The organism is Plantibacter lichenum, from assembly GCF_050587525.1.
In the GTDB taxonomy this organism is placed as follows: Bacteria; Actinomycetota; Actinomycetes; order Actinomycetales; family Microbacteriaceae; genus Plantibacter.
Genome location: NZ_JBOBFT010000005.1, coordinates 1 through 57,429, shown reverse-complemented (window position 1 = coordinate 57,429; position 57,429 = coordinate 1). Strand labels below are relative to the sequence as shown.

Sequence of the window (57,429 nt, the reverse complement as noted above, 5' to 3'; positions counted from 1 at the left end):
CATGTGCGACTGGAAGATCGGGTTGCGACCGGCCTTGACCTCTTCCTCTGAAGCGGCGATGAGCGGCAGGACGAAGCCGTCGAGCGCGTTCTTCGGGCAGTGGTCGGTGTGGAGCGCGACCGTGACCGGGTAGTTCTTGGCGACCTCGGTGGCGAACTTCGCGAAGGCGATGGCTCCCGCCGCGCGGTTCTTGACCGTGTGGCCGGCGAAGTAGTCGGCGCCACCCGTGGTGACCTGGATGATGCCGTCGGAACCGGCCTCCGTGAGCCCCTGCAGGACGGCGTTGATGGTCTGCGAGCTCGAGACGTTGAATGCCGGGTAGGCGAATCCGTTCGACTTCGCCTTGTCGAGCATCTCTGCGTACTGTTCCGGTGTTGCGACGGGCATGACTTCTCCTTGGCACTGGGGTCGATTTCGTTGAAAGTCTAACGAGTCGGGCTGTGCGGAGGGAAAAGTCGAGCGATGGGGGTGACGTGTGGGCGCCGGGGTCGGCGTCGAGGCGACCGCCTGGAATGCGGCACGATGGGTGCATGGCTGCCGAACTCCCGTCCGAAGCGCTCCTCGCGGGGTTCCGCCGCGCCACCGAACACGCCGCCGCCGCAGCGGCACCCCTCGTCGGGTCGGGTGACGGCATGGCGATCGACGGCGCAGCGGTCGAAGCGCTCCGCCACTGGCTCGACGACCTCGACGTCGACGGCCTCGTGGTCGTGGGGGAGGGCGAGAAGGACGAAGCGCCGATGCTGTTCATCGGTGAGCGGTTCGGCACCGGCGGCGGAATGCAGATCGATCTCGCGGTCGACCCCGTGGACGGGACCAAGCTCGCCGCGACGGGACGGCCCGACTCCGTCGCGGTCATCGCGATCGCTCCGCGCGGCGCGCTCTACGACATCGGCCCGGCGTACTACATGGAGAAGCTCGTCACCTCGGCGGCTGGAATTGGTGCATCGCTCGATGCACCCCTGTCGGAGACCCTCGACCTCCTCGCTGCAGGGACCGGCAGGCCCGTCGCGGAGCTGACCGTCGCCGTGCAGGACCGCCCGCGGAACACCGGCTACGCGAACGCAGCCGCGGCAGCGGGTGCTCGGGTGATGCTCTTCGCGGACGGCGACGTCGCGCTGTCGCTCCGCGCGGCATCGATCGATGGCGACATCGACCTGCTCATCGGGATCGGTGGCGCGCCCGAAGGCGTGTTGACGGCTGCTGCGGTTCGTGCGTTCGGCGGTCACATGCAGGGGCGGCTCGCACCGCAGTCGCGCGCGGAGGGCCTTCGGGTGGAGGCCGCCGGCTTCGACACCGCTGAGCTCCTGGAGCTCGGGAAACTGTGCAGCGACGATGCGTGGCTCATCCTGAGCGCCGTCACCGACACCCGGCTCTCGCCCACGGTCACGCTCCTCGGCGCACGGGTGGACTCCGCTCCGGACGCCCGTCCCGACGCTGATTCCAACGCTGCCCCCGACCCTGCCTTCGACCGTGCGCAGCATCGTGACGATTCCGTCAGGAACGCCGATGCGGGGCGTGCAGTCCTCGTCGATTCGGTCATCGTGGGCCCCCGCGAGGTCCCGGTCGTGTCACGGAATGCGATCGTCCCGCCAGCGCCGTCGGCCGGTTCGCTAGGCTGAAGGCCCACCCCACCCAGCGTCGTGAACGATGCGGCGCGCGATCCATGGAGGATCATGTGACCCAGCCAGAGACCGGCTCCCACTACCTGCAGCCAGACCGCAACCTCGCGATGGAACTGGTGCGAGCCACGGAGGCCGCGGCCATCCGGGCGGCTCCGTTCATCGGCCGAGGTGACAAGAACGCCGCAGACGGTGCGGCCGTCGACGCGATGCGTGCCTTCCTCGGCACCGTCAACTTCGAGGGCGTCGTCGTCATCGGCGAGGGCGAGAAGGACGAAGCGCCCATGCTCTTCAACGGGGAACACGTCGGCAACGGCCGCGGCCCCGCGTGCGACATCGCCGTCGACCCCATCGACGGCACGAGCCTCACCGCCGCCGGCCGCCAGAACGCACTCTCGGTCATCGCCGTCTCCGACCGCGGCAGCATGTTCGATCCGTCCGCCGTGTTCTACATGGACAAGATCGTGACCGGTCCCATGGGCATCGGCGTCGTCGACATCACCCAGTCGATCGGCGATAACATCCGCGAACTCGCCAAGGCCAAGGGCCAGCGTCCGGAGGACATGCGGGTGGCGGTCCTCGATCGGCCCCGTCACGCGCAGCTCATCGAAGAGATCCGCGAAGCCGGTGCGGGCACGAGGCTCCTCCTCGACGGCGACGTGGCCGGTGGCATCAACGCGGCCCGCTACGACTCGCGCATCGACATGTGCGTCGGCGTCGGCGGCACCCCGGAGGGCATCATCACGGCCTGTGCCGTGAAGGCGCTCGGCGGATTCATCCAGGGGCGGCTCATGCCGAAGGACGATGACGAGCGCGCTCGCGCGGTCGCCGCCGGACACGATGTGGACCGCGTCCTCGGCGCCAACGACCTCGTGCGCGGCGACAACACGTACTTCGTCGCGACAGGTGTCACCCACGGCGAACTCGTCGACGGCGTGCAGCACAAGGGACCGATCATCCGGACCGAGAGCCTCGTGCTCCGGTCGCGTTCCGGCACCATCCGTCGTGTTGTGGCCGACCACCTCGCCGAGAAGTGGATCTGATCTGATCGATCCCCGCGCGCAGAGTCGGTCGGTTCGGTACTGATCGGATCAATACTGATCGGTTCAGAGCCGGTCGGCGAGGCGCTCCTCCAGTTCGCTGGGGAGCGCTTCGTCGTTTCCGGACGCGGTCTCCGGCTCATCCGGCAAGTCGAGCTCCGGCTGCTCAGGCTGCCTCAGCGGCGCCGGCCCGTGCTGCGGCTCGTCGTCGAGCCCAGGTGCCACTTCGGGCGCGGAGAGAGAACGCGGGGCCGCATCGCTCTGGGTGACGGTCGCGACGACGGTCGACTCGTCGAGGGCGTCGAGTTTCCGGGCCGTGACGAGCACACGACGTTCGAGGGAGTTCGCGAACTGGTTGTAGCTCGACACGGTGCTCTCGATGGAACGACGCAGGCGATCCGCGTGGTCCGACAGTGTCGAGAGCCGCTGGTACAGCTCCTTACCGAGGTCGAAGAGCCGTTTGGCGTCCTCGGTCAGCACGTCCTGCTGCCAGGTGAACGCGACGGTCTTGAGCACCGCCCACAGGTTGACGGGTGAAGCGAGGGCGACGCGTTTCCCGAAGGCGTAGTCGAGCAGGCTCGGATCCGATTCCAATGCCGCTGCGAGGAGCGATTCGCTCGGGATGAACGCGATGACGAACTCGGGGCTGGATTCGAGGCCCCGCCAGTAGGTCTTGGCCGCGAGGGCGTCGACGTGGGAGCGCACGGCCTTCACATGCTGTCCGAGGAGCGTGGTCCGGCGGGCGGCCTCCTCGCCCGTCGCGGTGACGGGGATGCTGCTGGCTTCGAGGTAGTTGGTGAACGGCACCTTCGCATCGACCGCGATCGACTTGCCGCCCGGCAGCCGCACGACCATGTCGGGGCGCCCCGCACCGGCATCGGAGGTGATGCTCGTCTGCACGTCGAAGTCGACCCGCTGCGTGAGACCGGCGGCTTCGACGACGTTTCGCAGTTGGGTCTCGCCCCAGACGCCTCGTGTGGCGTTGTTGCGGAGGGCTGACGCGAGCGACTCGGTCGTGGACCGGAGCCGCTCCTCGGATTCGGAAGCGGTCTTCAGCTGCTGGCTCAGCTCGCCGTGCTGCTGGCTGCGCTGCGTCTCGAGCTCCGTGACCTTCTGCTGCATCTGCTGCAGGGTGTTCTGGACCGGGGCGAGCGCCTGCAGGACGAGACTCTCGTCCTGTTCCTGCGCGGATCGTGCCGCCGCATCGGCCCGCTGGCGCTCGATGAGGTCGCGGTACTGCTCGCGTTGTGCGGCGAGCTCCCGGGTCAGGCCGTCGGCGGTCGCGTCCAGGGAGGCGAGCTCTGCGCGGAGGGATGCCCGGACGTCGGCTTCGCGCGCGGACGACTCGGCGAGCTGGCGCTGCGCGTCGGAGCGGACCTCCGCCAGTTGCGCGGCATGCCGGGCTTCGAGGAGGGCTGGATCGATGGCGCTGAATTGACCGCCTCCGGCCGCGCCCGCGTTCGACCGGCGCATCGCGAGCATCCACGCGAGTCCGCCGCCGACGAGGAGGCCGATGACGAGCCCGAGTCCCAGTGCGAGTGCCGTGTCCATGGCCTCAGTGTGCCGCCGACCGCCGACATCGGCCGGTTGCGCTCCGGAGGGTCCCGAACGCGGGCAGCACAGGCGCGGGCAGCACAGGCGCGGGCAGCACAGTCGCGGGTCGCTCAGGCGCGAGCGAGCATCAAGCGGGGGAGGAGGTCCTCGACGGCCGAGCGGAGCGCGAACGGCGCCCCTGCATCGCCCGAGAGGTGCTTGAGCAACCCCTGGACGAAGAGGCCGTCGAGCGTGCCGTAGGCGACGGAGGAGGGGACGGCGCTCATCGTGCCGCGCAGTTCCGCGTACCGCTCGACGATGCGGCCGATCATCCGCTCCAGGCTGCTGTCGATCTCGACGACATCGGCACGGAACGCGGACTCGAAGAGGCTCTGGCTGCGCACGTCGTACCAGAGTCGATGCATCGGAGCGTCGTTCACGAGGGTCGTCGCGAGGTCGTTCGCGAAGGTCATCCGCAGTTCGGCGGCCGTCGTGGCGCTGTTGAAGACCTCGTCGTACCGCTTCACGCACGTCGTCTTGTACCGGCGGACGCAGTAGGTGATGAGGTCGACCTTGTCCTCGAAGTAGTAATGCAGCACGCCGTGGGAGAAGTCCGAGTTCTGGGCGATGTCGCGCAGGCTCGTACGGGCGTAGCCGAGTTCCGACAGCGTGAGGAGTGCCGCGTCCGCGAGGGCGTCGCGCCGCTCGCCGAACTTGTCGACCTGGCCCCGTGTGATCCGATCGGTCACCGCCGTCTGTGCTGACACGTGGTGCCTCCGTTCGTCTCAGTCGGGGATCCGTGAGCAGACGTGGAGCTGGAACTCAGCGCTCGCGGATATCGGGCCATGCTACGCCCGGTTGAAATCGCCTGGGCAAAATCGGGCGAGTGTCCAAGATAGCTTGGGCGTTCGTTCAAGACGAATTTGACAAGCGTCAGATGTTCCTTGGACGAGCGTTCGAGGATTCCTTGGACACTCGTCCAAGGAATCTCTTGACAGTCGTCCAGGATATTCCTTGACGATCGTCCAAGAATCGGATTCGAGCACCGTGTCCGGAGCCTTGACAGTCGTCCAAGAACATCTTGGAAACTCGTCACATGAACGCAACGCTGAGCGGGGGCGAAAGCAGGCGCGGGCGCCGAGCGCGTCTATCCTGGAGGTCGCCCACTCGCCTGTACGACCGGAGAACCATGACGACGACACCCGCCCCACGCATCCCGGTCTACCTCGACTGCGACACGGGCATCGACGACTCGCTCGCGATCGCCTACCTGCTCGCGTCGCCCGAGGCGGAGATCGTCGGCATCGGCACGGTGAGCGGCAACGTGAGCGCTGCGCAGGGCGCGGTCAACACGCTCGATCTCCTGGCGCTCGCGGGGCACCCGGACATCCCCGTGGCCATCGGTGCGCACCACCCCATCGCCGGGACGTTCGACGGCGGCGCGCCGCACGTGCACGGCGCCAACGGCATCGGCGATGTCACACTCCCGCCCTCTGGCCTCGAACCGATCGCGGAGAGCGCCGCCGAACTCCTCATCCGCCTCTCCCACGAGTACGACGGCGAGCTGCGGGTGCTCGCCATCGGTCCGTTCACGAACCTCGCTGAAGCGCTGCGGCTCGACCCCACGCTGGCCGAGCGCGTCCACGGCGTCACCGTCATGGGCGGCGCCGCGCTCACGCCAGGCAACGTGACGCCCGTCGCGGAAGCCAACATCTGGAACGACCCGGAGGCGGCCGCCGCCGTGATGGAAGCCGACTGGGACGTCGTCCTCGTCCCGCTCGATGTCACCGAGGAGAACGTCTTCGAAGAGAGCGATCGCGAGACCCTGCTGGCCGCGGAGTCGCCGTTCGCACGTGCGCTCGGCGAGATCCTCGACGTCTACTACGACTTCTACGTCGTGGTCTACGGTCGGCGCAGCTGTGCGCTCCACGATCCGCTCGCGGCCGCCATCGTGGTCGGCGGCATCACCGCGACCCGCGCCCCCGCCGTTCCCGTCGTCGTGGACACGACGCAGGGCCCGGGCCGTGGCCAGACGATCTGCGACCTCCGCGGGCAGCGGTTCGGACCGGTCGACCGTGTCGGTCGTCGCACACGAGTGGTGCTCGACACCGATCGGAAGCTCGCTGCGCACCTCGTGGAGCGCATCCTCGCCTTCACGCCGGGCGTGCCTGCGGCGGTCTGAGCCGGCTGCGCGGCACGAGGCTGGCGAAACTGGCGACACGGGCGATGCGGCACGGCACGATCACGCCGTGCCGCGCCTGGACGAGTACCTCGCTCGCAGGTCGTCCTCGAGTTCCTCGAGGCTCCGCCCGCGCGTTTCCGGGACGACCCGCGCGACGAAGGTGATCAGCATGAGCCCGACACCGAAGAAGATGAAGAACGTCGGTGAGATGCCGATCCCGGCGACGAGTTGAGGGAATGCGAATCCGACCAGGAAGTTCGTCAGCCACAACACGAGTGCCGAGAGGCCGAAGGCGAGTCCGCGGATGCGGGTCGGGAAGATCTCGGCGAGCATGAGCCACGTGACCGGCGAGATGGCGCCCTGCTGGAACGCGAGGAAGGTGATCGTCAGCGCCAGGATGACGAACGGCTTGACGCCGAGTTCGCCGTCCGGTGGATTGGGGATGATGGCGGAGGAGAGCCCGACGAGCAGCAGCGCCGTCGTCGTGCCGATGAGGCCGGAGATGAGCATGGGTCGACGTCCGATCCGACCGAGCAGCCAGATGCCGACGAATGTGGCGAGGACCGAAACGATGCCATTGCCGATCTGGCCGACGAGCGCGCCCTGGCTGCTGAACCCGGACTGCTGGAGGATCTGCACGCCGTAGTACATGATCGAGTTCACGCCGGTGAGCTGCTGCACCATCGCGATGCCGAGGCCGATGCAGAACACGCGTCGCAGCCACGGCACGGCGAGGTCGGACAGCTTGGGCGCCCCACGGTTCTCCGGCCGGTCGTCGTGGGCCTGGATGTCCGCGAACTCGGCCTCAGCCTCGTCCGACGTTCGCACGCGTAGCAGCGTCTTCCGCCCCTCCGCGAAACGCCCCTGCAGGATGAGCCACCGAGGGCTCTCCGGCATGATGAGCATTCCGAAGTACAGGAGCACGGCTGGAATCGATGCGATCACGAGCATCCACCGCCACGCTCCGTCGTTGTCCGGGAGCAGCGAGCCGATGACGGCGTTGACGGTGAAGGCCGCGAGTTGCCCGGACACGATCATGAGCTCATTGCGGGTGACGAGCGCTCCGCGCCGTGCGGCGGGATAGATCTCGGCCAAGTAGAGCGGGACGGTCACCGACGCGCCGCCGACCGCGATGCCGAGCACGAAGCGTGCGGCGATCATCACCTCGATGCTCGGGGCGAATGCGCAACCGAGCGCTCCGATGAAGAAGACGACCGCGAGCCAGAGGATCAGGCGGCGGCGTCCTCGTCGGTCGGCGATGCGTCCGCCGAGAAGCGAGCCGAGCGCGGCTCCGAAGAGGAGGGCGCTGACGATCGTGCCCTCCGCGAGCGCGGTGAGCGGGCCGTCGCCGAAGTGCATCAGCGGGAGCGCACCGCTGATGACTCCGGTGTCGTACCCGAAGAGGAAGCCGCCGAGGGTGGCGATGATGGTGACGGTTCGGAGGAATCGCCTGGACGGCTTGCCCGCCCCGCCGCGGACGGCGATGGGGGTGGTGGGTGTGTCAGGGAAGATCGACATTGACGCTCCTGAGGGTGAGGGATTTGTAACGACAATCTCTCATATGCCAGATGGGCATGCAAGGGTTCCGATGACATCGCTGCGATGTCCCACAGGTGACGATCGCGCAGATGACGATCGCGCAGGTGACGATCGCGGCCTGCCGTCGACCGGCCTACGCTGCGATCGGAGTGCCCAGACGACCGAGCTTGACCTTGGTCGCTTCGGCGAGCCCGGTGATGCTGTCCGCGCCGTGGCGTCCTGCCGCGTGGATCATGATGTGCGCGCAGGCCTCGGCATCGGCGATCGCATCATGGTGGCGGAAGTCCTCGAAGCCGGCGGCCATCGCCGCCATCGGCAGACGGTACGAGTCGAGGTGGTAGGTCTTGCGAGCCACGTTGAGACTGCACAGGTAGGTGAAGTCGGGGCACACGAGATCGGTCGCGGCGCACCCGCCGCGGATGACGCCCATGTCGAAGCCTGCATTGTGGGCGACGAGCGCATCACCGTCGGCGAACGCGACGAGGTCGTCGAGCTGTTCGTCCCAGCCCGCGGCCGAGACGACGTCGCCGGCGACGATGCCGTGGATGCGCGTGTTCCATTCCAGGAAGGCGTCGTGGCCGGCGGGCGGGCGGATGAGCCAGCCGACCCGGTCGACGATGACGCCGGCGCGCACCTTCACGAGGCCGACGCTGCAGGCGGAGGCCGACGACGAGTTCGCGGTCTCGAAGTCGATTGCGGTGAAATCCAGTGGCACCCGTTCACCCTCGCACCATCCTCCGACAGAGACGGATCGCCTCGCCGGGATCGTGGGCATTCTCATGGAGTCGCCGAGGCCGGAAGTGCAAGCCCCGAGTGCGTCTCCGCGTCGGGAGTACGCTCGATCCGTGACAGATGCAGACACCCGCGCACTCCAGGCCGCCTCGTTCGGGGCGGCGGCAGAAGCCTATGAACGAGGCCGTCCCGAATACCCGCAGGATGCCGTCGACTGGCTCGTCCCTGCGGATGCGAACGCGGTCATCGACCTCGGCGCGGGGACCGGCAAGCTCACGCGACTCCTCACCAAACGGGCGAAGGACGTCGTCGCGATCGACCCCTCCCAGGCGATGCTGACGATCCTCGGCGATGTCGTCTCCGGCGTCGAGGCGATGGTGGGCACGGCTGAGGAGATCCCGATCGCCGACGGCGCCGCCGACGCGGTCGTCGTCGCCCAGGCGTGGCACTGGGTCGATCCCGTGGCGGCATCGGCCGAGGTGGGTCGCGTGCTGCGGCCGGGAGGAACGCTCGGTCTCGTCTGGAACTTCCGCGACGAGAGCGAGCCGTGGGTCGCCGAACTCGGTCGGATCCTCGACGACGGCAACACGGAGAACAGCATCGGCACGCCGGAGGTGCTCGCGCCGTTCGGGGAGCTGGAGCGGTTCGAGACGAGCTGGGTCGACGAGCTCTCGCACGACGAGGTCATGGACCTCGTGTTCTCTCGGAGCTACATCATCACCGCCGACGAGGAGCGCCGTACCCAGGTGCGCAGCGAGGTCGATGCGCTGGTCACAGGCCTCGGCGATGTCGTTCGCCTGCCGTATCGGACGGTCTGCTTCCGCGCGACGCGACCCTGAGCAGGCGTCGCGCGGCCCTGGGCAGCGCCGACGCAGGTCCGATCCGGGGCGGTTCCGGCACTCTTCCTGCACGCCTCTGGATCAGGCTGGCGAGCGGGCTTCGGCGCGGCCAAGTACGATAGACCCTCGTGGCTCTTACTCTCGGCATCGTCGGCCTGCCCAACGTCGGCAAGTCAACCCTCTTCAACGCGCTCACGCGCAACAACGTGCTCGCAGCGAACTACCCGTTCGCGACGATCGAGCCGAACGTCGGCGTGGTGGAACTGCCCGACGCCAGGCTCGGGAAGCTCGCCGAGATCTTCGGCAGCGAGCGCATCCTGCCCGCTGCGGTGTCGTTCGTCGACATCGCCGGCATCGTCAAGGGTGCGAGCGAAGGTGAGGGGCTCGGCAACAAGTTCCTCGCGAACATCCGTGAGGCCGATGCGATCGCTCAGGTCGTCCGCGGATTCGCCGATCCCGATGTCGTGCACGTCGACGGTTCGGTCAACCCGGCCGGCGACATGGAGACGATCAACACGGAGCTGATCCTCGCCGACCTCGAGACGCTCGAGAAGGCGATCCCGCGGTTCGAGAAGGAGATCAAGGGCAAGAAGCTCGACCCCTCCGTCCTCGTCGCCGCGAAGGAGGCGCAGGACGCGCTGAACGCCGGCACCCCGCTGTCCGCGACGAACATCGACCTGGAGCCCATCAAGGAGCTCGGTCTGCTGACGTCGAAGCCGTTCATCTACGTGTTCAACGTGGACGAGGCCGTGCTGCAGGACCAGGCGAAGCTCGACGAGCTCGCAGCGCTCGTGGCTCCTGCGAAGGCCGTCTTCCTCGACGCGAAGCTCGAGTCCGAGCTCGTCGACCTCGACGAGGCCGACGCGAAGGAGATGCTCGAATCGACCGGTCAGACCGAGTCCGGACTCGACCAGCTCGCCCGCATCGGATTCGCGACCCTCGGTCTGCAGACGTACCTGACCGCCGGTCCGAAGGAGTCGCGTGCGTGGACGATCCCGCAGGGCGCGAAGGCGCCGCAGGCTGCCGGTGTCATCCACACGGACTTCGAGAAGGGCTTCATCAAGGCTGAGGTCATCTCCTTCGAGGACCTCGTGGAGACGGGTTCCGTCGCCGAGGCCCGCGCAAAGGGCAAGGCTCGTATGGAGGGCAAGGACTACACGATGCAGGACGGCGACGTCGTGGAGTTCCGCTTCAACGTCTAGCCCGCGCACCGGTCACTGAGCTTGTCGAAGTGCCCCGAAGGCCATCACGTCCACGCGTGGTGGCCTTCGTCGTTGGCGTCGGCTCGTTCGCGCCGACTGTCGGCCCTGCGTTCCCAGTCGCGGACGCTGCGCCGCGCAGGTCGCGTCCTGCGTCCGTGATTTGCCTTCTTTAGCGGCAATGAATTGAGTCAGCAGCTGGAACGCGACAGATGCTCGCAACATGGATCGCTTGGTTTCGTGATGCGCTGACCATATGCGCCTAGGATCTAGCTATGTCGATATCCGAGATAGAAGAGACCGAGATAGTCGTCTCATTAAAGCTAGATGAGTCGCTTGTGGTTGTCTGTCTGACCCACGTGCGTTGCAAGTACGCTGGTCGAGCAACCGCGCAAGCAGATTGCGATCGTCGTTGGATTTATGGGGTCGCAGCTGTCGCATACGAAACCTTGCAGGACCTGCATGATCTTCGAGCGAGCTTGAATCTAATACGAAACAGCATTCTTCTCAGAAGTGGGATCGAATCGTCTAGAAGAATATCCGACTTCAAGACTCGTGGCTGGCATGCAACAGATGATGGGCCTGAGTTTTCTGAACCGTTGCTGGCGGCTCTCGATTCTAACTCGAGTTTCAAGGGTCATGTGCGTTTCGCGATCAGCGATGAGATGCTCGATTCAACTCTGTCGCTTGCGATGTATGATTTTTTGTTCGTGCGACTGCTGTCAAGTGTTCTAAATAGATATAGAGAATTTGGAAAGATCGACGTTGTCTTTGAGGATGATCAGAGTCCATTGTCTCGATACGAGGGTCTGGTTCAGGCGGCGCATCCTCTTACGGATCACGTTACCGTCCACACTGAGGGAAAGGGGGATCCGGCGCTGGCTGTCGCGGATTATCTATTGTACGCGTCGCTCAAATTCGTCGGATCTACCTTGCAACATTGTCAAGTTACGAATTGCCTAACTCAGCATGATCTTCCGATGGCGGATGATATCGAGTACGACAAGGACGGGCGCTTCACCGTGATGGGGCATCTGACGGCGCGCGATTACAGTTTCAGGGTCTACTCAAGTTTTGTTCGAGCGATGTCCTCTGCCGTGCAGCTTCACGGGTTCATCCGATCGCTAGCTGCCGAGTGAGTTTCAGTGTAGTGTTGTCTTACCTCCAGGGAAGTCGTATCGACTGCATTCAGTCGTCCAAACGCTTCTCCAGTGGAGAAAGTGCAGGTCTACCCTAATAAGGTGTATTTGCTTCCCTGGAGGCTTTTTTGATTGAATGGTCCCTTTTTTCGGCCCGGGTTTCGATGGCAGATCTACCCATCAGATCAGCCGAGGGTTGGGCTGAATGGGCTAAGCAGTATCATATGCCCATCAACTTCCCTAGCAAGCATCGTTGGAGACGAACTGTACGGGCCACTGGGAGGCTCGACGTTGCCCATAGGCAAGCAAAGTCGCTGCTGACTGCCGGGTGGCACCCTGCGGATTCCGCGCATGGGTTCGTTCGGCGACGATCGACAATGACTGCCGCGGCGCCGCATGTCGGCTCGAAGATTGTCCTAGCGATTGACCTGGCAGATTTCTATGGGCAGGTTTCGTTCGACCGCGTCAGCGAGTCGCTCCGCGCGCATTTCGACGAGAGTACTTGCGCGTGGATTGAAGGCACATGCTTTCTCAATGGTGCTCTCCCGGTTGGATTTCGAACAAGTCCCGTCTTGTCGAATCGGGCATTTCATGAAATGGACCTCGAACTGGAATCACTAGCACGCCGGAATGACGTCAGGTATTCCCGATGGGTAGATGATCTAATATTTTCTGGTGACGGCGTCAATGATGACCTGCTTGAACGGCTGGGAGAGGAATTGTCTGCGTCTGGTTGGAGTCTCAACTCCGCTAAGACTAGATTCATGCGTCGCTCGCCGTATGTGCTGGGTCTGTATGTTGGACACGACGCAGATCGGCCAAGATTGCCGCGGCGTATGAAACAGAGATTGCTAGTGGAAAGTTACTACTTTTCAAAGTATGGCTATGCTCACTTTGGTCATGAGGGCGTTATGGCTCCTGGGCGGCTTTTTGGGCTCGCTTCATATGCAAAAGTTGCTGATCCGGAACTCGCTAAATTGCTCGATGTTCGTATTGTTGAGGGTTATCGCGTGACGCGTAGCCAATCAGCTAGAAGCGGCGCGCGGGCCAGATGATACAAGGTGTCTTACGGCGCATGTTCGCATGTCGTATGGTGACTGTTTGATTTGGTCTATTAGTTCGAGAGGGGCGATTGGAGTTGTGGGAGCATTCAAAGAACTGCTTTGATTATCGCCCGAACGTAAAGCGCTCTGTTCTCGTTCAAAGTCTCACCCGCTTCTGCCGAGTGCATCTCGGAGAGGTCCAATTGAGTTGATACCCCTGCGGGTCCGTACGTGCCTGACGAGCCCCGCGCCGGTGTTGGGGAGAGCCGCTGGCACCCCACAGGCTAATACGACGGGTTTGTCTGATCCCTCAGTTGACGCGATTTCACTGAGTTTGGGAGTCTCGGAGAAGCGGGCTGTGCGACGCCGTGTGTCAAGCGTGCATCGAGAGGCCGGCGGACGTGGCAACATACATCCGTGCGTGAGCGAATCGGTGTGATCGGAGCAGGACGGATGGGCCTGCTCATCGTGCGTCGGCTGCGCGGTGCAGGGTTCGAGGTGACGGTAGCCGATGCCGTCGAAGGACGGCGCGACGCGGCCCGCGACGCAGGGGCTGCCATCGGTCGTTCGGCGCAGGACGTCGCCGCCGCGGTCGACGTGCTGATCACCGTGCTTCCGGGACCGACCGAGGTTCGTGAGGTCATGCTCGGCGTCGCGACCACGGATGCCGTCGCGATCACGGATGCCGTCGCGACCACGGATGCCGCGGCGACCGCGGCCTCGACGTCAGAACCTTCGGCGGCCGCACCCGCGGATGCCGAGACGGAGTCGCGCGCCGGCGCGATCTCGGCGATGCGACCGGGCACCGTCTGGCTCGACCTCTCGAGCAACGATCCGCGCGTCGCCACCGAGATCGCGGAAGCAGCCGCCGAGCACGGTGTGCTGAGCGTCGGCGCCCCGATGGGCGGCGGGCCGACCGATGCCGCGGCGGGAACGATTCGCTTCCATGTCGGCGGCGCACCGGATGCCGTCGCGCGCATCGAACCGATCCTCGAACATCTCAGCCGGCCGGGCGGCATCGTGCGGCTCGGTCCGGACATCGCCGCCGGCTTCACCGCGAAACTCCTCGTCAACCTCCTGTGGTTCGGCCAGGCCGTCGCCGTCACCGAAGCGATGCTGCTCGGCCAGCGCCTCGGCATCGCTCCAGCGCTCTTCCGGGACCTGCTGCCGGGTAGCGCAGGCGAGAGCGCCTTCACGACGGGGTCACTCGACGCGCTCCTCGATGGCGATGACCTGGCGACCTTCGGCATCGATCGCGTCGTCGAAGAACTGGACGCGCTCGTCGCGCTGGCCGACGCGGAGGGGACACCGTTCGAGCTCTCCACGCTGGTGACCAGGCTGCACCGCGAAGCACTGGACCGGTTCGGGCCCATCGACGGCGAGCTGCTCGCCGCGCGCCTTCTGGAGGACCGTGCAGGAGCGGTCCTGCGCGCACCCGTCGGGGGCGGCACCGCGACCGAGATCGTCGAACCACTGGCCGGATGACCCTGTACCCCTGCGACGAGCCGGAGGTCGCTCGTCACGTTTCCGTTCATCGCAGCCCGCACTGCGAAGCGAAGCGCAGACCGCGAGGCGCGTCGACGGGGAGCCTGCGACGAGCCCGACTGTCCCGCTCTCAGCTCACGGACGACAGCACGAACGTCCCGAGGAACGCACTCACGGCGACGACGATGCCGGCGATCGCCGCACCGTGCGCGCGCCCGCGCAGACACGTCGCGACGACGCTCAACGCGAGCGCCACGAACGACAGCAACCATACGAAGATCGACGGGAAGCTGAGCGATGCGGTGATCAACGCGAGGGTGGCGAGAGCGAGTCCGAGTAATCCCATCGGGTTGCGCGGCTTCGCCGGCCGGTCCTCGGCCGTCTCGACGGCCCACTCCTGGCCGTCCCACCAGCGCTGCGCGCCGGCCGCATCGGGATACCAGCCGGGCGGGCGCGATTCGTTCGTCATGAGCCGATCGTAGAACGGCTCCCGGGCTGCAAGCTGTGACCCGGATGAGCGTCCCGACCGCCCCTATAGCGGAGGATGCCTGCGCCGCCAGACGATGCCGCCGATGAGTCCGCCGACGCCGACAACAAGGCCCAGCATCCAGATGACCGTGCCGACGGCGTCCCACGGCCCGGAGCTGAATTGGACGCCGTGCCGGATCAGATTCCAGACGCACAAGGCGATGAGGACGAGTTGGCTCACCCATGACATCGCCATGCCGGCCCAGAATCGTGAGCGTCGCTGCTCGCGTGTGAGAGTCGTTCGTTCGCTACTCATCACTCCACCCTACGCCTGTCGTTTTTCTGCGGCGCAAGGGTTGCGCGTGGCGGCACAGCGGAAGGAGCAGTCCATCGGATGCAGACGAGGCGCGTGAGCACAACCCCTGAGCCCAGTCCACACGCTGCCATACCGTGAGGCATATGACGAGCGACCAGACAGCGACATCGGCACCCGCGGAACCCGGCGAGACGACTCCGTCGGGGCTCAAACGCAACATCTCCGGCCGGATGCTGTACCTCTTCATCCTCGGCGATGTGCTCGGCGCCGGCGTGTACGCGCTCGTCGGACAGATCGCGGGCGAGGTCGGGGGAGTGACGTGGGTGCCCATGGTCGTGGCCCTCGGCCTCGCACTCCTGACAGCGGCGTCGTATGCCGAGCTCGTCACGAAGTACCCGCACGCCGGCGGTTCGGCGGTCTTCGCGGAACGTGCCTACCGGACGCCGATCGTGTCGTTCCTCGTCGGCTACTGCATGCTCGCCGCCGGCGTCGTGAGCGCTGCGGGACTGTCCCTCGCCTTCGCCGGTGACTACCTCGCGACGTTCATCGACGTCCCGCCCGTCCTCGGAGCGGTCGTGTTCCTCGCGGCCGTCGCCGCCCTCAACGCGCGCGGCATCAAGGAGTCGGTGCGCGCCAACCTCGTGATGACGATGATCGAGACCACGGGACTCGTCCTCGTCGTCGTCGCGGTCGGGATCATGCTCTCCGGCGGATCGGGCGACCTCGGCCGGGCCGTGACGTTCGCCGAAGGAGCGGACCCCGTCTTCGCCGTGTTCGGCGCTGCGCTGCTCGCCTACTACTCGTTCGTCGGCTTCGAGACCTCCGCGAACGTCATCGAAGAGGTCAAGAACCCCTCCAGGGTCTACCCCCGCGCCCTGTTCGGTGCGCTCGCGACCGCCGGTGTGCTCTACGTCCTCGTGGGAACGGCGGCGTCGATCGCCGTGCCGGCCGACGATCTCGCGAAGTCCTCCGGCCCGCTGCTGACGGTCATCGATGCGACGGGCGTCGGCATCCCCGCGTGGTTGTTCAGTGCGATCGCCCTCGTCGCCGTGGCGAACGGTGCGCTCCTGACGATGATCATGTCGAGCCGCCTCGCCTACGGCATGGGACGACAAGGACTCCTGCCGAGCGTGTTCGGGAGAGTGCTCGCCGGTCGCGGCACCCCGTGGGTGGCGATCCTCGTCACGACGGGCGTGGCGATGCTGCTGACCCTCACCGGGACGGTCGCGACACTCGCCGAGACGGTCGTGCTCCTGCTGCTCATCGTGTTCCTCAGCACGAACGTCGCCGTGCTCGTCCTGCGACGCGACCGCGTGGACCACAAGCATTTCCGGGCCTGGTCCGCCCTGCCGGTGCTCGGAGCCCTGTCCTGCATCGTGCTCCTCACCCAGCAGAGCGGCGAGGTGTGGCTCCGGAGCGGCATCATCGTCGCCGTGGGGTGTGCGCTCTACGGGGCGACGAAGCTGCGCCGCCGGAGCGTTGCGAAGCGGGACGCCGACGTCTGAACTCCTCATTGCGTATGCCCGTGTGGGTATATTGATCCGCATGCTCTCCCTCAGTGACGTCTGGCCGCTCTTCGACCTGGAGCTGCGCTCGCCACGACTGAGTCTCCGGCCGGTCCGCGACGAGGACATCCCTGGGCTCGCCGATGCCGCGCTCGCGGGCATCCACGATCCGGCCGTCATGCCGTTCGGCGTCCCCTGGACCGATGCGTCCGCGGAGGACCTGCCCCGCAACATCGCGCTCTACCAGTGGTCGCTGCGGGGCCGGGTGCACCGGGACGACTGGGTCATCCCGTTCGTCGTCCGGCACGAGGGGACCGTGATCGGGGCGCAGGACGTCTCCGGAACGCAGTTCTGGGCGACGAGGACGGTGCAGACCGGGTCGTGGTTGACGTCGTCTGCGCAGGGCCGGGGCCTCGGCAAGGAGATGCGAGCGGCAGTGCTGCTCTTCGCCTTCGACTATCTAGGGGCCGAGGTCGCGGAGACGAGCGCGGCCGCCTGGAACGAAGCGTCGATCGGGGTGACGACGTCGCTCGGCTACGAGCCCAATGGCGTGCATCGGGCGACGCGCAGGCCCGGTCAGGTCAACGACGAGGTGCATTTCCGAGTGCCGTCCGGGCGGTTCGTCCGTCCGGACTGGTCGCTCGACGTGCACGGGCTGGACCGGGCGAAGACGCAGCTCCTCGGCCACTAGTCGGCCGCAACCGAAGGACTAGGAACGTTCTCCGAGGAAACGCGGAAGTCAATCCCATGCTGCGTCGGGGGCGCAGACGTACGGTGTGATCAGGACCGACCGATGGTGGTCGGCCGGAGATGGACTGGTGGCTGCATGCCGAGGTCAACACACACGCATCCGTCGTTCGACATCGTGGCGCTGGGGCCGCACGAGTGGCGAGTCGCGGATGTCACGGGGGATCCAGCGGACGGGAACTATCTGCTCGCCTACATCGAAGAGGCGGACAGCGGCTATGACATCCTCTCGGTGTCGCCGGGACCGCCGATGACGACGCACGCCGACACCTTCACGGAAGCGCTGCGATGTGCGGAGTCACGTGCCAGGCCGGGCGGCAAGAAGCGGGCTGGGGCTGGCAACCCTGGCAAACCGAGCAAACCGGTTGCAGCGGCGTCGAATGCCCAGCCGCTCGTCGGAGCGAAAGCGCGTCAGCGCCCCTGACGCTTCTTGTAGGGGAGCGGCTCTCCCTTGACCTTGGGCGCGCGACCCTTGCCCTTGGACGCTTTCGCCTTGCCTCCGGGAGCTGCCACCGACCGTGCGGCGGCCGCGGCCGACTTCGCCAACTGGAGCTCCGCATCGGGCAGGAACGCGAAGCCCTCAGCGGTCAGCTGCGTGGACTCGACGTCGCGGGCGAAGAGCTGGTATCCGAGGATCTCCTCGAGTTTCCGGACATCGGCGACGACCTGGCTCCGCGGGATCCCGAGCGCTTTGGCCGCTTTCGCGAAGTGCAGGGTCGCGGCCGCCGCTACGAACGAGCGGAGCAGTTTGTGGTCCATCGGTGAAGCCTTCCCATCGGATCCGGTCGGCCGGAGTGTCCCAGACTACGCGACCTGTCGGCCGTCCCACCTCGGAGTGCCCTTCGGTCGCCCTCCGAGATGAGACGATTGCAGGATGACCGCTACGCTCGTCGCCCAGGGACTCGCCGGGGGATTCGGCCACCGCACGCTCTTCGATTCGCTCGACCTGACGGTCGCGCCCGGCGACGTCGTCGGTGTCGTCGGGGTGAACGGCGCGGGCAAGTCGACCCTCCTGCGGATGCTCGCGGGCGTCACGGAACCGCAGGCGGGCACGATCGTCCTCTCGCCGTCGGACGCGTTCGTCGGCTTCCTGCCGCAGGAGCACGAGCGGGTCGTCGGCGAGTCGATCTCCGCCTACATCGGCCGTCGCACCGGGTGCGCACAGGCGACCGCCGAGATGGATGCCGCCGCGGCGGGCCTCGGCGAGACGGGACCGCGCTCGGACGGGCTCGATCCGGCAGACGTCTACTCGACGGCGCTCGACCGCTGGCTGGCGAGCGGCGCGGCGGACCTCGACGACCGCATCCCGGCCGTCCTCGCGGACCTCGGACTGGAGCTCGACGCCGACCTCGCCGAACGCACGCTCATGACCTCCCTCTCCGGAGGTCAGGCGGCTCGCGTCGGTCTCGCCGCGCTCCTGCTCTCGCGCTTCGACATCGTCCTCCTCGACGAGCCGACGAACGATCTCGACCTCGACGGCCTGGAACGGCTCGAAGCCTTCGTCCGCGGGCTCCGTGGTGGTGTCGTGCTCGTCAGCCACGACCGTGAGTTCCTCGCGCGCTGCGTCACCCGCGTCCTCGAACTGGACCTCGCGCAGAGCTCCAACCGCGTCTTCGGGGGCGGCTACGAGTCCTACCTCGAGGAGCGCGAGACCGCAAGGCGCCACCAGCGCGAGGACTACGACGAGTTCGCCGCCAAGAAGGCCGACCTCGTCGGTCGTGCGAGAACGCAGCGCGAATGGTCCAGCCAGGGCGTCCGGAACGCGATGAAGAAGGCGCCGGACAACGACAAGATCCGTCGGAAGGCCGCGACCGAGTCGAGCGAGAAGCAGGCGCAGAAGGTTCGCCAGATGGAGAGCCGGATCGCCAGGCTCGACGAGGTCGAGGAGCCGCGCAAGGAGTGGCAGCTGCAGTTCACGATCGGTGCGGCGCCTCGGTCGAGCACCGTCGTCTCGACCCTCAACGAGGCCGTGTTCCAGCAGGGCGACTTCACGCTCGGTCCCGTGTCGCTGCAGGTGAGCGCCGGCGATCGCATCGGCATCACGGGGCCGAACGGCGCCGGCAAGTCGACGCTCCTCCGAGCCCTGCTCGGACGACAACTGCCGGACAGTGGCACGGCCAGCCTCGGGACCAGTGTGCGGATCGGGGAGATCGATCAGGCCCGATCGCTGCTCGTCGGCGACGAACCGCTGGCCGAACGGTTCGAAGCGATCGTGCCAGACCTCGCCGCTGCAGAGGTGCGCACGCTGCTCGCCAAGTTCGGTCTGAAGGCCGACCACGTGAACCGACCGGTCGACGGCCTGTCGCCGGGGGAGCGCACACGCGCGGGACTCGCCGTGCTGCAAGCCCGCGGCATCAACCTGCTCGTCCTCGACGAACCGACCAACCACCTCGATCTGACGGCGATCGAACAGCTCGAACAGGCGCTCGAATCCTACGAGGGCACGCTCCTGCTCGTGACGCACGACCGCCGGATGCTCGAGAATGTGCGGACCGAGCGACGATGGCTGGTCGAGGCCGGTACGGTCACGGAGCTGTAGCTCGCGTCGGCGACACCTGCGCGAGCCGCGCGATCAACGGTTCAGGACGACGCCGGGAGCGTCGTCCCCGTGAGGTCTTCGGCGACCGACCAGAGCGACGCCGCGAGATCGGTGCCGCGTGCGCTCCGCGGCAGTCGCTTGATGTGCTTCGTCGGACCGACGAGCCCGAGACGGTTCGGGCCGTAGTAGCCGCCCTGCTTCGCCGTGTGATCGGCCGCAGCGAACAGCAGCGGCTCCGTTCCCTGCACGACGTCCTGCGACGGGAGGAGCGTGCGATCGGACGGCGCCTTCTGCTTCTCCCGCCCGAGGTTCGCACCCGCGCTCTGCAGATTGGTCCGCGTGTAGCCGGGGTGCGCCATCGTGCTGAGGAGACGCCATTGACGGTCCGATGAAACGTTCGCGAGGTGCTCGGCCATGAGCATGTCCGCGAGTTTCGACTGCGCGTACGCGGCGAACGGGACGTAGCGGCGCGTGGCCTGGAGGTCGTCGAAGTGGATCCTGCCCGCGTTCGCGACGCCGCTCGTCATCGTCGTGATCCGTGGCTGCTCCGACCGCCGGACGAGGGGGAGGAGCAGGTTGGTGAGTGCGAACGGGCCGAGGAAGTTGCTCCCGAACTGCAGCTCGAAGCCGTCTGCCGTGGTGAGACGCTTGGGCGGAGCCATCACGCCGGCGTTGTTGACGAGGACGTCGATGGGGCGGCCGTCATCGAGGAGGCCTTGCGCGAAGGCGTGCACCGTGGAGAGGTCGGCGAGGTCGATGCGGCGCACCTCGAGTTGTGCGTCCGGCACCGAGCGGAGGATCTCGGCGCGGGCGGCCTCACCCTTCTCCGGGGTGCGCACCGCCATCACGATGTGGGCACCCGCCGCCGCGAGACGTTTCGTGGCTTCTTTGCCGGTGCCGCTGTTGGCGCCGGTGATGACGATGTATCGGCCGGTCTGGTCGGGGACGGTGTACATGTGGCTCCTCGGTGTTCGTCGGATCGAGTGCGTCAGATCGTGCGCTCCGGATCCGTTCAATAGACCACTGGTCTCTTGTTGTGAATATAACAGACCGCTGTTTCGTAAACTTGCGACTCCCAGCACTGTCCCAGTGAGTGGGGTCGTTGCAGTAGCCGCTTCGCATCGCGAAACGCAACGAGCCCCACCGCCTGTGCTGGCGGTGGGGCTCGGAAGCGTGTGTGCGCGAATTAGTCGCGCAGCTGCTCCTTGTACTCGTTCTTCGCCTCGGTGGCGTCGCGCTCGGCCTCGGCGCGCTTGACGTCGCCCTCCGCCTGCTTCACCTTGGCGTCCGCCTTGACCTCGTCGACCTTGTCCTCGACGCGCTCCTTGGCGTCGTGAACGGCCTCGCCGATCTTCTCTCCGGTGGCCTTGGCAGCGTCCTTCGCGTCATCCAGGAAACCCATGTCGTCCTCCCCAATACGTTGATTCGTCGCGTCCGGATCACGAGCTGATCACGAACCCTTCCAGTCTCGCGATGCGCGCTCACAGGCACAATGCCTTGTTTTCCCAGGCGAAGCCCGGTAAGCACGCGCCGCCGATATGGGTGAAATCCATCGCGCTGAACGGGACTCAGCCACTACGCTACGAGCAGCCCCGATGAGGGGGTGCAGCCCCGTCGCGGGGGTCGTGGGGGAGGCGTCGCATGGAGACCGTCAGATTCATCCTCGAACTGATCGTGGTGCTCGGCTGCATCGTGATGGGCACGAGATCGAGCGGCGTCGGACTCGGCCTGTGGGGCGGCTCGGGTGTCGCGATCCTCGTGTTCGTCTTCCAGGAACCCGTCGGTTCACCGCCGGTCGACGCCTTGCTCATCGTGCTCTCGGTCGTCCTCGCATCCTCGATGATGCAGTCCGCCGGCGGCATCGACTGGATGGTGTCGATCGCGGCCAAACTGATCTCGCGCAGTCCGAAGCAGATCACGCTCGTCGCACCGCTCGTCTCGTTCCTGTTCTCCGTGGGCGCCGGAACGTCGAACATCCTGTACCCGCTGCTGCCGGTGATCCAGGACGTGGCGTACCGCAACAACATCCGGCCCTCCCGTCCGCTCTCGCTCTCGGTCGTCTCGACCGGTGTCGCGCTCGCCTGCAGCCCGGTCTCCGCGGCCATGGCAGCGATGGTGACGCTGACCGATGTCGCTCCGTACGATTTCGAGCTCATCGACATCATCAAGGTGACACTGCCCGCCGCGGTCGTCGGCATCGTGCTCGCGTCCTTCGTGGTCTCCCGCTTGGGCAAGGACATCGCCGATGATCCGGAGATCCAGGCGAAGATCGCCGCAGGAACCCTGCAGGCTCCGAAGACCGACGGCGCGCTCAAGTCCGCCGACGTGACGGTCACGACGCAGGGGCGCAACGCGGCGCTCATCTTCTTCGCCGGTGTCCTTGCAATCGTGGTCCTCGGCCTCTTCAAAGGCCTCCGTCCGCTCGACGGCGACGGCGACCCGCTCAGCATGACGCCCATCATCGAGATCATCATGTTCCTCGCCGGAACGCTCATCCTCCTGATCTGCCGCCCGAAGGTGTCGGAGATCCCCACGATGACCGTGTTCCGCGCCGGTATGGTCTCGGCGATCGCCCTCTTCGGCCTCGCGTGGCTGACCGACACGTTCCTCTCCGCCCACCAGCAGGAGATCGCGAACACCGTCGGCAGCTGGGTCGCGGCGCTGCCGTGGATCTTCGCGCTCGGCGTCTTCCTCGTCTGCGTGCTGACGACGAGCCAGTCGACGGCGACGAGGACGGTGGTCCCGATCGGCCTCGCGGCCGGCATCCCGATCGGGCTCCTGACCGGCATGTGGGCAGGCGCGTTCGCCGGCATCTACCTCCTGCCGACGAACGGTTCGCAGATCGCCGCGGCGAACTTCGACGAGTCGGGCAGTACGAAGCTCGGGACGAAGCTCGTCGACCACTCCTTCTTCATCCCCACGCTCGTGCTGGCCGTCATCACGATCATCTTCGGAGCGATCTTCGGGCTGCTGTGGGGCACCGCGTGAACTCCTGAGCTGGAGACGCTGACCGGGAGACGCTGACCGGGAGACGCTGGGCCGCAGGCGCTGATCGGGCCGGGCTGAGCCGCCCGCGTCAGGCGCTGTGCTCGCGGTACAGGTCCCAAGCCGTCCGGCACGCGTGCGCGAGACGGTCCACGTGGTCGGGATCCGGCGTGACCCAGCCCGTGCCCGGCTCATGGAGGATCGCCGTGTTCGCGTCGCCGAGCAGGTATTCGCGGAGGAACTCCGCCTGCACGGCGCCGAGCGTCGCACCGGCGGCGGTCGCCTCCGCGTCGAGTTCCCGGAAGCGCGCACCGGCGTCGATGATCTCGTAGCTGCCGAGGTAGGGCTGGTTGAGGGCGACGGCCTCCGGGGCCCGCACCGCGAACCCGGCGCGGTGCGCGACGGCGAGCTCTCGGACGAGGTCCGGCCGCATGGTGACGGGGGAGTCGCCGATCGGATCGCCGTTGTGATCGCCGCGATTCGAGAGCGCGACGACGTCGGGCAGGCGGTCGGCGGGATCGCGCGGCACGTTGACGGCGCCGTCGACGGTCGTGGTGGTGTTCATCGTGTCGTGGAAGGACAGGCGGGTGAAGCTTCCGCCGGTCCCGCCGCTGCGTGAACCGTCCGGGCCCGCCTCGCCGAGCACTCGGTCGAGGAACCGTTCGGTCAGCGCGTCACGTGTGGCTTCATAGACGCCGAGGCCGTGGGTCGCGACCTCCGTGAACGTGTCGGCGATCGCATCGATGTCCGCATCGCCCTCCGGCACGCGCAGCAGCGGGTAGAAGGAGAAGGTGACCGGGCGAACGGCGTCGACGCCCGTGAGGTCGGTCTTGACGTATGGGCCGGCCGCCCGGACCCGGTCGAACGCTTCGCGGAGTGAGGCTCGGAGGTCCTCCGGCTTCTGCCGGTTTGGATCGCGGATCAGACGTGGATGCGGGTTCTCGACGACGACGACGCGCGGATCGATCGCGGCCCACCTCCGCACGATGGCGCTCGTCGACACGTCGGTGAAGTCGTACTGCAGCCGACGCGTGAACTCCGGCGCCAGGAACGGTGCGATCTCGGCGGGAATGGCGGCACCCGCGTGCGGTGCGCTGACGAGGAGGTCCGCCTCGGCGATCGCCTGTTCGAGTGTCCGATGCGAGCGATCGGCCCAGAACGTGATCTCCTCCGGCGTGAACACGGTGGATGCTGGGATGAGGACCGGCGCTGAGTCATTCATGCGCCGACTCTACTCGCGGGGTCGTCGCCGACGACAGAGCCGAACCCGGGTGCGCCGTCTACGGGGCGGGCGCGCTGCCGTCGGTGGGGGTCGCATGCGGCAACCAGTTCTTCAGGAGCTCCTCCTCCGGAGCGACGAGCCGCTCCGTGTGGAGGTCGTATTCGGGGTCGCGCGCGGCGAGACTGCGCGTGATCGGGTCGAGACCCTCGTCCTCGTGTCGTCTGCGCTCCTGCTCGCTGTCCATGGGACCAACCTAGTCGAGCGGCACCGGTTCGGCCACGGTCAGACGGCGCGTCGCCTCGCGGGCCGCGAGGCTCAGGAGCTCGGCGAGATCGGTGCCGGGAACGGCGGAGAGCGTGTCGTCGGTGGCACGCGCGAGCGACGCGGCGACCGTGGCGGCCAGCAGCGCGAGATGCTCGTCCTGCCCTTCGGCCGCCTGGACCAGCCGGGGCAGATCCCGCTGCAGGTTGTGGCGCAGGCGCACCTGGGCTGCGTGGTGGTGACCGGAGTCGTCGAGGGCGTCGAGCATGCCCGTCATCGCGCCCAAGCACGCATCGAGGGTCGCGAGTTCGCGCTCCCGCTGGGTGATCGACGTCCCCTCCGCGCGGATGCGCCAGTGGTAGACGACCTCGGGGATCATGTCGAACGCACGGGCGCAGGCGTAGAACCGTGCCGCGAGGACCTGATCCTCATAGAGCTCGCCGACGGGGAACCGGAAGTCGTGCTCGTCCCAGAAGGCGCGGCGCGACAGCTTCGACCAGGCGACGATGTTCGCGACCGCTTCGGGATGCTCGGCGAGCGTCGTGCCGATGAGGCGCCGGTTGGCGTCCTCCACCCATGGCTGGACGATGCCGAGCTCGTAGCCGGTCCCGTCCTCCGCCGGCCGCAGCCGCACGTAGGCGCCGGCGATGAAGTCGGATCCGGAGTGTCGGATCGTGCCGAGGAGGAGTTCGTACGCGTCTCGGGGGAGCACGTCGTCGGCGTCGAGGAACCCGACGTACTCGCCACGCGCCTCGTCGAGTCCCCGGTTGCGGGCGGCGGACAGACCGAGGTGATCCTGCTGGACGATGCGGAACCGCGGGTCGTCGTGTCGGCGGGCGATCTCGACGGTTTCGTCGGTGGACCCGTCATCGATGAGGAGGGCCTCGAAATCGGTGAACGTCTGAGCGCTGAGGCTGGCAAGGCACTCGTCCAGGTACGGGGCCACGTCATGCATCGGCACGATGACGGTGAGCGCGGGGCCGGTGTGCGCGGAGCCGGTGTGCGCGATGGTGTCGGCTGAGGGGTTCTGTCGGTGAGGGTCGTCCACGAGAAGAGTCAAGCGCACGGGTGGGACGGCTATTCCCGCAGGCCCTTCGACAGGCTCAGGGACCGGATGATGCAGGCCCTTCGACAGGCTCAGGGACCGGGGCTCGGGGCCTTTCGACAGGCTCAGGGACCGGATGATGCAGGCCTTTCGACAGGCTCAGGGAGCGGGGCTCGGGGCCCTTCGACAGGCGCAGGGAGCCGGGCCCTACGCCTGCCGGACGCCCGAGACCGCCTCCACGGCGCGCGCCACGGACGTCGCCGCGGCCGCCACATCGGCATCCGTCACGGTCCCCGCGAAACTGAATCGCACGGCGGTCTGTGCGACCTCCGGCGAGAGCCCGATGGCGAGGAGCACCTCGGAGGGTTCGTCGCTGCCCGCCGCACACGCAGACCCGCTGGAGGAGACGACACCGCGCTGTTCGAGTTCGAGGAGCACCGCTTCGCCGCTCGTTCCGGGGAAGCAGAACGAGGCGATCGACGGTAACCGGTGGACGGGGTGACCGGTCAGGACGGCGGTCGGCACAGTGCGGAGGACCCTGCCGATGAAGTCGTCGCGCAACCGACTGATCCGTGCCGCGGCGTCGACGCGTTCCGCCTCGGCGAGTTCCAGAGCTGTCGCGAGGCCGACGGCCGCGGCGACGTTCTCCGTGCCGCTGCGCTTGCCCCGCTCCTGGCCGCCGCCGTGCACGAGCGGTTCGATCGGCAGACTGCCGCGCACGGCCAGAAGACCGACGCCCTTCGGAGCACCGATCTTGTGGCCGGAGAGGCTCAAGGCGTCCACGCCGAGCCGGTCGAGCCCGAGGTCGATCCAGCCGGCGGCCTGGACGGCATCGGTGTGGATGGGGACGCCGTGGCCCCTGGCGATCGCACCGAGCTCCGCGATCGGCTGCACCGTGCCGATCTCGTTGTTCGCGGTCATGACGCTCACGAGGACGGTGTCCGTGCGAATCGCCGCATCGAGGTCTGCCGGATGGACGAGACCGGTGCGGTCGACCGGAAGCACCGTCACCTCGAAGCCGTGGAACCGGCGCAGGTAGGCGACGGACTCGGCGACCGCCTCGTGCTCGACGGGCGAGGTGACGAGGTGCCTCCCCCTCCCCGCCTCGAGCGCCGCGAGCGCGATCCCCTTGACCGCGAGGTTGTCGGCTTCCGTGCCGCCGGAGGTGAACACGAGGTCGCCCGCCCGTGTTCCGAGGACGGCAGCGATCCTCCTCCGTGCATCGGCGAGCGCCCCGGCCGCCGCCTCACCGACCGTGTGGTGGCTCGACGGGTTGCCGAACGTGCTCGTCAGGAACGGCCACATGGCCTCGAGCACCTCGCGGCGCACGGGCGTGGTCGCCGCGTTGTCCAGGTAGAGCACGTCAGCCGACCGTGACGTCGAGCCCGAGGTCGAGCGAGCGGACGCTGTGGGTCAGTGCACCGGAGGAGATGACGTCGACGCCCGTCGCTGCGATGTCGCGAACCGTATCGACCGAGACGTTCCCGCTGGCTTCGACGATGGCTCTGCCCGCGACGATCGCGACGCCCTCGCGCAGCTCGTCGAGGGTGAAGTTGTCGAGCATGATCGTGTCGATCCCGGCGGCGAGCACTGCCTCGATCTGGTCGATGCGGTCCACCTCGACCTCGATGTGAGTCGTGTGAGACAGCTGTTCCTTGGCCTGCAGAAGCGCCTCCGTGACCGTGAGGCCGCGCGCAGTGAGGACGGCGAGGTGGTTGTCCTTCGCCATGACCGCGTCGGACAGCGAGAAACGGTGGTTGTGGCCGCCGCCGGAGCGCACGGCGTGGCGTTCGAAGGCGCGGAGGCCCGGAGTCGTCTTCCGGGTATCGACGATGCGCGCCGTCGTCCCCTCGGTCTCGGCGACGAACCGGCTCGTGAGCGTCGCGATGCCGCTCATGCGCTGGACGAAGTTGAGGGCGATGCGCTCCGCGGTGAGGACGGAGCGGGCGGGACCGCTGACGGTCGCCAGGGTGTCGCCGGCCTCGAACCGCTCGCCGTCCTGGGCGATGACGCTCACCTCGACCGTCGGATCCGTCAATCGGAACGCCGCCTCGAAGACCGCGCCGCCGCTGAAGACGCCAGGCTCCCGGGCGTTGAGGGTTGCCGTGGCGGTGGCGTCCGCCGGGATGAGGGCCTCGGAGGTGAGATCGCCCCAGGGCGCGTCCTCGACGAGGGCGGCGGTGACGGCGGTGTCGATGAGTCGAGCGGTCAGCATGTGGTGAGCATCTCTCCGGATGGGACGCGGTCGGCGGCGCCGACCATCGCGAATGGGGTGGTGGACGTGGACGAGTGCCGTGACGCGACGACGGCTGTCGAGACGGCCTGGGCTGGATCGGTCAGCGGGAAGTCGCTGCGGGCGTGGGCGCCACGGGACTCGGTGCGGTGGAGGGCGGCGGCGACGATCGCCCGTGCGAGGAGGAGCAGGTTCCGGTCCTCGGAATCCTGGTCCGTGATCGGACGGCCGGTCTGCTCGGCCGTCCATCGGTCGAGGACCGTGGCTGCGGCGGTGAGGCCCTCGCCGCTGCGGATGAGGCCGGCGTCGCGCCACAGGAGTTCGTGGAGTGCCGCTCGTGTGAAGCCCTCACCACCGGTCCCTGAGCCCACGCCGTTCCCTGAGCCTGTCGAAGGGCGCATGTCGACAAGCTCGATGACCGGGCCATCCCCGGTCCCTGAACCTGTCGAAGGGCGTACTACACCGTTCCCTGAGCCTGTCGAAGGGCGCATGTCGACAAGCTCGATGACCGGGCCATCCTCGGTCCCTGAGCCTGTCGAAGGGCCCACCTGCAGGTCCGCACCGATCGCGGCAGCGGCCCGTGCACCGAACACGGCGCCTTCGAGCAGGGAATTCGAGGCCAGCCGGTTCGCGCCGTGGACACCCGTCCGCGCGACCTCGCCGACCGCGTACAGTCCGGGAAGACTCGTGCGAGCGTGCAGGTCGGTGCGCACGCCGCCCATCCAGTAGTGCGCGGCGGGGGAGACGGGCACCGGTTCACCAGACCAGTCGATGCCTGAAGCTCGCACGGCGGCGTCGATCCCGGGGAAGCGCGCAGCAAGCCGTTCCGCTCCGAGCATCGTCGCATCGAGGACGACCGGCATGCCGCCCTGTGCCGCCATCGCTGCTGCGATCCCGCGGGCGACGACGTCTCTGGGTGCGAGTTCCGCATCGGGGTGGACCCGCTGCATGAAGCGCTCGCCGGATGCATCGCGGAGGACGGCGCCTTCGCCGCGCACGGCCTCTGAGACGAGGAAGCTCCCCGCGGAGGTGAGCGCGGTCGGGTGGAACTGGACGAACTCGACGTCCTCGAGCACCGCGCCGGCGCGAAGGGCGGCCGCCGCGCCGTCGCCCGTCGCGACGAGCGGGTTCGTCGTGTGCGGGTAGAGCTGGCCTGCGCCGCCCGTCGCGAGCACGACCGCGTCGGCCCGCACGATGAACTCCTCGCCGTCGGCACGGAGCAGCACGCCGCGCACGACGCCCTCCTCGACGAGCAGGTCGACGAGGAAGGTGTGCTCGTGGATGGCGACGCTCGTCTCACGGACGCGGTGGACGAGAGCCGCCTCGATGGCCGCGCCCGTCGCATCGCCGCCCGCGTGCAATACCCGCGGGTAGGAGTGGGCGGCTTCGAGGCCTTTCGCGAACGCCGCATCCGGGCCGGCGCCCGCGCGGTCGAACGCGACACCGTACGCGATCAGTTCACGGATGCGATCCGGTCCCTCGCTGCAGAGGACGCGCACAGCGTCTTCATTGCACAGGCCGGCACCCGCTGTGAGCGTGTCCTGCACGTGCGACTCGATGGAGTCGTCGTCGAACATCACCCCGGCGATGCCGCCCTGCGCGTAGCGCGTGTTGCTCTGCCCCAGCACGTCCTTCGTGACGAGGACGACCTCGTGCTCATCGCTCGCATGGATGGCGGTGACGAGCCCGGCGATGCCGCTGCCCACCACCACGACCCTGGTCACGGTCAGACCTCGGCCGTCTGTGTGGCGGGAGCCTGCGTCGCGGGAGCCGTGGTCGCCGGAGACGCGGCGACGGGCGGCTTCGCAGCGAGCATCCGTTCGAGGGCGAGCCGTGCGGGGACGGCGACGTCGTCGGAGACGGTGATCCGGTTGATGACCTCGCCCGCGACCAGGCCTTCGAGCACCCATGCGAGGTAGCCGGGGTGGATGCGGTACATCGTGGAGCAGGGGCAGATGACATCGTCGAGGCAGAAGATGGTGTGCTGCGGGTACTGCGCTGCGAGGCGCTGCACCATGTTGATCTCCGTGCCGATGGCGAAGGTCGTCCCTGCCGGGGCAGCCTCGATCGCCTTCTGGATGTAGTCCGTCGATCCTGCCTCGTCCGCGGCGTCGACCACGGGCATCGGGCACTCGGGGTGCACGATGACGCGGACGCCGGGGTGACTGGCGCGAGCGCGATCGATCTGGTCGACCGTGAACCGCTTGTGCACCGAGCAGAAGCCGTGCCACAGGATGACCTCGGCCTCCTGCAACCCGTGCGCGTCGTTGCCGCCGAGCGGCTTGTTCGGGTTCCACATGGGCATGTGCTCGAGCGGCACGCCGAGCTTCTTCGCCGTGTTGCGGCCGAGGTGCTGGTCGGGGAAGAAGAGGACTCGCTGGCCGCGTTCGAAGGCCCATTTGAGGACCGTCTCGGCGTTCGAGGAGGTGCACACGATGCCGCCGTGGCGACCGCAGAAACTCTTGAGCGCTGCGGACGAGTTCATGTAGGTGACGGGGATGACGGGCACCCGGCCGTCCGCATCGGGCTCCGTGCCGTAGAGGGCTTCGAGCTGCTCCCACGCCTCCTCGACCTGGTCGATGTTGGCCATGTCGGCCATCGAGCAGCCCGCGGCGAGGTTCGGGAGGATGACCGCCTGCTCCGGACCGGAGAGCAGATCGGCCGTCTCCGCCATGAAGTGGACGCCGCAGAAGACGATCGCCTCCGCCTCGGTCCGTGCCTTCGCGGCGTTCGCGAGCTGGAATGAGTCACCGACGTAGTCCGCGTGCTGCACGACCTCGTCGCGCTGGTAGAAGTGACCGAGGATCACGACCCGATCGCCGAGCGTCTCCTTCGCGGCCACGATGCGCCGGTGCAGGTCCGCCTGATCCGCATCACGGTAGGAGGCGGGCAACTGACCCTGACGGGGTGAACCGGTGGGGATGACATCGCCCATCGACGCGCCAGGGCCGTAGCTCGGGGGAGTGAGGTCGAACACCCACGGGCCTGAGGCGAGCTCTGGCGCACAGGTGGAACCTGAGGTCTCTCCGCTCGCGATCTCCTGGATCGTGGCGTCGACGGAAGCGGTGAGGGTCATGAGTGCTCCTGCATGCGTGCTGGTGGTGCGGGTTCGGTGGGGTCTGCACCGGCGAGCGGGCCGTGGTCGGCGTACTCGGAGGAGCGGTTGAAGCGGTAGAGCCTCGCCGGACGGTGCCGGCCGCCGGTGCGGAGTTCGTCGGTTGCGACGACCTGCCCGGACGACTCGATCTGCCGGCGGAAGTTGGCCGGGTCGAGTTGCTTCTGGAGGACGGCCTCGTGGACCTCGCGCAGTTCCGTGAGGGTGAAGGTCTCACCGAGGAACGCGTGAGCGATGTGGCTGTACTCGAGTTTGCTGCGCAGCCGCCAGAGCGCGTACTCCACAATGAGTTCGTGGTCGAAGGCGAGCCGTGGAAGCGCATCGGTGCGGAACCACCGGACGTTCTGTCCGACGAGCGTGCGCTTGGCCTCCTCGGAGCCGACGAGCGCCCAGTAGACGATCGAGACGACGCGCTCGTCCGGCGATCGGTCGATGTCGCCGAACGCGTAGAGCTGTTCGAGGTAGCGGGGGCTCAGCTGGGTCGTGGCCTCGAGGGTGCGTCGGGCGGCGTCGGCCAAGGACTCCTCTGCGCCGAGCGGACCTCCCGGCAGCGCCCACAGTCCGTCGTACGGTTCGCGGATGCGGCGGACGAGCGGAATCCAGATGCCTGGCGTCGGGTCGGTCGCGCCGAATCCGTCGTCCGTGCGGAGTGTGAAGATCACGGTGGAGACGGCGAGCTTGACGGAGGCCGCGTCCGCCGTGGTCTGGTCGGTCTCATTCATCCGATGCCTCCTGTCCGGTCGGGTGCCGTGCTGCCTGCGCCTACTAAGGGTAGCCCTGACCCTTACTGATCTGATCCTTAGTGTACACCTGACCAGAACACCGACTCCCGGAAGCGCGGCGAACCACGATATGCTGGGCGCGCAAACGAATATCGGGCCGCAAACACGATGCGGGAGAGCCGGTTCACCGGCACCGAAGGAGCAAGCCTCCCCGCCAATCTCTCAGGTCCTGTACCGCATCGAACTGGCCACTCTGGAAAGCAGCGCCACCATCCTGTGGCGCTCGCCGACGGTGAAAGCAGCCCGGACCTCGATCCGTCGCTCGCGAAACTCTCAGGCCAATGACAGAGGGGGAGTTCCCAACAGGCGCTTCGGTGCGCCTGCAGCGCACCACGCGACCCCGGAGAACTCGTGACCGATCTCGAACGAACCAGTCCTTTGCACGCCGTCCACGAAGCCGCGGGCGCGAGCTTCACGGACTTCGCCGGCTGGCAGATGCCCGTCCGCTACTCGAGCGACCTCGCCGAGCACCACGCCGTCCGCACCGCAGCAGGCATCTTCGACCTCTCGCACATGGCCGAGATCCTCGTCACCGGCCCCGACGCCGGAGCATTCCTCGACGCCGCGCTCGCCGGCAAGCTGTCCGCCATCGCGCTGTGGCAGGCGAAGTACTCGCTCATCCTCAACGCGCAGGGCGGCATCGTCGACGACATCGTCGTCTACCGCCTCGCCGACGAGCGGTTCCTCGTCATCGCGAACGCCGGCAATCGCGAAGCCGCGTTCCAGGCACTCAGCGAGCGCGCCGCCGACTTCGATGTGACGGTCGAGGACCAGAGCGACGCGACCGCGCTCATCGCCGTTCAGGGCCCGGCGTCCCGCGCGATCCTCGAATCGGTCGCCGAGATCACCGACCTCGGCACTCCGCTCGCCGAGCTGGGCTACTACCGCTGCACCGACGCATTCTTCGACGGCCTCCCGCTGCTCGTCGCCCGCACCGGCTACACGGGCGAAGACGGGTTCGAGCTCTATGTGCAGGTCGATGCCGCCGAACGGCTCTGGCGAGCGATCGAATCCGCAGGCGCATCCCGCGGTCTCGTCCCAGCCGGCCTCGCCAGCCGGGACACCCTGCGTCTCGAAGCCGGCATGCCGCTCTACGGCCACGAGCTCGGCACGGGCAGCTTCCCCGTGCAGGCTGGGCTCGGCCGCGTCGTCGCTCTGAGCAAGCCGGGTCCGTTCGTCGGGCGTGAAGCCGTCGAGGCCGGGCCGCACCCCGACGCCCCCGTGCTCGTGGCCCTCGTCTCCGAAGGGCGACGCGCCGGCCGAGCAGGCTACGCCGTGTTCGACGGCGACACCGAGATCGGCGCAGTGACGAGCGGCGCGCTCTCGCCCACCCTCGGCCACCCCATCGCGATGGCCTACGTCCACCCCGACCAGTCCGCCACTGGAACGGTCCTCACCATCGATGTCCGCGGGACGAAGATTCCCGCGACCGTCACCACGCTGCCCTTCTACACGAGAGAGAAGTAACTCGACATGGCCGACAAGACCGAACTCAAGTACACCGCCGAGCACGAATGGATCCGTGTCGAGGGCGACCTCGCCTTCATCGGCATCACCGACTACGCCGCTGAGAAGCTCGGCGACGTCGTCTACGTCGACCTGCCCGCCGTGGGCGGAGAGATCGCCGGCGGCTCCATCGTCGGAGAGATCGAGTCCACGAAGTCGGTCGGCGAGCTCTTCGCGCCCATCGACGGCACGGTCGTGGAGATCAACGACGCCGTGGTCGACGACCCGTCGATCGTGAACGCCGACCCGTTCGGCGCCGGCTGGCTCATCTCGGTGCGCTTCGCCGAGCTCCCCACCACCCTCCTCAGCTGGGACGAGTACGCAGCAGTGGTGGGCGAGTGATGGCGGAACGTTTCTCGACGCGTCACATCGGGACCGATGCAGACGCCCAGGCGACGATGCTCGCAGCCGTCGGCTACGACTCCGTCGACGCTCTGCTGGACGCGGCCGTCCCGGACGCCATCAAGGCCGACCAGCTCGCCTCGTCGAGCATCCCGGACGCGATCGGCGAACGCGCCGCGCTGACCGAGCTGCGTGCCATCGCCTCTCGCAACACGGTGAACCGCAGCCTCATCGGCCTCGGCTACTACGACACGATCACGCCCGCGGTCATCAAGCGGAACGTGCTCGAGAACCCGTCCTGGTACACGGCGTACACGCCCTACCAGCCGGAGATCTCACAGGGCCGCCTCGAAGCGCTCATCAACTTCCAGACGATGGTCTCCGACCTCACCGGGCTCGACACCGCCAACGCGTCGATGCTCGACGAGAGCACCGCGGTCGTCGAGGGCATGCTCCTCGCCCGTCGTGGTTCGAAGTCCGCCTCGCACGCATTCATCGTCGACGCCGATGCGTTCCCGCAGACCAAGGCGCTCCTCGCGAACCGCGCGGAGGCCGTCGGCATCGAGCTCGTCGAGATCGATTTCGCGGCTGCCGCCACGGCAGGTGAGGCGCTTCCCGAGGCATTCGGCGTCTTCGTGCAGTACCCGGGCGCGAGCGGCCGGATCTGGAACCCCGCCGCGGTCATCGCCGAGGTCAAGGGCCAAGGCGGCCTCGCCGTCGTCGCCGCGGACCTGCTGGCGCTCGCGCTCATCTCCTCGCCGGGCTCCCTCGGCGCGGACATCGCCGTCGGGACCACCCAGCGTTTCGGCGTGCCCATGGGCTTCGGCGGACCGCACGCCGGCTACATGGCCGTCCGCAAGGGCCTCGAACGTCAGCTCCCCGGCCGCCTCGTCGGCGTCAGCCAGGACGCAGCGGGCCACCCCGCGTACCGGCTCACGCTCCAGACGCGTGAACAGCACATCCGCCGCGAGAAGGCCACGAGCAACATCTGCACGGCGCAGGTCCTGCTCGCCGTCATGGCTGCGATGTACGCCGTCTACCACGGCCCGGCAGGCATCCGCCGGATCGCGCAGTCGGTCCACGCCACGACCGTGAGCGCCGCGTACTCGCTCCGCACGGCCGGCGCGGACGTCGTCTCCGAGCACTACTTCGACACGCTCCTCGTGGGCGTGCCAGATGCCGCGGCCGTCGTCGCATCCGCACACGCACGCGGCATCCTGCTCCGCGCCGTCGACGAGACCACCGTGTCCCTCAGCTTCGACCAGGTCACGGCGGACGACCTCGACCACGGCTCCACGCTCGTCCGAGAGCTCACCGACCTCCTCGGCACCGGGACCCGCGTCGAGGTCGAGGCCCCCGCATCGATCTTCGCCGGAGAGGGCGCGGCGTTCTTCGCGTTCGCGCCCGCCGCCGCGGCCGAGTACCCGGAGGATCTCCGCCGCGAGACGGAATACCTCACCCACCCCGTCTTCAACACGCACCACTCCGAGACGGCGATGATGCGCTACCTCAAGCAGCTCGCCGACCGCGACTACGCGCTCGATCGCGGCATGATCCCACTCGGCTCCTGCACGATGAAGCTCAACGCCGCCACCGAGATGGAAGCCGTCACCTGGCCCGAGTTCGCAGGACTGCACCCCTTCGCCCCGCGCGAGGACGTCGAGGGCTCGCTGCAGCTCATCGACCAGCTCGAGACGTGGCTCGCCGAGGTCACCGGCTACGACTCCGTCTCCCTGCAGCCGAACGCCGGCAGCCAGGGCGAACTCGCGGGCCTCCTCGCCATCCGCGGCTACCACCGCGCGAACGGCGACCTCGACCGCACCGTGTGCCTCATCCCGTCGAGCGCCCACGGCACGAACGCGGCATCCGCCGTCCTCGCTGGCATGAAGGTCGTCGTCGTCGCGTGCGACGAGCTCGGCAACGTCGACCTCGACGACCTCCGCGCCAAGGTCGAGGCCAACGCAGACGTCCTCGCAGCCCTCATGATCACCTACCCGTCCACGCACGGCGTGTACGAGCACGAGGTCAAGGAGATCACGAAGGCCGTGCACGACGCCGGCGGCCAGGTGTACGTCGACGGCGCGAACCTCAACGCGCTCCTCGGCTACGCTCGCTTCGGCGACTTCGGCGGCGACGTCTCGCACCTCAACCTGCACAAGACGTTCTGCATCCCGCACGGCGGTGGCGGTCCCGGCGTCGGCCCCGTCGCCGCGAAAGCGCACCTCGCGCCGTTCCTGCCAGGGCACCCACTCGCGCAGCGCGACGAGCACGCGCTCCTCGGCGGCGGCACGGTCGTCCACGCCGGCGGACCCGTCTCGGCGGCGCCGTACGGCAGCCCGAGCATCCTCCCGATCTCGTGGGCCTACGTCCGCATGATGGGATCCGCGGGCCTCCGCGAAGCGACCGGTTCCGCGGTCCTCGCGGCGAACTACATCGCGACGCGCCTGCAGAAGCACTACCCGGTCCTCTACACGGGGGAGAACGCGCTCGTCGCGCACGAGTGCATCCTGGACCTGCGTCCGCTCAAGGAGGCCACCGGCATCACGAACGACGATGTCGCGAAGCGCCTCGTCGACTACGGCTTCCACGCGCCCACGATGTCGTTCCCGGTCGCGGGCACACTCATGGTGGAGCCGACGGAGAGCGAGGACCTCGCCGAGATCGACCGGTTCATCGATGCGATGATCGCGATCAAGGCCGAGGCCGACGCCGTCGCCGCGGGGGAATGGCCGGCGGACGACAACCCGCTCGTCAACGCTCCGCACACCGCCCAGTCGGTCATCGAGGGCGAGTGGGCGCACGCCTACACGCGCGAGCAGGCCGTCTACCCGGTGCACACGCTCGTGCGGACGAAGTACTGGCCGCCCGTGCGTCGCATCGACCAGGCGTACGGCGACCGCAACCTCGTGTGCGCGTGCCCGCCGCCCGAGGCCTTCGAGTAGTCGGCTCCCGGCCGTCGTGACTCCCAGTGGCTCCTGTGAACGTCCGCGTTCCCGGGAGCCACTGCTGTCTCCCCACCCTGTGGGTTGCACAATTCAGGAACTCCTGCACAATTCAGGACCATTCGCTTCGACACGCCGATGGATCGTCCTGAATTCTGCAAAACGTCCTGAATTGTGCAAACCCCAATGGCGGGACGGGAGGAGGGCAGGGCGAAGCACTCAGGGGGTGGGGAGGAGCTCCAGCTGCGAGCGGATCTCGTCCGCACTGCGGAACGTGGCGCCGACGAGGGCGACGTGCTTCCAGCGGATAACTGCGTCGGCGTCGATGATGAAGACCGAACGACGCAGGCCGAGCCCCGGCATCCCCACGCCGTACGCGTCAACGACGGCACCGCCCGTGTCGGCGAGGAGCGGGAACGAGAGCCGCTCCTTCCTCGCGAAATGCTCATGGCTGTCCACATCCTGCAGGCTGATGCCCCACACCGTGGCGCCGAGCTCGCTGAACGCACCGAGCTCCGACTGGTACGAGCAGAGCTGAGCGGTGCAGACCGACGTCTCGTCGCCAGGGTAGAAGACGAGTACGACGGGGTGTCCGCGCTCTGCCGACAGGACGAAGTCCCGTCGTTCCGCCTCGTCTCCCGTGACGGTGATGCCGGGCAGGGTGAAGTCGGGGGCGATGTCGCCCACCTGTGCTTTTTTGGCCATGATCAGACCATACGCCCGCCGCCGCATCGGCCGTCCTCCAAGCCGGAGAACGGCCGTCCTCGAGACCGGACAAACAGTGGCATCGTGCAATCACCCGGCATACTGGGGCGATGGACGTCGCCGAGGACACCGCCCCTTCCCGCAGCCCCGGTTCGCGGACGTCCAGATTCGGCTCGCGGAAAACGGTCGCCAACCTCGTCATCGTCGGTGTCGCGCTCGTCGTGGTCGCTGTCGTCTGGATCGTTTCGGTCACGATGCGCTCGGACCACCCGACGACCGTCACTGGCGTGCAGGACGAGGTCACCTCCGTCCTCGACGACCTGCAGGCGTCGGTCCCCGCCGCGGCGCGTTTCGACGTCATCGAGGATGTCGACAGCACCACGTGCCCGGAGGGCGGCGGAACGATGTTCGCCTACGAGCGGAGGATCGCGACCGAACCCACCTTCGATCGCTTCGCGTGGATGACGGAGCTGTCGAACCGGTACACGGCCGAGGACGGTTGGAACGTCACGCTCAAGCCGCTCAGCTCCCGCGAGAGCGTCAAGCTGAAACTCGTCGACCGCGCGCTCATGATCTGGGAGGTCACCTCCGGCGAATCCCCTCAGCTCATTCTGCGCGCGACGACCCGATGCGCGACGGAGTGAGCAGACCTGCGCCCGCCCGCGGGACCCTCAGGGCTTCACCGGCACGAACAGCCCCGGCCACCACGCCGCTGCGAGCGGGTACCCGACGAACGAGACGATGTCGATGATCGCGTGCGCGACGACGAGCGGCATCACGCGGCCCCAGCGCTGGTAGCACCAGCCGAACACGACGCCCATCGCGACGTTCCCGAAGAACGGTCCGATGCCCTGGTAGAGGTGGTAGCTGCCGCGCAGGACGCTCGTCGACAGGATGATCGTCCAGGTGTTCCAGCCGATCTCCCGCAGCTTGGCGAAGAGGTAGCCGACGACGATGACCTCCTCCTGGAGACCGGCGCGGATCGCTGAGAACACCAGGATGGGCACCGTCCACCAGTAGGTGTCGAGCGGGGCCGGGACGACGGCGACCGTCAGTCCGAGTGCACGGCCGAGCGCGTACACCCCGATGCCGGGGATCCCGATGACCGCGAAGAGCAGGAGACCGCGACCGAAGTCGCGTCCGGGGGAGCGGAGGTCGAGTCCGATGCGCGCGAAGCCCGACCGCGCCGGCTGCCACAGCAGATAGATGACGAGCGCGACGGGGACCAACTGGAAGAAGAGGCCGAGGAACTGGTAGGTGAAGTCGAGCCATTCACGCGTCGACTGCGACTGGTTGATGGCCGCGGACTGATCGGACAGCTTCGTGTCGAGCGTGAGCTTCGCGATGATGCTCACGATCGAGTAGACCGCGGACGCCCCGAGGCTCAGCCCGAGCACGATGCCGATCTCCCACCACCGGCGACGATTGGACTCCGGGGAGCCGGTCGGCGGTGGGACGGAGATGGGTGCGGTCACCGGTCCATTGTCGCCTTATCAGATGAAAGCTGCACGAACGACGACCGGAGGCCCGAACGGATACGATCCATATCCCGATGCTGGGAGTCCGATGCATCACTCTTGCGAGCTGCATCGATCCGTTGCGTGGAGGAGTGGATACGTGCACTGAAACCACGCCAGAAGCAATAATCCGTCACTTCGGTTACCGGTATGTAACGTTTGCGGCGTGAGTTTGCTCTTCGTCCTTCGACTTCTTATCGTCAGAGTATTCAAGAAGCGAATTCTGCGCGAACAACGCGCCGTTTTCGCTTGCCCTTTCCAAGAGGAGGAACTGTGAAGTTCAGTCGGTTCGGCTACGTCGCCACCGCCGCCATCGCAGTTGGAGCACTCGCCCTCACTGGCTGCGCCAGTGGCGGATCCACCGAGAGCTCCAGCAGCAATGCAAAGGCCATCATCACCACGAACGGCTCTGAGCCCGAGAGTGGACTCATCCCCAGCGACACCAACGAAGTCGGTGGCGGCAAGATCCTCGACGAGATCTTCGCCGGTCTCGTGTACTACGACGCGAAGGGCAAGCCGGTCAACGACCTTGCCGAGTCGATCGACACGGACGACTCGATCAACTTCACGATCAAGATCAAGTCGGGTCAGAAGTTCACCAACGGTGACCCGGTCGACGCAGCATCGTTCGTGAACGCATGGCAGGACGCAGCGCTCCTCTCGAACGCTCGCAAGAACGCCTCGTTCTTCTCGAACATCGAGGGCTACAGCGAAGAAGCGGACAGCCCCCTCACCGGCCTCAAGGTCGTCGACGACAACACGTTCACGGTGAAGCTCACCTCCGCGGTGTCCGACTTCCCGCTGCGCCTCGGCTACTCGTCCTTCTACCCGCTGCCCAAGTCGGCGTTCGACGCCAACGGCAAGGTCACGGCCGAGTTCGGCCAGGACCCGATCGGCAACGGCCCGTACAAGCTCGACGGCGGTTCCAAGGCCTGGAAGCACAACGAGTCCATCGCCCTCGTCAAGAACGACGAGTACAAGGGTGGCCGCGAGCCGAAGAACGGTGGCGTGACGATCAACTTCTACGCCAGCTTCGACGCTGCGTACGCCGACCTCCTCGGTGGCAACCTCGACGTCCTGGACCAGATCCCGGACTCGGCCGTCTCGACGTTCAAGGACGACCTGGGCGACCGTGCGGTCAACCAGCCGGCCGCGATCTTCCAGTCGTTCACGATCCCGGCCCGCCTCCCGCACTTCAGCGGTGAGGAAGGCCAGCTCCGTCGTGCCGCGATCTCGCACGCGATCAACCGCAAGCAGATCACCGACGTCATCTTCGACGGCACGCGTACGCCTGCTTCGGACTTCACCTCGCCCGTCATCGACGGCTTCTCGAAGGACATCAAGGGCTCCGACGTCCTGACCTTCGACGAGAAGAAGGCCAAGGAACTGTGGGCTCAGGCCGACGCCATCTCCCCGTGGAGCGGCTCGTTCCAGATCGCGTACAACGCTGACGGCCCCCACCAGGGCTGGGTCGACGCTGTGACCAACAGCATCAAGAACGTCCTCGGCATCGACTCGTCCGGTGTGCCGGTCGCCGTCTTCGGCGACTTCCGCTCCAGCATCACGACGCGCCAGATCCAGACCGCGTTCCGCAGTGGATGGCAGGCCGACTACCCCGGTCTGTACAACTTCCTCGCACCGCTGTACTCGACGGGCGCGAGCTCGAACGACGGCGACTACTCGAACCCCGACTTCGACGCACTGCTCGCCAAGGGTGCAAGCGAATCCGACCTGACGGCTGCCAACAAGGAGTTCCAGGACGCACAGGAGATCCTGTTCAAGGACCTCCCCGCGATCCCGCTCTGGTACCAGAACGTGAGCGGTGGATTCGGCGAGAAGGTCAAGAACGTTCAGTTCGGTTGGAACTCCGTGCCGCTGTACTACGAGATCACCAAGTAATCTTGTAGAGGCATAGCTGGGTGGGCCCGAGAGGGCCCACCCAGTTCCACGAGTTCAGGAGTCCCACTTTGGGCAGTTACATTCTGCGTCGTATCCTGCAGGCCATCCCGGTTCTGCTCGGTACCACGTTCCTCATCTATTTCATGGTGTTCGCCCTTCCGGGCGACCCGATCCTCGCGCTCTTCGGCGACAAGACGCCGAGCCCGGCGCTCATCGCTCAGCTTCGTGCGCAATACAACCTGGACCAGCCCTTCCTCGTCCAGTACTTCCTGTACCTCGGCGGTATCTTCCGCGGAGACCTGGGTGTTTCCTTCTCAGGCCAGGAAGTCAGCACGATCCTCGCGCAGACGTTCCCCGTCACGCTCAGACTGGCCATCCTCGCCGTGTTCTTCGAAATGGTGGCCGGCATCACGATCGGCCTCATCTCGGGCCTGCGCAAGGGCGGCATCTTCGACGCTTCGTTCCTCGTCGTCAGCCTGATCCTCATCTCGCTGCCCGTGTTCGTCATCGCGTTCATCGGACAGTTCTTCTTCGGCATCCAGTTGGGCTGGTTCCGGGCCACCGTCGGTCCAGGCGCCCCCATCCAGGACTTGATACTCCCGGCGCTCGTGTTGGCCACGATCAGCTTCGCGCAGATCGTCCGGCTCACGCGTGGCTCGGTCGTGGAGACGCAGTCGCTCGACTTCGTCCGCACGGCCTACGCCAAGGGCCTCAGCCGCAACCGCATCATCCCGGTGCACATCCTGCGCAACTCCCTCATCCCCGTGGTCACGTACCTCGCGGTCGACTTCGGCGTCCTCATCGTGGGCGCCACCGTCACGGAGGGCATCTTCAACGTGCCCGGTGTGGGACGCACGCTCTACCAAGCGATCATCCGCGGTGAAGGACCGACCGTCGTGTCGTTCGTGACCGTGATGGTGCTCGTCTACCTCCTCGTCAACTTGCTCATCGACTTGTTGTACGCCGTGCTCGACCCGAGGATCCGCTATGTCAAGTGATGGTCAGGACCGGCCGGTGAAGCGTTCTTCAACGCATTTCGTCGCGCCGCTCGAAGAAACTCCGCTCGCCGTCATCGACGCCGTCAAGGTCGATGACAAGCCGAGCAACCTGTGGACGGACGCGTGGGCGTACATGCGCCGCCAGCCGATGTTCTGGATCTCGGCGGTGCTCATCCTGCTCGTCGTCGTCGTGTCGCTCGTCCCCGGCCTGTTCGCACACGCCGACCCGCGCAGCTGCTCGCTCGACAACAGCCTGGGCGACCCGAGCTCCGGTCACATCCTCGGCTTCACGAAGCAGGGCTGCGACATCTACTCTCGTGTCATCTTCGGTGCTTCCACGTCGCTTGCGGTCGGCATCATCGTGACCGTCATCGTCGCGTCGCTCGGCATCGTCTTCGGCGCCTTCGCCGGCTTCTACGGCGGCTGGGTCGACTCCGTGCTCTCCCGCATCGGCGACATCTTCTTCTCGATCCCCTACATCCTCGCCGCCGTGGTCATCATGTCCGCGCTCGCGAAGTACCGGAGCGTGTGGACGATTTCGTTGGCCATCGGGTTGTTCGCGTGGCCGTCGGTCGCTCGTATCCTCCGCGCCGAGATCCTCCGAGTGAAGAACGCGGACTACGTGCAGGCGTCGATCGCCCTGGGCGTCTCGCGCTTCCGCATCCTGCTCCGCCACGTGCTGCCGAACGCGATCGCGCCGGTCATCGTGGTCATCACGATCTCGCTCGCATCCGCGATCGTCGCAGAGGCGACCCTGTCGTTCCTCGGCGTCGGACTCGGTTCGGACGTGATCTCGTGGGGCAACGACATCTCGCAAGCCCAGAAGGACCTGCGGACCGCTCCGCAGGTGCTGATCTACCCGTCCATCGCGCTGTCACTCACCGTGCTCAGCTTCATCCTGATGGGTGAGGTCGTCCGCGACGCACTCGACCCGAAGGCGAGGGCGCTCCGTTGAGCGAAACGTTGAACACCGCACCCAACGGCACGCAGCCGCTGCTCGAGATCAAGGGCCTCGAGGTCTCGTTCAAGACGCAGAGCGGGCTGGTCAAGGCCGTCCGGTCCATCGACTTCGAGATCGCCCCCGGCGAAACCGTCGCGATCGTCGGCGAGTCCGGTTCCGGCAAGTCGACGACGGCCCACGCCGTCATCAACCTGCTCCCCGGCACGGGCAAGATCACGGCCGGTCAGGTCCTCTTCGAGGGACGCGACCTGTCGAAGCTGAGCCGCAAGGAGATCGAGGACGTCCGCGGACGCCTCATCGGCTTCGTTCCGCAGGACCCGATGTCGAACCTCAACCCGGTCTGGAACATCGGTTTCCAGGTGGAGGAGGCGATCCGTGCGAACGGCGTCGCCACCGGCAAGAAGGCCGTCCGGGCTCGTGCGATCCAGGTGCTCAAGGAGGCGGGGCTCTCCGATGCCGACCGCCGCCTGAAGCAGTTCCCGCACCAGTTCTCCGGCGGCATGCGCCAGCGTGTGCTCATCGGCATCGGGCTCTCGTCCACGCCGAAGCTGCTCATCGCCGACGAGCCGACCTCCGCGCTCGACGTCACCGTCCAGCGGAAGATCCTCGACCACCTCGAGACCCTGACCCGCAACAGCGGCACGGCGCTGCTCTTCATCACGCACGACCTCGGCCTCGCGGCCGAGCGCGCTGAAAAGCTCATCGTCATGTACAAGGGCCAGATCGTCGAAGCCGGTCCGTCGGTGGAGATCCTGCAGAACCCGGTGCACCCGTACACGCAGCGTCTCGTGGCAGCCGCCCCGAGCCTCGCGTCCAGGCGCATCCAGTCCGCTTCGCAGGACCTCACGCACCTGGACTACGCGGCGTCCAAGGTGACCGAGGGCGTCGACCTCATCGCAGCGGCGGAGGCGCGCGCGGAAGCGAGTGCTGCTCTGGCAGGCGAGGAGTCCGCCATCGTCGTCAAGGACCTGACGAAGGTCTACAAGATCCGCGGGCAGAAGGGGCTCTCCGGCGATCTCAAGGCCGTGGACGGCGTCTCGTTCGAGATTCCCAAGGGCACCACCATGGCGCTCGTGGGCGAGTCCGGTTCCGGCAAGTCGACCGTCGCCAAGCTGCTCCTGCAGCTGGAGACGCCCACGTCCGGCAACATCCGCATCGGCGGACGCGAGATGGAAGGCCTCGATCGCAAGGGACTCCTGGCGCTGCGCCGCAAGATGCAGCCCGTGTTCCAGGACCCGTACGGCTCGCTCGACCCGCTGCGCAACATCGGGAACACGATCTCCGAGCCGCTCGTCACGCACAAGGTCGGCGACAAGGCCAGCCGCCGTGCGCGCGTGCTCGAGCTGCTGGACCAGGTCTCGCTCCCGGAGACGGTCGCGACCCGCTACCCGAACGAGCTGTCGGGCGGCCAGCGTCAGCGCATCGCCATCGCTCGCGCTCTTGCGCTCAAGCCGGAGATCGTCGTCCTCGATGAAGCCGTCTCGGCACTCGACGTGCTCGTGCAGGCGCAGATCCTGCAGTTGCTCGCCGACCTCCAGTCGGAGCTGCAGCTCACGTACCTCTTCATCACGCACGACCTCGCGGTCGTCCGGGTGATCGCGGACAACGTGGCCGTTATGCAGAAGGGCAAGATCGTGGAGGCCGCTTCCACGGACTCCGTGTTCGACAACCCGCAGCAGCAGTACACGCGGGAACTGCTTGACGCCATCCCGGGCGCCGGCATCGAGCTGGCGCTGTAGCGCTCAGTTCACCAGGCGGCTAAGCGTGCGGCGTCCTCCTTCGGGAGGGCGCCGCTTCGCTGTTCCCGCCGCCGCTTCGCCCGGTCCCTGAGCGTGTCGCACCCGGTCCCTGAGCGTGCCGCACCCGGTCCCTGAGCGTGTCGCACCCGGTCCCTGAGCGTGTCGAAGGGCTCCACCGATCGCGCACTTCGACAGGCTCAGTGACCGGGATTGCCGGTGACCGGGAACGTCAGTGACCGGGAACGCGAACATCAGCCGAGGAGGATGGACGCAACGCCCCACGCAGCCAGCGCGAGCGTGACCGCGACCGCCGGGATGTCGAGACGTGTCACCATGTCGTTCGGGCCGTCGGGCGTCACCTCGCCCCACTGCTCATGAGCCTGCTCGATGAGCCGTGCAGCGGGAACCGCCTGCGCGGCGTCCCCACGACCGCCGTCGCGGACCCCGGAGGCACGGTCCTGGTGATCGACGCCCTGACGACGACGCGAGGAATCGCCGAGGATCGAGGGGCGGTCGAGTCCCACGGACGGGGCGCCCCAGCTCACGATGCGGCGACCGTCGTCGAGGATGACGGAGAGCTGGAATCGGCTCGTGATGGAGTCGACGCGAGTCCACGGGATCTCGTGCACCCGCCCGATGTTGACGATCGAGAGCTTCGCTGGTTCGACGACGACGCACGGGCGGACGAGGACGACGTAGACGACCCAGACCGCGAGCAGCTCCCAGGGGAGCGCGGCGAGGGCGAAGGTCCACGCACCGCGGCTGACGGCGTCGACGATGAAGAAGAGGACGAGCGCGGCCGTCACCCCGAGGATCCAGTACCCGCCCGTCGCTCGCAGGGTCACTCGTCGTCGTGGTTCGGCAGATGCGTTGTTCACACCGTCCATCCTCTCAGCCTCGAACGGATCGTGCGGGCCGATGTGGATTCCATCCGCCCGCACGACGCCCGTGAGTGCTCGCCACTCCCTCGCTCAGGCCGGGACGAGGCGGTCGCTCTCCGCGTGATGGCAGGCCACCAACCGACCGTCGAGCGGCCGTTCCTGGGGATCGTCCTGCTGGCAGATCGCCTGCTTCTCCGGCGGGAGCAGCTGGTAGAGGGGGCACCTCGTGCGGAAATTGCATCCCGTGATGTCGTCCGTGGGGGAGGGCAGGTCGCCGTTCAGGAGGATGCGACGGCGCGAGCTCTCGAGGACGGGGTCCGGCACGGGCACCGCGGACAGCAGCGCCTGCGTGTACGGGTGCTTCGGCCGCTCGAAGATCTCCTGGGCCGGACCGTACTCGACGATGCGCCCGAGGTACATGACCGCGACGTCGTCGGCGATGTGCCGGACGACCGCGAGATCGTGCGCCACGAAGAGATAGGAGAGTCCGAGCCGTTCCTTGAGGTCCTCGAGGAGGTTGATGACACCGGCCTGCACGGAGACGTCGAGCGCCGACACCGGTTCATCGAGCACGAGGATCTTCGGCTCGACGACGAGGGCTCGGGCGATGCCGATGCGCTGCCGTTGCCCCCCGGAGAACTCGTGCGGGTACCGGCCGGCGTACGTCGGTTCGAGGCCGACGAGCTCCAGCATGTCTGCCACCTTGCGGCTGATGTCCGCTTTCGAGGTGCCGAGGACGGTCAACGGCTCCCCGATGATGTCCTCGATCGTCATGCGGGGATCGAGCGATGCCATGGGGTCCTGGAACACGACCTGGATGTCGCCGCGCATCTTCTTGCGATCGCGATTGGAGAGCGTGGAGGTATCGACCCCGTTGACCCGGATGCTGCCGGATTGGGCGCCTGCGAGTTCGAGGATCTCCATGATGGTCGTCGTCTTGCCGCAGCCGGACTCTCCGACGAGACCGAGGGTGCGGCCGCGGTCGACGGTGAAGGAGATGCCGTCCACTGCGCGAACCGTGCCGATCACCCGCCGGAAGACGGCTCCCTTCGTGAGCGGGAAGGTGCGCTTGAGGTCGCGCACATCGAGGACCGTGACGGGCTCGACCTCGGCGACCTCGTCCTCCGGCACGGGTTCGGGACGAGGGAAGATGTCGGAGCGGAGCAGCTCGCCGCTCGCGATCTCGTCGGCTCGGATGCACGCTGCGACACGGTCGGCGCCCAGCGCGTCGTGGACCGGGGCGAGCGCCGGCTCGCCGTCGAGGCACGCGGCGACCGCCGCAGGGCAGCGGGGGGCGAACGGGCAGCCGGTGGGGACGACGGTGAGGAGCGGCGGCCGGCCCTCGAGCGGGACCAGGCGGTCCTGCTGGGAGACGGCCATGTTCGGCATCGACCGGAGGAGCCCGATCGTGTACGGCATCATCGGTTCACGGAAGAGTGGGACGACGGGAGCCGTTTCGACGATGCGCCCCGCGTACATCACCGCCACACGGTCCGCGTTGCCGGCGACGACGCCGAGGTCGTGGGTGATGAGGACCACCGCGGCGCCCGTGATGTCCTTCGCCTCCTGGAGGACGTCGAGGATCTGCGCCTGGATGGTGACGTCGAGCGCGGTCGTCGGTTCGTCGGCGATGATGAGCTGCGGGTCGTTCGCGATCGCGATGGCGATCATCGCCCGCTGCCGCATGCCGCCGGAGAACTCGTGGGGGAAGGCCTTCGCCCGCCGCTCGGGGTTCGGGATGCCGACGATGCGGAGGAGCTCGACGGCACGAGCTTCGGCAGCGCGCTGCGAGAGCTTGGCGTCGTGGAGACGCAGGCCCTCGGCGATCTGCTGCCCGATCGTGTACACGGGGGTGAGCGCCGAGAGCGGGTCCTGGAAGATCATCGCGATCTCGCTGCCGCGGACCTTGGAGAGCTGGCGGTCGTCCTGGCCGAGGAGTTCCTGGCCGTTGAAGCGCACGCTGCCCTCGATCTGCGCGTTGGTGGGCAGGAGGCCCATCACCGCCATTGACGAGACGCTCTTGCCGGATCCGGACTCGCCGACGATGCCGAGGAACTCGCCCCTCGCCACCTCGTACGAGATGTTGCGGACGGCATGCACGGGGGTGCCGTTGTTCGGGAAGGTGACGCTGAGGTCGCGGACGGAGAGCAGCGGCTCGGGACGGAGGGCGCCGGTGCCCGTCGAACCCGCGTCGAGCGGGCGCACGTTCGCGCCGCCGAGGTCGAGCGGTCCGGTGGTGGGTCGTTCAGTCACGGTTCGCTCCTGAGGTCGGGTCGATAGCATCTCGGAGCGCGTCGCCGAGGAGGCTCGACGCGAGGACGGTGATCACGAGGATGGCGGCGGGGAAGACGAAGAGCCACGGCCGGGTGACGGCCGCCCCGCTGTTGAGGGCGAGCAGCGTGCCGAGCGACACGTCGGGCGCCTGGACGCCGAAGCCGAAGAAGCTCAGTGTCGTCTCGGACAGGATGGCCGCTCCGATGCCGAGGGTCGCGTCGATGATGAGGAGCGAGGCGACGTTCGGCAGGATGTGCCGACGGACGATCGTGAACCCGGGCACGCCCATGAAGCGCGCCGCTTTCACGTACTCGCGTTCGCGCAGCGACATCGTCTGTCCTCTGATCACCCTTGCGAGCACCATCCAGCCGAAGATCGCGAGGAACACCACGAGGGCGATCCAGGAGAGCGACCGGAAGATCGGGCTGATGAGGACGAGCAGGTAGAGGGCCGGGATGACGAGGAGGAGATCGATGATCCACACGATCGCCTTGTCCCAGAGTCCGCCGACGTAGCCGGCGACGGCTCCGACGACACCGGCGATGAGTGCAGCACCCGGTCCGACGATGAGGCCGATGACGAGCGACTTCTGCAGTCCGACGAGCGTCTGCGCGTACACGTCCTGGCCGATGTTGTTCGTTCCGAACCAGTGCGACAGCGAGGGCGGCTGACTGAAGGCGAGACCGTCCTGATCGGTGAACGACCACGGGTAGAGGAGCGGGCCGATGAACGACCACAGGATGATGAAGAGGAGGACGCCGCCGCCGATGCGGGCGCGTTTGGTCGCGAGGACCTTGCGGAAGATCGTCCGTCCGCGCGACTGCGGCCGGCGCGGCGCGCCCTGCATGGTCTCGGGCTCGCCGACGGTCGTGATGGTGGGATCGGTCACGGACATGGTCACACCCGCACTCTCGGGTCGAGGGCCGCGTAGATCACGTCGGAGAGCGTTCCGGCGATGAGCACGAGGATGGAGGTGAAGAGGATGGTTCCGGAGGCCGCGTTGATGTCGGCGTTCGAGACGCTCGTGAAGAGGTACTCGCCCATGCCGTGCCAGCTGAAGACGTTCTCCGTGACGCTCGCTCCGGTGAGGATCAGTCCGAAGGAGTACGCGAAGAAGGTCGACATGGGGATGAGGGCGACGCGGACGCCGTGGCGGATGATCGCGGACCCGCGGGTGCGACCCTTGGAGCGGGCGGTCCGGATGTAGTCGGCGCTCATGACGTCGAGCATCGCGCTGCGCTGGTACCGCGAGTAGGTGGCGACGGCGCCGAGCACGAGGGTGATCGTGGGGAGGAGCAGGTGGATCAGCCGGTCGCCGAACAGGGTCCAGAACCCGCCCTGCAGGCCAGCCGTGTACTCGCCCGTGAAGTTGATGAGGTTGGTGCCAACCGCCTGGTTGAGCGCGGTCGCCCCGATCATGAGCAGGATGCCGAGCACGAACACGGGCATCGCGAGGATCGTGAACGACGCGTAGGTGATGACCTGGTCGCTCGTCTTGTACTGGCGCACGGCGCCCCAGACGCCGAGCGCCACACCGATGACGGCGCCGAGGACCGTGCCGATGATGAGCAGGCGGAGGCTCGTGCCCGAGCGTTCGATGATGTCGGCCGTGACCTGCGTTCCGCGGGTGCTGATCCCGAGGGATCCGGTCGTGACGAATTGGACGACCCAGTCCCACATCCGCTCGAGGATGGGGACGTTGGGATTCACGCCCATCTTGTCGAGTGCCGCGTCGATCGACGCTTGGGGGATGGGTGGGTTCTTGCCGAGGAATCGTGCCGAGGGTTGGAGGGTCGCGCTGACGAGGATGTACCCCAGCATGGTGGCGATGGCGCTGAGGAAGACATAGTTCACCAGCCGCCGCGCAATGAATCCGATCATGTACCAGCCTTGCGATGTTGTGTGCGGAACGTCGTTGTGTCCACATCAAAGTTCCCGTTGTGCGGGGTGCAGACACTGTAACCCCACAGTTGTCCGGAACGGAAAACGAGGGGTGTGTCAAGGAAACGAAACGTATGTTTCCGTCATGTTGTCGATGGAAACCGGAACGGTAACGATCCTGCGACGCCCTTGACTCGGTCTGAGCGCTTGATGTCATGATGTATTACGCATCTGTACCTCATGTTCATCAAGCATAGTGCGCAGATGCCTGACGAAAGGAAGACGCTCGATGAGAATCATTCAACGACGACGATTGCTCATCGCCGGGCTCGCGATCGCGGCCCTGGCGCTGACGGCCTGTTCGGGTGGGACGGGAGGCGGTGGCCCTGACGCCACGGACTCCTCCGCGCTCCCGGGGACTGGGTGGACGAGGGCGGATCGCGCCGACGTATCCGACGGCGGTTCGCTCAACCTGGCGATCGACGCAGTTCCGGCCAACTGGAACCTCCGCAACCTCGATTCGGGTGTCGCGGACGACCAGTTCCTCAGTAATCTGTTCCTCGCGAACTACGTCTCGAACACCGAGGACGGCGGCTGGGAGGCCAACCCGGACTACGCGGAGTCGATCGAGCTGACGAGCGAGGACCCGCAGACGGTCGAGATCCGGATCAACCCGAAGGCGGTCTGGTCGGACGGAACGCCCATGGGCGTCGCCGACTTCGTGTCCACGTGGACGTCGCTCAACGGGACGAACGAGGCGTACGCGCCCACGGCGACGAATATCTGGAAGGACGTCGCATCGGTCGAGGCCGGGGACGACGACCAGCACGTCGTCATCACCTTCGCGCACAAGAACGCCGACTGGCCGCTCATGCTCACGAACATCTGGCCGGCGTGGTTGGGGGACACCCCAGAGCACTTCAACTCCTTGTGGGCGACGGGGCCGTTCGCGGCGGACGGCGCCACGTACGTGTCCGGCGGGCCGTTCATCCTGTCGAAGTTCGACCAGACCGGCGCCGTCGTGAACTTCGTGCCGAATCCGGCCTGGTGGGGTGAGAAGCCCAAACTGGATGCGCTGAACTTCCGGCAGGTCTCCCGCGCGGGCCTCGCGCAGGCGTTCGCCAACCAGGAGATCGACGTGATCAACATCGGCACGACGGTCGACAGCTACACGACCGCCAAGTCGAGGAACGACGCCGAGATCCAGCGTTCGCTCGGCACGATCTGGAGTCACATCACGCTCAACGGGCGCTCTGAGGTGTTCAGCGATGTCCAGGTGCGACAGGCGTTCGCGAAGTCACTCAATCGCGACGTGCTCGCCCAGGCCAGGCTCGGCGCCGTCGACGCCCCCATCCAGCTGCTCGACAATCTCATCCTGCTTCCCGGACAGGACGGGTACACCGACGACGCCTCGAAGGTGCTCGGCTTCGACCTCGATGGGGCGAAGCAGCTGCTCGACGACGCGGGCTGGAAAGCCGGCGAAGACGGCATCCGCGAGCGGAACGGCGCATCGCTGACGGTTCGCTTCGTCATCACGGCGGACAACCCCGTGAGCGCCGAGACGGCTCAGCAGGTGCAGGCGCAGGTGAAGGAGGCGGGGTTCGACCTCACGATCGACACGGTGCCATCGGCCGACTTCTTCACGAAGTACGTCTCCACCGAGACCCGCGACTTCGATGCGGTGCCGTTCAGCTGGGTGGGTACCGCGTTCCCGATCTCGGACGCGGAGTCGCTCTTCTCCCCGGCGGACTCCGGGCAGAACTACCCGGGCGTGACCGATGACGACCTGCCCGCCCTCTGGAAGGAAGCGAACGCGGAACTCGATCCGCAGAAGCGGCTGAAGATCGTGCAGCAGCTCGACGAGAAGGTCGTCGCGCTCGCCGGGACGCTCCCGCTCTACCCGGTTCCACTCACCTACGGTGTCAAGGCCGGGCTCGTGAACTACGGTCCGACCCAGTTCGAGACGATCGACTGGACCGCGGTCGGCTGGAAGCAGTAGTCGCGACCGCGACGCCACACCCGCTCCGACGGGCGCGAACGACATCCGTCGGACGTGCCCGCCGGAGCGTTCTGCTGTGACGCGGAGAAATCGAAACGGTAACGATCCGACACCCGTTGGGGTGTCACGGACATCCGGGTGCAGGATGGTGCACATTGAACTTGCGCTACGTATGTCGTCTGCACTGGGTGATATCTGTAGCGCATTCCGATGTCACGAAAGGGTGGACCTCTATGAGATCCAAGAGAACACGCGGGATGATCCTCGCCACCGTCTCGATCGCAGCACTCGCGTTGACGGCCTGCACAGGCGGCGGTTCGACCGGGGGATCACCGTCCTCCGCATCGGCCGATCTTCCCGGCACCGGTTGGACCAGGGCTGACGCCGGCGATGTCGCCGACGGCGGTTCGCTGAAGCTCGCGGTCGACGCGATCCCGGCCAACTGGAACCTCTACAACCTCGATTCCGGAACGGTCGACGACCAGTTCCTCACCAACATCTACACGGCCGCCTACGTCAACATCAAGGAAGACGGCACCTGGGAAGCCAACAAGGACTTCGCGGAGTCCGTCGAGCTGAAGAGCGACGACCCGCAGGTCGTCGAGATCAAGATCAACCCCAAGGCGGTGTGGTCGGATGGCACGCCCATGAGCGTCGACGACTTCATCTCCTCCTGGAAGTCGCTCAACGGCGTCGACCCCGCCTACGCGCCGACCGCCACGAACGTCTGGAAGGACATCTCCTCGGTCGAGGCGGGCGACGGTCCGCAGGACGTCCTCATGACGTTCGCGAACAAGAACGCCGACTGGCCGTCCATCCTCCAGAACATCTGGCCCAAGTGGCTGGGTGACACTCCCGAGCACTTCAACACGCTCTGGGCCAAGGGGCCGTTCGCGGCGGACGGAACCACCTACGTGTCCGGCGGACCGTACATCGTGTCGAAGATCGACCAGACGGGCGCCGTCGTCACCTTCGAGCCGAACCCCAAGTGGTGGGGCGACAAGCCGAAGCTCGACTCGATCATCTTCAAGCAGGTCTCCCGTGCGGGTCTCGCGCAGGCCTTCGCCAACAGCGAGCTCGACGTCTTCAGCATCGGTACCAACTCCGACAACTACCAGACGGCGCAGAAGCGCAGCGATGCCGAGATCCAGCGCTCACGCGGAACGATCTACAGCCACGTGACGCTCAACGGCACGACCGACATCCTCAGCGACGTCAACGTCCGCCAGGCGTTCGCGAAGTCGCTCAACCGCGACGTGCTCGCCCAGGCCCGCCTGAGCGGCATCGACGCGCCCGTGCAACTGCTGAACAACCTCATCTTCCTGCCCGGCCAGGACGGCTACGAGGACGACGCTTCGAAGGTCATCGGCTACGACCTCGACGGCGCCAAGAAGCAGCTCGACGAAGCCGGCTGGAAGGAGGGCAGCGGAGGAATCCGTGAGAAGGACGGCAAGAAGTTGTCCGTGCGCTACGTCATCGACTCCGACAACCCCGTTTCCGCCGAGACCTCGCAGCAGATCCAGGCGCAGGCGAAGGAAGCCGGCTTCGACGTGAAGATCGACACCGTCCCGTCCGACGACTTCTTCACGAAGTACGTCACGACCGAGACGCGCGACTTCGATGCCGTGAGCTTCTCCTGGCAGGGCACCGCGTTCCCGATCTCGAGCACCGAATCGATCTTCTACCCGGCCGACTCCGGACAGAACTTCCCCGGCGTGACCGACGACAGCCTCGGTGACCTGTGGGCGAAGGCCAACGCCGAGCTCGACCCGGCCAAGCGACTCGACATCGCGAAGGACATCGACAAGAAGATCGTCGCCCTCGCCACGACGATCCCGCTCTTCCCGGTGCCGTTCACCTACGGCGTCAAGACGGGCCTCGTCAACTACGGTCCGACGCAGTTCGAGACGATCGACTGGCAGCACGTGGGCTGGAAGAAGTAACCGAACCGCACGCAGGGGAGCGGCCGCGAGCTCGTCAGCCCGCGGCCGCTCCTTGCCGTCCACCCACCGTCCACACCCCGTTCGCCACGCCGCTCAGAAGGCGTGCAGCAAGCCTGGGGTATGATGGTCCGTCGGCTACATCTAGCCGAAACCCCAAGACACCGAAGGAAGCCAACGCTTTATGGCGCTCGCCACTCGTACCGATCTGCGCAACGTCGCGATCGTGGCCCACGTTGACCACGGTAAGACCACCCTCGTCGACGCCATGCTGCGGCAGACCAACTCATTCGCCGAACACGCCCACCTCGAAGAACGCGCCATGGACTCGAACGAGCTCGAGCGCGAAAAGGGCATCACGATCCTCGCCAAGAACACGGCGATCTCGTACAAGGGCGAACACGCCACTGACGGCCCCATCACGATCAACGTCATCGACACCCCCGGCCACGCCGACTTCGGTGGCGAGGTCGAGCGCGGCCTGTCCATGGTCGACGGCGTCGTCCTGCTCGTCGACGCGTCCGAGGGTCCGCTCCCGCAGACGCGCTTCGTGCTCCGCAAGGCCCTCGAAGCCAAGCTCCCCGTCATCCTGCTGGTCAACAAGACCGACCGCCCCGACGCCCGCATCGACGAGGTCGTGGTCGAAAGCCAGGACCTCCTGATCGGTCTCGCGAGCGACATGGCCGACGACTTCCCCGACCTCGACCTCGACGCCGTCCTCGACGTGCCCGTCGTCTACGCGTCCGGCAAGGCCGGCCGCGCGTCGTCCAACAAGCCCGAGAACGGCGAACTGCCCGACAGCGAGAACCTCGAACCCCTGTTCGCGGCCATCCTCGAGCACATCCCGGCTCCGCAGTACGACGACGAGCACCCCCTGCAGGCGCACGTCACCAACCTCGACGCCTCGCCGTTCCTCGGTCGCCTCGCGCTGCTCCGCATCTTCAACGGCACGCTCAAGAAGGGCCAGACGGTCGCTTGGGTCCGTGCCGACGGCGATGTGCACAACGTGCGCGTCACCGAGCTCATGATCACGAAGGCGCTCGACCGCTACCCGGCCGAGAGCGCCGGCCCCGGTGACATCGTCGCCGTCGCAGGTTTCGCCGACATCATGATCGGCGACACACTCGCCGACCCAGAGGACGTCCGCGCGCTGCCGGCCATCTCGGTCGACGACCCGGCCATCTCGATGACCATCGGTACCAACACCTCGCCGCTCATGGGCAAGGTCAAGGGTCACAAGCTCACGGCTCGGATGGTCAAGGACCGTCTCGACCGCGAGCTCATCGGCAACGTCTCGCTCAAGGTCCTCGACATCGGTCGTCCGGACGCGTGGGAGGTGCAGGGCCGAGGAGAACTCGCGCTCGCCATCCTCGTCGAGCAGATGCGTCGCGAGGGCTTCGAGCTCACCGTCGGCAAGCCGCAGGTGGTCACGAAGCGCATCGACGGCAAGATCCACGAGCCGTACGAGCACCTCACGATCGATGCTCCCGAGGAGCACCTCGGCGCGATCACGCAGCTCCTCGCCGCTCGCAAGGGCCGCATGGAGAACATGTCGAACCACGGCACCGGCTGGGTCCGCATGGAGTTCATCGTCCCGTCGCGTGGACTCATCGGGTTCCGTTCCGAGTTCCTGACCGCCACGCGCGGCACGGGCATCGCCAACGCGCTCGCGCACGGCTACGGCGAGTGGGCCGGCGCGATCGTCACCCGCAACAACGGTTCGATCGTCGCCGACCGCACCGGTGTGGTCACGCCGTTCGCCATCATCGCTCTGCAGGAGCGCATGTCCTTCTTCGTGCAGCCCACGGAAGAGGTCTACGAGGGCATGGTCATCGGCGAGAACTCGCGCAACGACGACATGGACGTGAACATCACCAAGGAGAAGAAGCTGACCAACATGCGTCAGTCCTCCGCCGACAACTTCGAGTCGATGACGCCCCCGCGCGTCCTCACGCTCGAGGAGAGCCTCGAATTCGCTCGCGAAGACGAGTGCGTCGAGGTCACGCCGGACAACGTGCGCATCCGCAAGGTCGAGCTCGACGGCCAGGCTCGCGCCCGCAACACCTCGCGGCTGAAGAAGCAGTCGGAGTAGTCCTCCCGCTGCAGTCGCTCACGATGCCCCGCCCTCTTCGGATGGCGGGGCATCGTCGTTCCCGCGTGCTTCGCGTGCAGTGTTCGATGTTCACAACTCAGGCGCTGTGCGGCGTGTCGGCCGCGACACACGGCACGTCGGCCCCGACACGCCCGAACGCTCCTGAGTTGTGAACACCGAGCGTCGTGCGTTGCGACGATGCCACGTCCAGGTGATGCCGCGTCGCGCGCGGTACTCTGGAGGCATGCGACGCTCTGTGATCCTGACTCTGTCCGCCGCCGCCCTGCTCGTTCCGGCCCTCGCCGGCTGCAGCGCGATCGAGTCCTCCGTCCGAGACGGTGTGGAGCAGGCGATCACCGATGCGAGCGGCGGCAAGCTCGACGTCAACCTCAAGGAGGGCGTGCCGGAGGGCTTCCCGTCCGATGTCGTTCCGCTCGTCGAGGGATCGACCGTCGGTGCGCTGTCGCAGATCGGCGGCAAGGATGTGTGGGTCATCACGGTTCAGACGCCGAACAGTGGTTCTGCTGCGCGCGACGCGCTCGTCGCGGCCGGCTTCGCCGTCGACGCCGAGGCTTCGACGGGGGAGGGCTCACTCGTGACGTTGTCCTCTGACGCCTACGACGTCAAGGTCGTCGTGACGGCCGAGTCCGTCCTCTACACGGTCTCCGCCCGCTAGCCTCCAGCCACAGGCCAGCTCCGGCCTTCCGCGAGCGCTCTTGAGCGCCGCCCAGCCGTCGGGTCCGTCCAGCCGACCGCGCCGCATCGCCATTCCGTGTTCACAACTCAGGAGCGTCTCGGCGTGTCGATGGCGCAGTGCGGCGCCTCGCGGGCGACACGCCGCACGTCTCCTGAGTTGTGAACACACCGGTGCGGCAAAGAGCGATGTCGCCGGTCGGGCGATGAAGGACGGGCGGCTCGGAGAAGCAGCCCGGATGAGGCTAGGAGAAGAGGGTCTCGCCGACGTAGCCGTTCTTCGTGGCGCCCGGAGGGACCGCGAAGATGCCGGAGCCGACGTGCTTGATGTACTCGTTGAGCGCATCGGTCGCCAGGGAACGCTGGATGTCGATGAACTGCTGCGGCGACCGCTGGTACGAGATGAAGAACAGGCCTGCGTTCAACCGTCCAAGCTGGTCGTTGCCGTCCACGAAGTTGTAGCCGCGGCGCAGGAGTTTCGCCCCACCCGTGACGCTCGAGTGGGCCAGCCGCACATGCGCATCCTTGTCGATGAGCGGATCACCCGTCGCGCCCTTCGTCTGGAAGTCCGGCTCGGTGAACTCGGTTCCGCCGGAGAGCGGAGCGCCCGCGCCCTTGCTCCGGCCGATGACGCGCTCCTGTTCCTGGAGCTGTGAGCGGTCCCAGGTCTCGATGATCATGCGGATCTTGCGCACGACGAGGTACGAGCCGCCCGCGAGCCACTTCGCTCCGTCGTCGGGGTGGACCCAGACCTGGCCGTCGACCGTCGTCGTCTCCTCCGACTTGATGTTCGCGGTGCCGTCCTTGAACCCGAAGAGGTTGCGCGGCGTCGTCTGCGACGTCGACGTTGAGGACGTTCGACCGAAGCCGAGCTGGGACCAGCGGATGGAAGCGCGACCGAAGGCGATGCGGCTGAGGTTGCGGATCGCGTGCACCGCGACCTGCGGGTCGTCGGCGCACGCCTGGATGCAGAGGTCACCGCCGCTCAGCCCGGCCTGGAGGTTGTCGCCCGTGAACCGGGGCAGCTTCTCGAGCAGGTCCGGACGTTTCGAGGCGATGCCGAAGCGGTCCGCGCCGTCCTCGTTCGTGAAGAGCGTCGGGCCGAAGCCGATGGTGATCGTGAGGCCGCTCGCAGGGAGCCCGAGTGCTTCGCCGGTGTCGTCCGGGGGAGCGAGGGGCGAGCCGTCGATGGCGCCGGACTCGCTCACTTCCAGGCCGCGTGTCAACCGGTCCGCGGCGAAGGACCAGTCTTTGAGGAGCTCGATCAGATCGTCGCGGGTGGCGCTGTCGGAGACGTCGTAGGCGGCGAAGTGCAAGCGGTCCTGTGCGGGGGTGGTGATGCCGCTCTGGTGCTCTCCGGCGAACGGGAAGACCGTGGAGGCGTCGATGCCGCTACCGCCGCCGGCCATGGCGGTCGCGATGGCTGCTCCTGCGCCGCCGCCGACCGCGAGGCCCGCCGCGCCGACGCCGGCGAGTCCGAACAGACCACGCC

50 protein-coding genes and 2 riboswitches (1 of these 52 only partly in view) are annotated in these 57,429 nt (G+C 67.0%); of the genes, 25 read left to right on the top strand and 25 right to left on the bottom strand.

The annotated features are described in order from the left end of the window. Positions 1–387, bottom strand: partial view of a class II fructose-bisphosphate aldolase gene (gene fbaA, locus ACQ3HB_RS08435; RefSeq protein ID WP_430919485.1) — the beginning only. The gene continues 639 nt to the left of window position 1, outside the view; 387 of the gene's 1,026 nt are visible here — the first part of the coding sequence; it begins with the start codon at positions 385–387; its stop codon lies beyond the left edge, outside the window. A 143-nt stretch (positions 388–530) separates the two neighbouring features. Between fbaA and ACQ3HB_RS08430 the strand changes: the two genes are divergently transcribed. Both ACQ3HB_RS08430 and glpX read left to right on the top strand, forming a co-directional pair. Then, complete coding sequence (locus tag ACQ3HB_RS08430; RefSeq protein WP_430919484.1) at positions 531–1,619, top strand: fructose-bisphosphatase class II family protein; 1,089 nt, start codon at positions 531–533, stop codon at positions 1,617–1,619. Between the two features lie 44 nt (positions 1,620–1,663). Next, positions 1,664–2,662 carry a class II fructose-bisphosphatase gene (glpX, locus tag ACQ3HB_RS08425; protein WP_430919483.1) on the top strand — a complete coding sequence of 333 codons (999 nt, stop codon included), beginning with the start codon at positions 1,664–1,666 and terminating at the stop codon, positions 2,660–2,662. A 63-nt stretch (positions 2,663–2,725) separates the two neighbouring features. On the opposite strand, the gene ACQ3HB_RS08420 is transcribed toward glpX, so the two are convergent. Then, positions 2,726–4,210: a DNA recombination protein RmuC gene (locus ACQ3HB_RS08420; protein ID WP_430919482.1), complete on the bottom strand. Its 1,485-nt coding sequence runs from the start codon at positions 4,208–4,210 to the stop codon at positions 2,726–2,728. A 113-nt stretch (positions 4,211–4,323) separates the two neighbouring features. Continuing rightward, complete coding sequence (locus ACQ3HB_RS08415) at positions 4,324–4,959, bottom strand: TetR/AcrR family transcriptional regulator (protein ID WP_430919481.1); 636 nt, start codon at positions 4,957–4,959, stop codon at positions 4,324–4,326. Positions 4,960–5,381: 422 nt separating this feature from the next. On the opposite strand from ACQ3HB_RS08415, the gene ACQ3HB_RS08410 reads away from it, so the two are divergent. Beyond that, entirely contained in the window at positions 5,382–6,374 is a 993-nt protein-coding gene (locus ACQ3HB_RS08410; RefSeq protein WP_430919480.1) for a nucleoside hydrolase, read from the top strand. 60 nt (positions 6,375–6,434) lie between these two features. Here the strand turns inward: ACQ3HB_RS08410 and ACQ3HB_RS08405 are convergent, their stop codons facing one another. Together ACQ3HB_RS08405 and ACQ3HB_RS08400 are read right to left on the bottom strand one after the other, a co-directional pair. Next, the gene (locus ACQ3HB_RS08405) at positions 6,435–7,892 is read right to left on the bottom strand and encodes a sugar porter family MFS transporter (RefSeq protein WP_430919479.1); all 1,458 of its coding nucleotides are present in this window, start codon (positions 7,890–7,892) and stop codon (positions 6,435–6,437) included. Positions 7,893–8,046: 154 nt separating this feature from the next. Continuing rightward, positions 8,047–8,628 carry an exonuclease domain-containing protein gene (locus ACQ3HB_RS08400; protein WP_430919478.1) on the bottom strand — a complete coding sequence of 194 codons (582 nt, stop codon included), beginning with the start codon at positions 8,626–8,628 and terminating at the stop codon, positions 8,047–8,049. 130 nt (positions 8,629–8,758) lie between these two features. On the opposite strand from ACQ3HB_RS08400, the gene ACQ3HB_RS08395 reads away from it, so the two are divergent. From ACQ3HB_RS08395 to ACQ3HB_RS08375, 5 genes are all read left to right on the top strand, one after another. Further along, the gene (locus tag ACQ3HB_RS08395) at positions 8,759–9,484 is read left to right on the top strand and encodes a class I SAM-dependent methyltransferase (protein WP_430919477.1); all 726 of its coding nucleotides are present in this window, start codon (positions 8,759–8,761) and stop codon (positions 9,482–9,484) included. A gap of 128 nt (positions 9,485–9,612) precedes the next feature. After that, positions 9,613–10,686 carry a redox-regulated ATPase YchF gene (gene ychF, locus ACQ3HB_RS08390; protein ID WP_430919476.1) on the top strand — a complete coding sequence of 358 codons (1,074 nt, stop codon included), beginning with the start codon at positions 9,613–9,615 and terminating at the stop codon, positions 10,684–10,686. A 272-nt stretch (positions 10,687–10,958) separates the two neighbouring features. Then, positions 10,959–11,822 (top strand): hypothetical protein, encoded by an 864-nt coding sequence (locus ACQ3HB_RS08385; RefSeq protein WP_430919475.1) that lies wholly within the window; start codon positions 10,959–10,961, stop codon positions 11,820–11,822. A gap of 164 nt (positions 11,823–11,986) precedes the next feature. Next, the gene (locus tag ACQ3HB_RS08380; RefSeq protein ID WP_430919474.1) at positions 11,987–12,877 is read left to right on the top strand and encodes a reverse transcriptase family protein; all 891 of its coding nucleotides are present in this window, start codon (positions 11,987–11,989) and stop codon (positions 12,875–12,877) included. A gap of 405 nt (positions 12,878–13,282) precedes the next feature. Then, positions 13,283–14,350 carry an NAD(P)-dependent oxidoreductase gene (locus tag ACQ3HB_RS08375; protein WP_430919473.1) on the top strand — a complete coding sequence of 356 codons (1,068 nt, stop codon included), beginning with the start codon at positions 13,283–13,285 and terminating at the stop codon, positions 14,348–14,350. Between the two features lie 130 nt (positions 14,351–14,480). Here the strand turns inward: ACQ3HB_RS08375 and ACQ3HB_RS08370 are convergent, their stop codons facing one another. Both ACQ3HB_RS08370 and ACQ3HB_RS08365 read right to left on the bottom strand, forming a co-directional pair. Next, the gene (locus ACQ3HB_RS08370; RefSeq protein ID WP_430919472.1) at positions 14,481–14,819 is read right to left on the bottom strand and encodes a DUF2510 domain-containing protein; all 339 of its coding nucleotides are present in this window, start codon (positions 14,817–14,819) and stop codon (positions 14,481–14,483) included. A 63-nt stretch (positions 14,820–14,882) separates the two neighbouring features. Then, positions 14,883–15,134, bottom strand: coding sequence for a hypothetical protein (locus tag ACQ3HB_RS08365; RefSeq protein WP_430919471.1), 252 nt, complete (start codon positions 15,132–15,134; stop codon positions 14,883–14,885). A gap of 143 nt (positions 15,135–15,277) precedes the next feature. Between ACQ3HB_RS08365 and ACQ3HB_RS08360 the strand changes: the two genes are divergently transcribed. From ACQ3HB_RS08360 to ACQ3HB_RS08350, 3 genes are all read left to right on the top strand, one after another. Continuing rightward, a complete protein-coding gene (locus ACQ3HB_RS08360) occupies positions 15,278–16,639 on the top strand; it encodes an APC family permease (RefSeq protein WP_430919470.1) in 1,362 nt (453 codons plus the stop codon). A gap of 40 nt (positions 16,640–16,679) precedes the next feature. Beyond that, on the top strand, positions 16,680–17,330 hold the full coding sequence (locus tag ACQ3HB_RS08355) for a GNAT family N-acetyltransferase (protein WP_430919469.1): 651 nt from the start codon (positions 16,680–16,682) through the stop codon (positions 17,328–17,330). Positions 17,331–17,465: 135 nt separating this feature from the next. Beyond that, positions 17,466–17,810 carry a hypothetical protein gene (locus ACQ3HB_RS08350; protein ID WP_430919468.1) on the top strand — a complete coding sequence of 115 codons (345 nt, stop codon included), beginning with the start codon at positions 17,466–17,468 and terminating at the stop codon, positions 17,808–17,810. On the opposite strand, the gene ACQ3HB_RS08345 is transcribed toward ACQ3HB_RS08350, so the two are convergent. Further along, entirely contained in the window at positions 17,798–18,145 is a 348-nt protein-coding gene (locus tag ACQ3HB_RS08345; protein ID WP_430919467.1) for a LysR family transcriptional regulator, read from the bottom strand. The two genes, ACQ3HB_RS08350 and ACQ3HB_RS08345, sit on opposite strands and share 13 nt — an antisense overlap. A 115-nt stretch (positions 18,146–18,260) precedes the next feature. Between ACQ3HB_RS08345 and ACQ3HB_RS08340 the strand changes: the two genes are divergently transcribed. After that, a complete protein-coding gene (locus ACQ3HB_RS08340) occupies positions 18,261–19,925 on the top strand; it encodes an ABC-F family ATP-binding cassette domain-containing protein (protein WP_430919466.1) in 1,665 nt (554 codons plus the stop codon). Between the two features lie 41 nt (positions 19,926–19,966). Here ACQ3HB_RS08340 and ACQ3HB_RS08335 read toward each other — a convergent pair whose 3' ends face one another. Together ACQ3HB_RS08335 and ACQ3HB_RS08330 are read right to left on the bottom strand one after the other, a co-directional pair. Continuing rightward, complete coding sequence (locus ACQ3HB_RS08335; protein ID WP_430919465.1) at positions 19,967–20,881, bottom strand: SDR family oxidoreductase; 915 nt, start codon at positions 20,879–20,881, stop codon at positions 19,967–19,969. A 230-nt stretch (positions 20,882–21,111) separates the two neighbouring features. Beyond that, on the bottom strand, positions 21,112–21,327 hold the full coding sequence (locus ACQ3HB_RS08330; protein ID WP_430919464.1) for a hypothetical protein: 216 nt from the start codon (positions 21,325–21,327) through the stop codon (positions 21,112–21,114). A 239-nt stretch (positions 21,328–21,566) separates the two neighbouring features. Between ACQ3HB_RS08330 and ACQ3HB_RS08325 the strand changes: the two genes are divergently transcribed. Next, positions 21,567–22,913, top strand: coding sequence for an anaerobic C4-dicarboxylate transporter (locus ACQ3HB_RS08325; RefSeq protein WP_430919463.1), 1,347 nt, complete (start codon positions 21,567–21,569; stop codon positions 22,911–22,913). A gap of 88 nt (positions 22,914–23,001) precedes the next feature. Here ACQ3HB_RS08325 and ACQ3HB_RS08320 read toward each other — a convergent pair whose 3' ends face one another. From ACQ3HB_RS08320 to ACQ3HB_RS08285, 8 genes are all read right to left on the bottom strand, one after another. After that, positions 23,002–24,132 carry an N-formylglutamate amidohydrolase gene (locus tag ACQ3HB_RS08320; RefSeq protein ID WP_430919462.1) on the bottom strand — a complete coding sequence of 377 codons (1,131 nt, stop codon included), beginning with the start codon at positions 24,130–24,132 and terminating at the stop codon, positions 23,002–23,004. Between the two features lie 58 nt (positions 24,133–24,190). Next, on the bottom strand, positions 24,191–24,376 hold the full coding sequence (locus ACQ3HB_RS08315; RefSeq protein ID WP_430919461.1) for a hypothetical protein: 186 nt from the start codon (positions 24,374–24,376) through the stop codon (positions 24,191–24,193). 9 nt (positions 24,377–24,385) lie between these two features. Further along, positions 24,386–25,441, bottom strand: coding sequence for a glycosyltransferase family 2 protein (locus ACQ3HB_RS08310; protein ID WP_430919460.1), 1,056 nt, complete (start codon positions 25,439–25,441; stop codon positions 24,386–24,388). Between the two features lie 204 nt (positions 25,442–25,645). Beyond that, positions 25,646–26,800: a cysteine desulfurase family protein gene (locus ACQ3HB_RS08305; protein ID WP_430919459.1), complete on the bottom strand. Its 1,155-nt coding sequence runs from the start codon at positions 26,798–26,800 to the stop codon at positions 25,646–25,648. 1 nt (position 26,801) lies between these two features. Next, positions 26,802–27,653: a carboxylating nicotinate-nucleotide diphosphorylase gene (gene nadC, locus ACQ3HB_RS08300; RefSeq protein WP_430919458.1), complete on the bottom strand. Its 852-nt coding sequence runs from the start codon at positions 27,651–27,653 to the stop codon at positions 26,802–26,804. Next, positions 27,647–29,395 (bottom strand): L-aspartate oxidase, encoded by a 1,749-nt coding sequence (gene nadB, locus ACQ3HB_RS08295; protein WP_430919457.1) that lies wholly within the window; start codon positions 29,393–29,395, stop codon positions 27,647–27,649. The genes nadC and nadB overlap by 7 nt, the downstream gene beginning before the upstream one ends. A 2-nt stretch (positions 29,396–29,397) precedes the next feature. Then, complete coding sequence (gene nadA, locus ACQ3HB_RS08290; RefSeq protein WP_430919456.1) at positions 29,398–30,747, bottom strand: quinolinate synthase NadA; 1,350 nt, start codon at positions 30,745–30,747, stop codon at positions 29,398–29,400. Next, positions 30,744–31,508: an NUDIX hydrolase gene (locus tag ACQ3HB_RS08285; protein ID WP_430919455.1), complete on the bottom strand. Its 765-nt coding sequence runs from the start codon at positions 31,506–31,508 to the stop codon at positions 30,744–30,746. Before ACQ3HB_RS08285 ends, nadA begins: the two co-directional genes overlap by 4 nt. 161 nt (positions 31,509–31,669) lie before the next feature. Continuing rightward, positions 31,670–31,755, top strand: a riboswitch (glycine riboswitch). Between the two features lies 1 nt (position 31,756). Next, a riboswitch (glycine riboswitch) is annotated at positions 31,757–31,863 on the top strand. A gap of 56 nt (positions 31,864–31,919) precedes the next feature. Here ACQ3HB_RS08285 and gcvT point away from each other — a divergent pair. From gcvT to gcvP, 3 genes are read left to right on the top strand one after another with little or no spacing between them, the layout of a single operon-like run. Then, positions 31,920–33,035, top strand: a complete 1,116-nt coding sequence (gene gcvT, locus ACQ3HB_RS08280) for a glycine cleavage system aminomethyltransferase GcvT (RefSeq protein WP_430919454.1) — start codon at positions 31,920–31,922, stop codon at positions 33,033–33,035. A gap of 6 nt (positions 33,036–33,041) precedes the next feature. Further along, a complete protein-coding gene (gene gcvH, locus ACQ3HB_RS08275; RefSeq protein WP_430919453.1) occupies positions 33,042–33,416 on the top strand; it encodes a glycine cleavage system protein GcvH in 375 nt (124 codons plus the stop codon). Beyond that, complete coding sequence (gene gcvP, locus ACQ3HB_RS08270) at positions 33,416–36,358, top strand: aminomethyl-transferring glycine dehydrogenase (RefSeq protein WP_430919452.1); 2,943 nt, start codon at positions 33,416–33,418, stop codon at positions 36,356–36,358. Before gcvH ends, gcvP begins: the two co-directional genes overlap by 1 nt. 219 nt (positions 36,359–36,577) lie before the next feature. Here gcvP and ACQ3HB_RS08265 read toward each other — a convergent pair whose 3' ends face one another. After that, complete coding sequence (locus tag ACQ3HB_RS08265) at positions 36,578–37,063, bottom strand: peroxiredoxin (RefSeq protein ID WP_430919451.1); 486 nt, start codon at positions 37,061–37,063, stop codon at positions 36,578–36,580. A 110-nt stretch (positions 37,064–37,173) separates the two neighbouring features. Between ACQ3HB_RS08265 and ACQ3HB_RS08260 the strand changes: the two genes are divergently transcribed. Beyond that, positions 37,174–37,707 carry a hypothetical protein gene (locus ACQ3HB_RS08260; protein WP_430919450.1) on the top strand — a complete coding sequence of 178 codons (534 nt, stop codon included), beginning with the start codon at positions 37,174–37,176 and terminating at the stop codon, positions 37,705–37,707. 27 nt (positions 37,708–37,734) lie between these two features. Here the strand turns inward: ACQ3HB_RS08260 and ACQ3HB_RS08255 are convergent, their stop codons facing one another. Continuing rightward, positions 37,735–38,538 carry a CPBP family intramembrane glutamic endopeptidase gene (locus ACQ3HB_RS08255; protein WP_430919449.1) on the bottom strand — a complete coding sequence of 268 codons (804 nt, stop codon included), beginning with the start codon at positions 38,536–38,538 and terminating at the stop codon, positions 37,735–37,737. A gap of 315 nt (positions 38,539–38,853) precedes the next feature. Between ACQ3HB_RS08255 and ACQ3HB_RS08250 the strand changes: the two genes are divergently transcribed. From ACQ3HB_RS08250 to ACQ3HB_RS08235, 4 genes are all read left to right on the top strand, one after another. Further along, a complete protein-coding gene (locus tag ACQ3HB_RS08250) occupies positions 38,854–40,479 on the top strand; it encodes a peptide ABC transporter substrate-binding protein (RefSeq protein ID WP_430919447.1) in 1,626 nt (541 codons plus the stop codon). Positions 40,480–40,547: 68 nt separating this feature from the next. After that, positions 40,548–41,477, top strand: coding sequence for an ABC transporter permease (locus ACQ3HB_RS08245; protein ID WP_430919445.1), 930 nt, complete (start codon positions 40,548–40,550; stop codon positions 41,475–41,477). Beyond that, the gene (locus ACQ3HB_RS08240) at positions 41,467–42,432 is read left to right on the top strand and encodes an ABC transporter permease (protein ID WP_430919444.1); all 966 of its coding nucleotides are present in this window, start codon (positions 41,467–41,469) and stop codon (positions 42,430–42,432) included. The genes ACQ3HB_RS08245 and ACQ3HB_RS08240 overlap by 11 nt, the downstream gene beginning before the upstream one ends. After that, positions 42,429–44,177, top strand: coding sequence for a dipeptide ABC transporter ATP-binding protein (locus tag ACQ3HB_RS08235; protein ID WP_430919442.1), 1,749 nt, complete (start codon positions 42,429–42,431; stop codon positions 44,175–44,177). The genes ACQ3HB_RS08240 and ACQ3HB_RS08235 overlap by 4 nt, the downstream gene beginning before the upstream one ends. A gap of 251 nt (positions 44,178–44,428) precedes the next feature. Here the strand turns inward: ACQ3HB_RS08235 and ACQ3HB_RS08230 are convergent, their stop codons facing one another. From ACQ3HB_RS08230 to ACQ3HB_RS08215, 4 genes are all read right to left on the bottom strand, one after another. Further along, positions 44,429–45,055 (bottom strand): hypothetical protein, encoded by a 627-nt coding sequence (locus tag ACQ3HB_RS08230; RefSeq protein ID WP_430919441.1) that lies wholly within the window; start codon positions 45,053–45,055, stop codon positions 44,429–44,431. Positions 45,056–45,148: 93 nt separating this feature from the next. Beyond that, entirely contained in the window at positions 45,149–47,263 is a 2,115-nt protein-coding gene (locus ACQ3HB_RS08225; protein ID WP_430919765.1) for an ABC transporter ATP-binding protein, read from the bottom strand. 40 nt (positions 47,264–47,303) lie between these two features. Then, positions 47,304–48,227 (bottom strand): ABC transporter permease, encoded by a 924-nt coding sequence (locus ACQ3HB_RS08220; RefSeq protein ID WP_430919764.1) that lies wholly within the window; start codon positions 48,225–48,227, stop codon positions 47,304–47,306. 2 nt (positions 48,228–48,229) lie between these two features. Next, a complete protein-coding gene (locus ACQ3HB_RS08215) occupies positions 48,230–49,213 on the bottom strand; it encodes an ABC transporter permease (RefSeq protein ID WP_430919439.1) in 984 nt (327 codons plus the stop codon). 289 nt (positions 49,214–49,502) lie between these two features. Between ACQ3HB_RS08215 and ACQ3HB_RS08210 the strand changes: the two genes are divergently transcribed. The 4 genes from ACQ3HB_RS08210 to ACQ3HB_RS08195 all read left to right on the top strand — a co-directional run bounded on the left by ACQ3HB_RS08210 (position 49,503) and on the right by ACQ3HB_RS08195 (position 55,920). Next, positions 49,503–51,212: an ABC transporter family substrate-binding protein gene (locus ACQ3HB_RS08210; protein ID WP_430919437.1), complete on the top strand. Its 1,710-nt coding sequence runs from the start codon at positions 49,503–49,505 to the stop codon at positions 51,210–51,212. A 233-nt stretch (positions 51,213–51,445) separates the two neighbouring features. Next, the gene (locus ACQ3HB_RS08205) at positions 51,446–53,155 is read left to right on the top strand and encodes an ABC transporter family substrate-binding protein (protein ID WP_430919435.1); all 1,710 of its coding nucleotides are present in this window, start codon (positions 51,446–51,448) and stop codon (positions 53,153–53,155) included. A 181-nt stretch (positions 53,156–53,336) separates the two neighbouring features. Beyond that, entirely contained in the window at positions 53,337–55,244 is a 1,908-nt protein-coding gene (gene typA, locus ACQ3HB_RS08200) for a translational GTPase TypA (RefSeq protein WP_430919433.1), read from the top strand. Positions 55,245–55,488: 244 nt separating this feature from the next. Then, entirely contained in the window at positions 55,489–55,920 is a 432-nt protein-coding gene (locus ACQ3HB_RS08195; protein ID WP_430919432.1) for a hypothetical protein, read from the top strand. A 262-nt stretch (positions 55,921–56,182) separates the two neighbouring features. Here ACQ3HB_RS08195 and efeB read toward each other — a convergent pair. Then, a partial coding sequence (gene efeB / locus ACQ3HB_RS08190) for an iron uptake transporter deferrochelatase/peroxidase subunit (RefSeq protein WP_430919430.1) occupies positions 56,183–57,429 on the bottom strand: 1,247 nt, incomplete at its 5' end.

What these genes read in the sequence shown, in the direction of transcription:
- ACQ3HB_RS08215 (WP_430919439.1), bottom strand. Translation starts at nt 49,213, where the DNA reads ATGATCGGATTCATTGCGCGGCGGCTGGTGAACTATGTCTTCCTCAGC.
- ACQ3HB_RS08385 (WP_430919475.1), top strand. Translation starts at nt 10,959, where the DNA reads ATGTCGATATCCGAGATAGAAGAGACCGAGATAGTCGTCTCATTAAAG.
- ACQ3HB_RS08205 (WP_430919435.1), top strand. Translation starts at nt 51,446, where the DNA reads ATGAGATCCAAGAGAACACGCGGGATGATCCTCGCCACCGTCTCGATC.
- ACQ3HB_RS08265 (WP_430919451.1), bottom strand. Translation starts at nt 37,063, where the DNA reads ATGGCCAAAAAAGCACAGGTGGGCGACATCGCCCCCGACTTCACCCTG.
- ACQ3HB_RS08240 (WP_430919444.1), top strand. Translation starts at nt 41,467, where the DNA reads ATGTCAAGTGATGGTCAGGACCGGCCGGTGAAGCGTTCTTCAACGCAT.
- ACQ3HB_RS08345 (WP_430919467.1), bottom strand. Translation starts at nt 18,145, where the DNA reads ATGGACCACAAACTGCTCCGCTCGTTCGTAGCGGCGGCCGCGACCCTG.
- nadC (WP_430919458.1), bottom strand. Translation starts at nt 27,653, where the DNA reads ATGCTGACCGCTCGACTCATCGACACCGCCGTCACCGCCGCCCTCGTC.
- typA (WP_430919433.1), top strand. Translation starts at nt 53,337, where the DNA reads ATGGCGCTCGCCACTCGTACCGATCTGCGCAACGTCGCGATCGTGGCC.
- ACQ3HB_RS08360 (WP_430919470.1), top strand. Translation starts at nt 15,278, where the DNA reads ATGACGAGCGACCAGACAGCGACATCGGCACCCGCGGAACCCGGCGAG.
- ACQ3HB_RS08260 (WP_430919450.1), top strand. Translation starts at nt 37,174, where the DNA reads ATGGACGTCGCCGAGGACACCGCCCCTTCCCGCAGCCCCGGTTCGCGG.
- ACQ3HB_RS08350 (WP_430919468.1), top strand. Translation starts at nt 17,466, where the DNA reads ATGCCGAGGTCAACACACACGCATCCGTCGTTCGACATCGTGGCGCTG.
- ACQ3HB_RS08340 (WP_430919466.1), top strand. Translation starts at nt 18,261, where the DNA reads ATGACCGCTACGCTCGTCGCCCAGGGACTCGCCGGGGGATTCGGCCAC.
- ACQ3HB_RS08315 (WP_430919461.1), bottom strand. Translation starts at nt 24,376, where the DNA reads ATGGACAGCGAGCAGGAGCGCAGACGACACGAGGACGAGGGTCTCGAC.
- ACQ3HB_RS08365 (WP_430919471.1), bottom strand. Translation starts at nt 15,134, where the DNA reads ATGAGTAGCGAACGAACGACTCTCACACGCGAGCAGCGACGCTCACGA.
- gcvH (WP_430919453.1), top strand. Translation starts at nt 33,042, where the DNA reads ATGGCCGACAAGACCGAACTCAAGTACACCGCCGAGCACGAATGGATC.
- ACQ3HB_RS08405 (WP_430919479.1), bottom strand. Translation starts at nt 7,892, where the DNA reads ATGTCGATCTTCCCTGACACACCCACCACCCCCATCGCCGTCCGCGGC.
- ACQ3HB_RS08285 (WP_430919455.1), bottom strand. Translation starts at nt 31,508, where the DNA reads ATGAATGAGACCGACCAGACCACGGCGGACGCGGCCTCCGTCAAGCTC.
- ACQ3HB_RS08370 (WP_430919472.1), bottom strand. Translation starts at nt 14,819, where the DNA reads ATGACGAACGAATCGCGCCCGCCCGGCTGGTATCCCGATGCGGCCGGC.
- ACQ3HB_RS08195 (WP_430919432.1), top strand. Translation starts at nt 55,489, where the DNA reads ATGCGACGCTCTGTGATCCTGACTCTGTCCGCCGCCGCCCTGCTCGTT.
- ACQ3HB_RS08410 (WP_430919480.1), top strand. Translation starts at nt 5,382, where the DNA reads ATGACGACGACACCCGCCCCACGCATCCCGGTCTACCTCGACTGCGAC.
- glpX (WP_430919483.1), top strand. Translation starts at nt 1,664, where the DNA reads ATGGAGGATCATGTGACCCAGCCAGAGACCGGCTCCCACTACCTGCAG.
- ACQ3HB_RS08335 (WP_430919465.1), bottom strand. Translation starts at nt 20,881, where the DNA reads ATGTACACCGTCCCCGACCAGACCGGCCGATACATCGTCATCACCGGC.
- nadA (WP_430919456.1), bottom strand. Translation starts at nt 30,747, where the DNA reads ATGACCCTCACCGCTTCCGTCGACGCCACGATCCAGGAGATCGCGAGC.
- ACQ3HB_RS08210 (WP_430919437.1), top strand. Translation starts at nt 49,503, where the DNA reads ATGAGAATCATTCAACGACGACGATTGCTCATCGCCGGGCTCGCGATC.
- ACQ3HB_RS08320 (WP_430919462.1), bottom strand. Translation starts at nt 24,132, where the DNA reads ATGAATGACTCAGCGCCGGTCCTCATCCCAGCATCCACCGTGTTCACG.
- ACQ3HB_RS08420 (WP_430919482.1), bottom strand. Translation starts at nt 4,210, where the DNA reads ATGGACACGGCACTCGCACTGGGACTCGGGCTCGTCATCGGCCTCCTC.
- ACQ3HB_RS08355 (WP_430919469.1), top strand. Translation starts at nt 16,680, where the DNA reads ATGCTCTCCCTCAGTGACGTCTGGCCGCTCTTCGACCTGGAGCTGCGC.
- ACQ3HB_RS08380 (WP_430919474.1), top strand. Translation starts at nt 11,987, where the DNA reads ATGGCAGATCTACCCATCAGATCAGCCGAGGGTTGGGCTGAATGGGCT.
- ACQ3HB_RS08430 (WP_430919484.1), top strand. Translation starts at nt 531, where the DNA reads ATGGCTGCCGAACTCCCGTCCGAAGCGCTCCTCGCGGGGTTCCGCCGC.
- ACQ3HB_RS08325 (WP_430919463.1), top strand. Translation starts at nt 21,567, where the DNA reads ATGGAGACCGTCAGATTCATCCTCGAACTGATCGTGGTGCTCGGCTGC.
- ACQ3HB_RS08330 (WP_430919464.1), bottom strand. Translation starts at nt 21,327, where the DNA reads ATGGGTTTCCTGGATGACGCGAAGGACGCTGCCAAGGCCACCGGAGAG.
- ACQ3HB_RS08220 (WP_430919764.1), bottom strand. Translation starts at nt 48,227, where the DNA reads ATGTCCGTGACCGATCCCACCATCACGACCGTCGGCGAGCCCGAGACC.
- gcvP (WP_430919452.1), top strand. Translation starts at nt 33,416, where the DNA reads ATGGCGGAACGTTTCTCGACGCGTCACATCGGGACCGATGCAGACGCC.